Consider the following 40399-nt stretch of genomic DNA (forward strand, 5'->3'; position numbering starts at 1 on the left):
GATCACCCACGTGTTCGTCGACGGCGAGGAGGTCACCGGCGTCATCGACTGGTCCGAGGCCGCCCCCGGCGACGCCATGTTCGACCTGGCCACCGTGACGCTCGGGCACGAGGAACGCCTGGACGACCTGCTTGCCGGCTACGGCGCCGGCGCGGACCGGGACGTGATCCGCGCCTGGTGGTCACTGCGCAGCCTGGTGGCCGCGCGCTGGCTCATCGAGCACGGCTTCGATCCGGACGCCCCAGGGTGCGAATTCGACGTGCTCAGATCCCGGACGCAGGAACCCCAGGGGTCGTAGATCGGGCCGGTGGGCTGCGGTGACGCTGCCTTCGCCGTTGGTAGGCATCTCGTTCCCAGTACGACCATACTTTAATTTCCCCGAAGCCCTTGCCCTCGAGCACCCCGCCACCGTATGGTCATAGTCGTACGAACGTAATCCAAACCTCGGAGCTCATGATGGCAGCAACGTCGCAAGTCGCACTGGTAACAGGCGCCACCTCAGGCATCGGCAAGGCGACAGCGATCGCGCTGGCCGCCGCCGGGTTCCAGGTGATCGGAACCGGCCGCAACACCGCGCGCCTCACCGCGCCGCCCGCCGGGGTGGCCTACCTCGACCTGGACGTGACCAGCGACGAGTCGGTCGCCTCGGCGGTCAAGCAGGTGATCGACCGGTTCGGGCGCATCGACGTCCTGGTCAACAACGCCGGCGTCGGCTCAACGGGCGCAGGCGAGGAGTTCTCGATCACCCAGACGCAGGACATCTTCGACATCAACGTCTACGGCGTCATGCGGACGACCAAGGCGGTACTGCCGCACATGCGCGAACAACGGCAGGGACGCATCATCAACGTCTCCTCCCTCAGCGGGTTCGTCCCCAGCCCGTTCATGACCGTCTACGTCGCCACCAAGCACGCGGTCGGGGGCTATTCGCAGTCGCTGGACCACGAGGTTCGCGAGTACGGCGTCCGGGTCCTGCTCGTCGAGCCCGGCCCGATCAACACTCCGTTCGCTGGTCACAGCGTGGAGGCCGACACCCCCATGGCGCTCTACGCAGCGGGACGGCGCAACTACGACGAGCTGCTGGCGAAGAACCTCAGCAGCGGCGACGACCCCGCCGTCGTGGCCAAGGTGATCGTCGCGGCGGCCACCGACCGGAACCCGAAGCTGCGGCGCACCGCCGGCACGACCGCCCGGACCATCAGCGCGGTGTACCGCGTCGCCCCGGCCCGGATCTTCGACCGCGTCATCCGCAGGTTCAACCGAATGCCGAGCTGATCGCTGCGGAAATCCACTCACCAGTCATTCGTAGATCTACGGAGGAGAGTCATGCAGCAGCAGAGCCAGCAGGCAACCCGGCGCGGTGCATCGAGCGCGAGGCGTCTTCTGAGGAGGTACGTCGGAGTCGGGCTGGCGGTCGTCGCGACGGCGGGCGTCCTCGGGTCGGCGCCCGCGTCCGCGGGGACGGGGCCCTCGTATCCCGGACCGGTTGTCACCGACGTGCAGACCGTGGCGGAGTTCGACTTCGCCACTGGGGAGATCCCCGAGAACATCACGGTCAACCCCGACGGGTCGGTGACCCTGTCGTTGCTCGGCAGCTGTGCGGTGTGCGAGCGCACCCACGCGCCGGAGCTGATGCGGATCTCGGCGTCCGGGCACCGCACGGTGCTCGCGACCGGGCAGGTGGGTGAGGCGATCAGCGGCAACACCCGCGGCGTCGACGGCACGGTCTACTACAGCGTGTTCGCCCCGGGCGACCCAGCCAGGAACGGCGTGTACGCGCTGGGTGCGGACGGCGTCTCGCAGCGGATCGCGGCGCTGCCCGCCGGCGCGGGTCCCAACGGGCTGGCCATCGACCCGGCCGGGGACACCCTCTACATCGCCGACAGCTTCCAGGCCACCATCTGGTCGGTCCCGGTCTCGGGCGGATCGGTGACCCCGTGGCTGACCGATGCCGCGCTCGCGCCTGTTGTTACCGAAGCCCTGCCGATCGGCGCCAACGGGCTCAGGTTCCACAACGGCGCGCTGTGGGTCAGCAACTTCAACCAGGGAACCCTGCTGCGGGTGCCGGTCACTCCCGCCGGCGCGGCCGGTCCCATCCGCCTTGTCGCGGCCGGCCTGCCCAACATCGACGATCTCAGCTTCCTGACCCCCTGGTCCGACGTGGTGTTCGTGGCGCAGAACGGCTCCTCCTCGCAGAACGGTCCGGACAGGATCGTGGTGGTCTACCCGAACGGCACCTACAAGGCCGTCCTGACCAGCGCGGACGGTCTGGCCTCGCCCTCCGCGACCGCGGTTCGCGGCAACCGGTTGTACATCACCAACGGCGGGGTCCCCGAGCCCCACGACGCGACACTGCAGGCCGGGAAGATCAACGTCACGGCTCTGCTCGCCAACACGGCGCCCTGACCCGGCAAGAGCGGCATCCGGCAACGCCGCGCACCCGAGCCGGGTGCGCGGCGTTCGCGGCCCGGACTGAGATGGAGGAACAGATGGTGCGGTACACGAAGGAACACAAGCAGGAGACCAGGCAGCGGATCATCGCGACGGCCGGTCGACGGCTCAAGCGGGACGGGATCGACGGCTCTGGGGTCGCGACGCTGATGAAGGACGCGGGCCTGACCAACGGCGCGTTCTACGCCCACTTCGACTCCAAGGACGACCTGGTCGCCGTCGCGATCGGCGACCAGCTGGCGACCCTGCACGCGAACGTCGTGGCGCAGGCGGCCCCGGGCCCGGCCGGTCTGGAACAGATCGTGCGCTGGTACCTGTCGGCCCACCACCGCGACGACCGCGACGACGGCTGCCCCAACGCCGCCTTGCTCGACGAGGTCGGGCGCTCCGGTGACCCGATCAGGCAGGCCTACACCGACGGCGTGCTGGTCCTGATCGACGGCCTCGCCGCCCGCATGACACCCCAAGACCCGCTCTCGGCCCGCGTCAAGGCCCTGAGCCTGCTCGGCCTGATGGCCGGGACGCTACAGCTCTCCCGCGCCCTGACCGACCAACAGCTCTCCGACGACCTCCTGGAGCAGGGCCTGCACAACGCCCTGGCCCTGATCAGACAGGAACACGATCACGATGACTGACCACCCCTTCAACCCCCAACTGCGGGCCGCGCGGTTCCTTCCCCGCACCATCATCACCGCCCGAACCCTTCCCACGCTGCGGCGCCTGACCACGCTCACCGGGAGCACCCGACGCCCGGACGCGCAGGTCGTGGCCGTGGACGACGACGTGTCGGTACACGTCTTCCGCCCGGCCTCGACCCGGCCCAACACTCCGGCGCTGCTGTGGATCCACGGCGGCGGGATGGTGCTCGGCGACGCGGCACAGGACAGCCGCTTCTGCCGCCGGATCGCCGATGAGCTGGGCATCGTAGTCGTCTCGGTGGAGTACCGGCTCGCCCCCGAGCACCCGTTCCCGACGCCGCTGGAGGACTGCTACACCGCGCTGCACTGGCTCGCCCACCAGCCCGGCATCGACCCCGCACGCATCGCCGTCGGCGGGCAGAGCGCCGGCGCCGGCCTGGCCGCCGCACTCGCGCTGCTGGCCAAGGAACGCGGCCAGATCCGCCCGGCCCTGCAGCTGCTGTCCTACCCGATGCTGGACGACCGGACCACCACCCGCACCGACATCGACCCGCGCCGGCTGCGCATCTGGAGCCCGGCCAGCAACCGGTTCGGCTGGCGCGCCTACCTCGGCCCCGCCGCCACCGCCGCCGACGTGCCCCCGCTGGCCGCGCCGGCCCGCTACGACGACCTCACCGGCCTGCCGCCCGCCTGGATCGGCGTCGGCACCAACGACCTGTTCCACGACGAGGACCTCACCTACGCCCGCCGGCTGCAGCAGGCCGGTGTCGCCACCACCCTGCACGTCGTGCCCGGCGCCTACCACAACTTCGACTCCTTCGAAGCGAAAGCCGCCATCTCCCAGGCCTTCGTCCAGGCCCAGACCACCGCATTGGACCAAGCCCTCAACGCAGCCGAACGGACGTCCGCGACGGGCCCAGGTCGGTGACCATCGGGCGGGTGGCGTACCCGTGAGTCACCCCGACCCTGTGAAGGGCCCTCCGACCAGCGGAAACGCTTGGCCGGGGGGCCTTCGCCCTGCCTCGGCCTCCGCTTGCGCGGCCGATGTCGGACCAACTGTCAGGCCGAGCAGCTCAGCATCCTCGGGGGTGCCCCGGCGGCGCGCCTCACGACGGGCCAGTGGCGGCGCCCTGTGGCAGCGTGTCGGCATGAATCCCGCACTGCACCGCAGGCCCGCGGGCAGTCCGCAGACCGCCGGGGCAGCAAGAGCGACCGCGGGTCGCGCGCGCCGCCTCGTGGGCGCTGTGCTGACTGGTATCGCGACCGGCGTCGCCGTCGTCGTCATCGCCCTTCTCGTGCGCGAGCAGTGGCCGCCGCTCGTCCAGCTCGACGAGCGCGCCGTGACCGCGGGCCCCGCGCTTGCCGCGGCGCACCCCGGGCTGCTGCGCACGCTCGTCGTCTGGCAGTGGGTCTTCCTCGCGGCGCACGTGGTGGTGCCCGTCGCCGCGCTCTGCCTCGTCTACTGGTGGCGCACCGGCAATGCCACGCGCACGTCGTGGGCGCTCTCGACGATCCTCACGGCCTGGGGGCTGTCCAACCTGCTGAAGGAGCTCGTACGACGCGCGCGACCGGTGCTGGACCAGCCGGTGGAGAGCGCGGGCGGCTTCTCGTTCCCGTCGGGGCACGCCGCGAACACGGCGGCGATGACCACGACGCTGGTGGTGCTCGTGTGGCCGTCGCTCAGATCGCGGGCCCTGCGGGTCGCGGCGATCGCGGGGGCGGCGGTGCTCACGGTCGCCACGGGGGTCGACCGGGTCATGCTCGGCGTCCACCACCCCTCCGACGTGGTGGCCGGGATCCTCTTCGGGGTCGGTTTCGTTCTGGCGTCGTACCTCGCCTACCGGCACTGGCCGACGCCGCGCCGCGAGCCGGGGACGGCGTCCTGATGCTCGACCTCGAGCGGTGGACGGACGATTTGTCCGCACCCCGGGGGCGCGAGGCGCGGCGCGACCTCGGCCTGCGTGTCGGGGTCCCGGCAGCGGTGTGGTGGGTGCTCGTCGTGGGGCCCGGGCTCCTGCTCGCCGGCCCGCTGGCGGGGCTCAGAGAGCGGGAGACTGCGGTCAGCGAGTGGTTCGTCGAACAGCGCACGGCGACCCTCGACACCCTCACGGCGGTGTGGGGTGCGATGGGGACCACCGAGACGATCATCGGGATCTGCCTCGTCGTGTCCGGCGTCGTCTGGTGGCGAACCAGGCAGTGGTGGTACGCGGTGGTCCCGGCGATCGCGATCGCCGTCCAGGCGGCGGTCTTCATGCTGGCGGCGCTCGTCGTGAGCGGCGAACGCCCCGAGGTGGAGCAGCTCGACCCGGCACCACCGACCTCGAGCTTCCCGAGCGGCCACTCCGGCGCCTCGACAGCGCTCTACGTCTCGCTGGCGCTGATGGCCCAGCGGATCGGGCGCGCGTGGCTGCGCGTGAGCGTGACCGTCGTGCTGCTCGTGCTGCCCCTGCTCGTCGTCTACTCCCGGCTGTACCGGGGGATGCACCACCTGAGCGACGTCGTCGTCGGGGTGCTCAACGGCCTCGTGTGCGTCGTGCTCGGGTGGTACTGGCTGCGGCGGACGCCCCGTCGCGTCGAGGAGGGCGGCGCCGCGGGCAACGCGGACGCCGAGGGCTCTGACGCCACGGAGACCGTCACATGAAACGGGTCGCGATCATCGCCAACCCGGCGAAGCTCGACGACCTCGACGCCGAGCGTCACGCGCTCGACGAGGTCTGCGCCCGCCACGGGCTGGACCGCCCGCTGTGGATCGAGACCACCGAGGAGGACCCTGGCGGCGGGCAGACCCGCGAGGCGCTCGAGCAGGGAGCCGACCTGGTGTGCGCGTTCGGCGGCGACGGGACCGTCCGGGCCGTCGCGGAGGTGCTCGCCGGGAGCGACGTGCCGCTCGGGCTCCTGCCGGGCGGGACGGCCAACCTGCTCGCCCGGGCACTGGAGCTCACGGTCGACGACCCCGCCGAGGCGATGGACGTGGTGCTCGGCGGACGCGAGGTGCAGATCGACGTCGGCGTGCTGCGCGCGGACGGCGAGGAGGAGCGCGTCTTCCTCGTGATGGCCGGGATGGGCCTGGACGCCGAGATGATGGACCGCACCGACGAGCGGCTCAAGGCAGCGGTCGGCTGGGTCGCGTACGTCGCTGGGGGTCTGCGTGCCGCCTTCGGGGACGGGTTCCGCGCCCGGGTCCAGATCGCCGGCGGCCCCGTCGTGCGGCGGCGCGCGCGGGCGATCGTCATCGGGAACAGCGGGAGCCTGCAGGGCGGGCTCGAACTGATGCCGGACGCGCAGCTCGACGACGGGCTCCTCGACGTCGCGGTCGTCGCGCCGCGCGGGCTGACCGGCTGGGTGCAGACGCTGGCGACCGTGGTGACCGCTGGACGCCGCGGGCACCGCCACCTCGAACGTCACCAGGCGCCGGCAGTGCGCGTGCGCGCGGACACGCCGACGGCCGCGCAGCTCGACGGCGACCCGATCGGCGACCACCGCGAGCTGGAGGTACGGGTCCGTGCAGGAGCGCTGCGGGTGCGGGTCCCGCAGGACGCGGACCGACCGCTCAGGTCCGGGTCCAGCGGGCGCGGGCGAACGAGTAGACGCCGTAGGCAACCAGGCCGACGGCGATCACGGTGAGCAGGAACGCTCCGGAGTACTCCTCACCGAGTCTCCGCAGCGCTGTGTCCAACCCGCCGGCCTGGTCGGGCCGGGCCCGCACGCCTGCCGCGACGAACAGCCCGCCGACCAAGGCCAGCGCGATGCCCCTCGCGACGTAGCCCACGCGCCCGGCTGCGGTGACGAACCGGCCAGGGCTCTTGACCAGGTCCTGCAGGAACGTGCGCGTCCACCCCTTGTGCACGTGATAGACCGCGACGCCGAGAACGACCAGCCCGACGGCCGCAACGGCGAACCGTCCTCCGGGATGCGTCCAGAGGCTGGCAGTGAAGTCCCGGCTCTGCTCCTCGGCCGAGCTCGGCGCCCCCCAGGCGAACCGCACGGCGGTCCACGCCAGGACCCCGTAGACCACCGACTTGCTCGCCGCCTTCGCCCGGTCGCCCACTCCTCGGGCGGAGCCGACCGCCTCCGTCACGTTCCAGACGGCGAGGCCCGCAAACCCGACCGCGACCACGACCAGCGCGAGCGCTCCGACCGGGTGGCGGGCCAGGGCGGCGAACGCGCCGGACTGGTCCGCGGCGGTCGGCGACCGAAACCAGGCGACCTGGATCGCGATGATCCCCAGCATGACGTGCAGCACGCCGCTCGCGAGGTAGCCGAGCCGCGCGAGGCCACCCGTCGCAGGGCTGTCGTTCACGCGTCGTGCCGCGTCGCGGACATCCGAGCCGTCGTTCATGCGCCCACCCGTCGGCCGGCGTTCGTTGCCGCATCGGTATCACCGGCCATAGCTCACGGTAGGGCTGTCCCCGACGGCTTGCCCGGCAGAGCAAAACGGTCATTCACGGCGCCGACCGTAGCCTTGTGGTCGAGCGACCGTCGTCGGACACCCGGCCGATGCCCCGGGCAGGCAACCGACCCCGGTGCGAGACTGGCCGTACCCGATCCGGAGGAGGCCCGATGGACCCGTACGTCCTGGTGGGTGGCGGCCTGGCAGTCGCCCGAGCTGCCGAGGCCCTGCGTGACGAGGGCTACGACGGTGACCTCGTGGTGGTGACGACGGAGCCGCACCGCCCCTACGAGCGGCCTCCGCTGTCCAAGGGCTACCTGCGCGGCGAGGACGACCGGGACGTCCTGTTCCCTCTGGACGAGGCCTGGTACGGGGAGCACGGCGTGGAGCTGCGCACGTCCGTCACCGCGGTGGGCCTCGTGCCCCGCGACCACAAGCTCACGCTGTCGGACGGGACGACGCTCCGCTGGTCCAAGATCCTCCTCGCGACCGGCTCCACACCACGGGCCCTGGACGTGCCGGGCACGGACCTCGCGGGGGTGCACTACCTGCGCACTGTCGACGACTCCGACCGGCTCTCCGGCCGGCTGCTCGACGCCTCGCTGGAGGGCGCCGGCCGCCTGGTCGTCGTGGGGGACGGCTGGATCGGCCTGGAGGTGGCGGCGTCGGCGCGCCAGCTGGGGCTCGACGTCACCCTGATCGGGCGCGGCACCCAGCCGCTGAGTCGTGCCCTGGGGCCCGAGATGGGCGCCCTGTACGGGAGCGTCCACGAGGAGCACGGGGTGCGCGTCCTGCGCCGCGCGCACGTCGTCGGGCTGAGCGCCACCGACGGCTGGGTGACGGGGGTGGACCTCGCCGACGGGTCCGTCGTCGGCGCGGACGTCGTCGTGGTGGGTGTCGGCGCCTCGCCGAACGTCGGCCTCGCCGAGGCGGCGGGCCTGGCGCTGCGACCGCCCGCGGAGGGCGGCGGCATCGCGGTGTCGGGCACGCTCACGACGTCGCACCCCGACGTGTTCGCGGCGGGCGACGTCGCCAGCGTGCCGTCCCCGCACTACGGGCGCCCGCTGCGCGTGGAGCACTGGTCGGCGGCACAAGAGGGCGGCGCGCACGCCGGGCGCGCGATGGCCGGCTCGGGCGCGGAGTACGACAAGATCCCGTACTTCTACAGCGACCAGTACGACGTCGGGATGGAGTACCTGGGCTGGGTCGACGTCCCGGGCGGGTACGACGACGTCGTCATCGCGGGGTCCGTCGAGGAGCGCGAGCTCGTGGCGTTCTGGGTGGCGTCCGGGCGGGTCGTGGCGGGGATGTCGATCAACGTGTGGGAGCAGATGGGCCGGGTCGAGGAGCTGATCGGCTCGCAGACGTCGGTGCCGAAAGAAGAGCTCCAGGCCTTCCTGCGGTGACCCGGCTCTGGCACTATTCGGCGGGTGAGCCGACACACGAGGACCGTCATAGCACTTTTCGGCGCCCTCGGGGCGCTCTATGTCCTGGCGGCCGCGATCTCGGTGCTCTAGAAACTTCCCCCCGACAGCCCTAGCCGTCGACGCCAGTTGTCAATACGATTCGTTCCGCTTGACTTGACCGAATCTAAGGAGCATCCGTTGTCCGAGCCCACTCCCGGCGGCATCCCGCAGCAGCCGCTGTCCGAGTCCGAGGCCAAGCAGTGGGCGGGCCTGTCCCACCTGCTCGGCGGCATCCTCGGTGTCCTCGCGCCGCTGATCATCTGGCTGGTGTACAAGGACCGTAACAACGCGTACCTCAACACCGAGGCCAAGAAGTCGCTGAACTTCCAGATCCTCGTCACGATCGCCTACATCGTGCTGACGGTCACGGTCATCTTCTCGTGGGCGGTCTTCGTCCCGTGGGCCCTCGGCCTGGTCTACGGCATCATCAACTTCCAGGCTGTCAACAACGGCCAGCCGACGAAGTACCTCTGGGACGTCGCGATCGTGAAGTGACGCCGCGCCGGCTCTGCCGGCCGCCGGACGCAGCAGCGGGGCCGGTCACCTTCGGGTGACCGGCCCCGCTCGCGGCGACCGGGTGTGAGGCCTCGAGCCCGCGGCGCGCCCCGCCCGCCGTGGCGAGCTCGCGCAGCAGGTCCTCCGTCGTGTTCCAGTCCATGCACTTGTCGGTGACGGACTGGCCGTAGGTCAGCTCCGCCAGGGGGCCGGGCTTCTGCGCACCCGCCACGAGGAACGACTCCATCATCAGGCCGGTGACGTCCCGCTCCCCCGCTGCCACGCGGTCGGCGATCTCGCGCACGACCGCGGCCTGGCGCACGTGGTCCTTGCCGGAGTTGCCGTGCGACGCGTCCACGATCAGACCGGTCTCGACGGCTCCGCCCAGGCCTGAGGTCCGGGCCACGGCGAGCGCCGCGGCGACGTCCCCTGCGCTGTAGTTCGGACCGCCGCGCCCACCGCGCAGGATCACGTGGCAGTCGGGGTTGCCGGTGGTCGCCACGGCGGCGGCGCGCCCCTGCGCGTCGGCGCCGAAGAAGACGTGCTCGCTGGCGGCCGTCACGCAGCCGTCGACGGCGATCTGGACGTCGCCGTCGGTCGCGTTCTTGAAGCCGACCGGCATCGACAGACCCGACGCGAGCTGCCGGTGCACCTGCGACTCCGCGTTGCGCGCCCCGATGGCGCCCCACGTCACGGCGTCCGCGATGTACTGGGGGCTCGTCGGCTCGAGGAACTCGCACGCGGCGGGGACACCGGCGTCGAGCACCCCGAGCAGCACCTCGCGCGCGAGGCGCAGGCCGTGGTGCACGTCGTGGCTGCCGTCCAGGTGCGGGTCGTTGATGAGGCCCTTCCAGCCCACCGTGGTCCGCGGCTTCTCGAAGTAGACGCGCATCACGGTCACGAGGTCCTCGGACAGCTCCTCGCTGAGGCGCGCGAGCCGGGCGGCGTAGTCGAGCGCGGCCTCGGCGTCGTGCACGGAGCATGGGCCGACGATCACGAGCAGCCGGTCGTCCTCACCGGTGAGGACGTCGCGCACCTCGCGGCGGGAGGTCGTGACGAGGTCGCTACGGCGAGTGCCGAGCGGCAGCTCGGACAGCAGGTCCTGCGGAGCGGGCAGCGGGTCGAGGGCGCGGATCCGCAGGTCGGAGGTGCGGGCCTGCAGCTCGCCGCGGATGCCGGCGGAGGCGCCCGCGGGCGCGGTATCGGCAGGGGTGGCGGCGGGTGCCGTGGGGGTCATGATCGAGACTCCTGGTGTGCGTGACGGCTGTGCTGGGTACGTGGAAGGTGTTGGATGTCCCAGACGGCGCCGTCACCGCCTCGTGGTCCGGAGCGGCCCGTCTTCTCAAGACGAAGGGCCTGGACACTGTGGTGTCCAAGGCCCAGGTGGCTCCGGTGGAAGTTGGTCAGGCGCAGGCCCGCCAGGCTCCACCAGGAGCCGGCGTAAAGCGCCAATACCAACGGTTGATCACGGGTCGACGGTAACACTCCCCCTCCGGTGCCTGTCCAGCCCGGTCCACGATGCGGTCGGGTGACCCGGTCGGGCGGGGGTCCGACGGCGGCCGTCCGGGCCGCGGATAGGCTCACCGCATGCCGATCCCCGAGTACATCCTCGGCCTGCGCGGGCACGTGGGTCACGAGCTGCTGTGGCTGCCCGGCGTGTGCGCCGTCGTCCTTGACGACGAGGGCCGGGTGCTGCTCGGGCAGCGGTCCGACAACGGACGCTGGGCGCTCGTCGCGGGGTTCCTCGAGCCGGGCGAGCAGCCCGCGGCGGGGATCGTACGCGAGGTGCTGGAGGAGACCGGTGTCGAGGTACGCGTCGAGGGCATCGCCGCCGTAGGCACGTACCCGCCCGTCGAGTACCCCAACGGAGACCGCGCCCAGTACGTCACGACGACCTTCGTGTGCCGCCCGGTCTCGGCGGACTCGGCGCGTGCCGCGCACGTGGCCGACGACGAGTCGCTCGCCGTCGGCTGGTTCGCGCCCGACGACCTTCCCGACGGCCTGAGCGCCGGCTCCCGCGACCGGCTTCGGGCCGCGCTGGAGTGGGTGGCGGATCCGTCGCACGGACCCTGGTTCGCGCGCTGACGCCGGTCAGGTGCGCGCGTAGCGCGCCACGAAGGCCTTGAGGATCCGGAACGGCTCGGTGACGCTCACGGAGCGTGCCCTGGCCTCGACCGCGTCGCCCTCGCCGGGCGGGAAGTACCCGAAGTCGCGGTAGACCTCGATGCGCTGCAGCACGCCCTCCAGGTCGAGCTCCGGGTGGAACTGCGTCGCGTACAGGTTCTCCTTCATGCGGAACATCTGGACCGGGCATGCCGCGCTCGTCGCGAGGAGCACCGCGCCGTCCGGCAGCCTGCGCACCGCCTCCTTGTGCCCCGCGTAGGCCTCGAACCTGGCCGGCATGCCGACCAGGAGGGGGTCCGTCGCCCCGTCGGGAGTGAGCTCGATGGTGACCGGGCCGGCCGGCTCCCCGAACGTGCCGTCGATGACCGCGCCCTGGTGGGCACCGAGCGTGCCGACCCCGTAGCAGGCGCCGAGGAACGGGAAGTCGCGCTCGACGATCACGTCCAGAAGGCGCGAGAGCTCGGCCTCGACCCGTCTCTGCACCGGCGACTTCCGCTCCGGCGGCTCCGACGAGCTGAACGGGCCGCCTCCGACGATGATGCCCGAATAGGCGTCCAGGTCCACCGGAGGCATCGGCCTGGACTCGAGCCGCACCCGGTGCAGCTGGTCCGGGCGGAGGCCTCCGTACCTGCAGAAGGCCGCGTACTCGCCGTCCGCGGCGACGTCCTCGGCGCGGGTGGCGAGCAGCAGGAACGGCCTCATGCTCGGAGCGTAGGCGACCGGACGCCTCCTGGGCAGTGGGCAGGAACGTCCCTCACTCAATCCGGTCTGACCTGCCCGTTCGCGGGTCAGCTCCACCGGAAGTACCGGGACGCGACGGGCAGCAGGACCGCTGACCACGCCGCCATGACGACGAGCTGCAGGCCGGGCACGTCACCGGTGAACCAGCCCGCGTTCATAGCCTGCGTCGCCGCCCCGAGGGGCGTGAACCGGGCGACCTCGGCCACTCCCTCCGGCATGACCGGACCCGGCGTCCACATGCCGGCGAAGAAGAGCATCGGAAAGTAGATCAGCATGCCGAACGCGTTCGCCGTGGTGGCTCGCGGCGTCAGAGCCGCGATCACGGCACCGACGCCGAACATCGACAGGACGCACAGCACGAACGACAGGAGCACGATCCCGGCGCTCGCCGGGACCGGCAGACCGAACGCGATCCCGCCCACGACGACCGCCAGACCCGCTGCGACGAGCAGCGCCCCCAGGCTGATCACGAGGTGGGCCAGCACCAGGCCCTGGGGCCGCATCGGCGTGGTCGAGAGGCGGCGTAGCACGCCCTTCTCCCGGAACGTCGCGACGTAGCTCGGAAAGGTCGTCAGCGCGATCGAGGCCACCGCCGTGGCGAGCGCGACCGGACCGTAGAAGGCGATGGGCGTGATGCCGAGCCACGGCTCGGGAGCGTCCGTGATCGGTTCCCGCATGCCGGGGATGGCGAGCCCGAGGCCGACGATGAGGACCGTCGGGAAGACCACCGCGTAGAAGACGGTCCCGGCGTCACGTAGCCACAGCCTGGTCTCCGTCCCCAGCAGCGTGGGGAAACCGCGCAAGCCGGTGCGCGTGCCGAGCGCCATGGTGCTCATGATCGTGCTCCCTTCGTGATGGCGTCCGCCGCGGGCTCCTCGTACGGACGGCCGGTGTGGTGGACGAAGACGTCCTCGAGCGTCCGGGCCGTCGTCGCCACGTCGTCCGGGACGACGTCGTGCGCGGCCAGTGCCTGCACGACGGCGAAGAGCACGCGCCGTGAGCCGGTGACCTCGACGCGGCGCCCCGCGGCGGCGACGCCGCTGACCTCCGGCAGCCCGTCCAGCGCCGCCACGGCACGGGTCACGTCCTCCGCGGCGAGCCGCAGCACGACCGTGCGCTCGGCGTCGACCTGCTCGATCAGCTCGGCAGGCGTGCCTTCGGCGACGACCCGGCCGTGGTCGATGATGACGAGCCGGTCGCAGAGGCGCTCCGCCTCGTCCATGAAGTGCGTGACGAGCAGGATGGTGACGCCGCTGTCCCGCACCCGCTCGATCAGGTCCCAGGTGGCGCGCCGCGCGGCGGGGTCGAGACCCGTCGTGAGCTCGTCCAGGATCGCGACCCGCGGGCGGCCGACGAGCGCCAGCGCGATCGAGAGCCGCTGCTTCTGGCCGCCGGAGAGCCGGGAGAACCGCACGTCGCGCTGAGCGACGAGATCGAGGAGGGCCAGCAGCTCGTCGGGGTCGGCTGGGTCCTCGTAGAACGACGCGAAGAGCCGCATCGCCTCGCGGACCGTGATCCTCGGGCTGAGCTCCGCCTCCTGGAGCTGCACGCCGACGACGTCCTTGATCGCCTCGGGGTGCTGCTGCGGGTCGGTGCCGAGGATCCGCACCTGGCCGGCGTCGGCCGTCCGCAGGCCCGCGAGACATTCGACCGTCGTGGTCTTGCCCGCGCCGTTGGGGCCGAGGATCCCGAAGATCTCGCCGGGGGCGACCGAGAAGCTGACGTCCTCGACGGCGACCTTCCTGCCCGCTCCGCGCGGGCCGGGGTACGACTTGCGCAGGGTGCGGACCTCGACGACCGGACCGGTGGCGGTCTCGCTGAGGGCTCCCGTGGCGGGCGCGGGGCTGGTCATGACGTGCCTCCTGGGTGCTGAGGATGCGGTCGGGACGGCAGGGGCCGGGCGAGGCGCTTCGCGGGCGTCACGCGACGGCGGGCTTGATCGGGACGTCGTGGAGCAGGCGGTCCACCACGACGATCGCCAGGACGAGAACTACGGCGGACGCGCCCACGAGGACGAGGAGCTGAACCAGACCCGCCGCCGGGGCGACCAGGTCGCTCACGACGCCGGACTCGAGGAACTGCGAGAGGCCGGCCGGGACGAGGAACAGCGGGAGAAGGGCGGTACCGACCCACCCGCCGAACCGCGAGTAGGCGACCGACACGGCGACGCCGACCAGGAAGAAGGTCGCGACGGCCAGCGCCTCGGAGATCACGCTGGACGTGAACCCGTTGCCCGGCCCGGCGGCGCCCTCACGGAACCACGCCAGATCGAGGGCGCCGAAGACCGGACGCTCGATCAGGAACAGCAGGGTCGCCACCAGGCCGAACAGACCACCGCCCACCAGCGCGCCACGGGTGATGCCGTCCACGAACGCCTTACGGGTGCCGCCGGCCGCGACGTGCGGCACGAGCAGCGCGAACGGGATCAGAAGGCCCATGACGAACATGAACCAGCGCGAGCTGGTGAGCACGCGCTCCACCACGCTCCCGTCGCCGATCTCGCCCGTACGGAGCTCGACGACCAGCAGGACGGCCGCGATCAGCACGACGACGACCCAGTACCACGCGCCGATCACGACCAGCGCTCCCGCGACCTGGTTCTCCAGCGTCTTCACCTGGCGCTTGTGGAGCCCACGGGCGCGCTCACGGTTCTCGTCCATCGCACGACTCCTCATCGATCCTGCCCCTTTCCGCTGGTCAGGTGTACGAACATGTCCTGGATCGCGACTGCGCCCACGGTTACTCCTGCGTCGGTTGCCGCGGCGCGCTCTTCGTCGTTCAGCGGACCGTCCACGGTGAGCTCCGTCGTCGGGCCGAGCCGCCGCTCGTGGAGCACGGTGCGGCCGGCGGAGGCACGTTCCACGTCCGCAGCCGGGCCGGTGAGCGTCGCGCCGCGGGCTCGCAGGTCGTCGGCCGGGCCCGTCACGAGCACGCGCCCGCGGTCGATCACGACCACGTCCTCGAAGAGCCGGTCGACCTCGTCGACCAGGTGGCTCGAGATGAGGACGGTCCGCGGGTGCTCCGCGTAGTCCGCGAGCAGCTCGTCGTAGAACGCGTACCGCGTGGGCGCGTCCATGCCGAGGTAGACCTCGTCGAAGATCGTCAGCGGCGCCCTGCCCGCCAGGCCGACCACCGCGCCCACCGCGGAGCGCTTGCCGCGGGAGAGCGCAGCGGGCTTCTTGCGGAGGTCCACCTCGAAGAGGTCGAGCAGGCGTGCCGCCAGGTCTGCGTCCCACTCGGGACGCATGTCCGCGTAGTACTTGAGCGTCTCCTTGACCGCCTCGTCACCGAAGAGGTCCCCGCTCTCCCGGACGAGCTGCACGCCGGAGGTGATCCACGTGTTCTCCCAGGGGTCCTCCATCGCACCCTCCGGACCCACGAGGACCGACCCGGAGGTGGGCCGGCGGAACGCCGCGAGCAGGGAGAGCATCGTGGTCTTCCCGGCGCCGTTGCGGCCGAGCACCCCGGTGATCACCCCGGGGCGGAGAGTGCAGGTGGCGTCCACCAGGGCCGTCGCAGGGTCCCGTGCGTCCACGAGGGACTGGTCCGCACGGGCCTTCGGGCGCCCGAAGCGGACGCCGACGCCGTCGAGCCGCGCGGCGAAGGGCGGAGTCATCAGGAGTCCTCCTTGTCGGGGGCCGCCGGGGGCCGGCCCCACACGAAGTCGACGATCGCGCCGCGCGGGATGGACAGCAGGTCGGCCTGGAGGAGCGCCGGCCTCAGCACCTCGTCGAAGTACCTCGTCCGGTGTTCCTCCAGCAGCCGCTCGCGCGCCCCGACGGCGACGAACATGCCGAGCCCGCGCCGCTTGTAGAGCACGCCCTCGTCGACGAGCTGGCCGAACGCCTTCTGAGCCGTCGCGGGGTTGATCCGGAACGTGGTGGCGAACTGCGTGGTGGACATGACCTGTTCCTCCTCGCCGAGCTCGCCCGAGAGCACCTGCGCGCGGATCATCTGCGCGATCTGCACGTAGATGGGTTCAGGCCCGTCGAACATGGTGCCGTCCCCACGGATTGGTTCGCTGGTTCATTACTCGACTAATGAACCACAGATCCACGGGTGCGCGCAAGAGCGGCGGGGTGACCACCTTGGCGACACAAAGCAGCCGAGGTAGCTGCTCCGTCGGACGGAGCAGCTACCTCGGCCGGCGACTGGCCGGCTGTTTCAACGTGCCGGCTGTCTCGTGGGGTCAGGCCTCGGCGTCGGCCGCCTCCAGCGCGCCGAGCTCCGCGAGGTCCGCTGCGACCAGCTCCGCGATCTGCACGGCGTTGAGCGCCGCCCCCTTGCGCAGGTTGTCGTTCGACACGAACAGGATCAGGCCCCGCCCGTCGGGCACGGCCTGGTCCGTCCGGATCCGCCCGACGAACGAGGGGTCCGCGCCCGCGGCCGCCAGTGGCGTCGGCACGTCCGCCAGGGCCACGCCGGGCGCCCCGTCCAGCAGCGCACGCGCCGCCTCGGGGGTCAGCGGCGACGCGAACTCGGCGTGGATCGCCAGCGAGTGGCCCGTGAACACCGGCACGCGCACGCACGTCCCGGACACGGCCAGCGAGGGCAGCCCGAGGATCTTGCGCGACTCGTTGCGCAGCTTCTGCTCCTCGTCCGTCTCGCCCGAACCGTCGTCGACGAGCGACCCCGCGAGCGGGATCACGTTGAACGCGATGGGCGCCACGTAGTTCGACGGCTCGGGCAGGGACACCGCTCCGCCGTCGTGCACCAGGGCCTCCAGGTCCTGGCCGGACCCGGCCCGGACCTGCCCCGCGAGCTCCGCGACGCCGGCGAGGCCGGAACCGGAGACGGCCTGGTACGTCGCGACCCGGAGCCGTTCCAGGCCCGCCTCGCGGGCCAGCGGCGCGAGCACCGGCATGGCCGCCATGGTCGTGCAGTTCGGGTTCGCGATGATGCCCTTGACGGCGTCGCCGATGGCGTCCGGGTTGACCTCGGAGACCACGAGCGGCACCTGCGGGTCGAGGCGCCACGCGGACGAGTTGTCGATGACGACCGCACCCGCCTCGGCGAAGCGCGGCGCGTGCTCGCGCGACGTCCCGCCGCCCGCCGAGAACAGGGCGATGTCGATGTCCGCGAGGTCGTCGGTCGGGGTGGCGGCGAGGTCCTCGACCGGCACGTCCACACCGGCGAACGGCAGGGTCGTCCCGGCGGACCGGGCCGACGCGAAGAGGCGGAGCGACGCGATCGGGAAGTCGCGCTCCTCGAGCAGCCGGCGCATCACGGCGCCCACCTGGCCGGTGGCGCCGACCACGGCGACGTTGACGCCCGCAGGCGAGATCTCGACCACGTCAGCGCCCCGTCCCGGCGTAGACGACGGCCTCGCCGTCGGCCACGTCCAGTCCGAACGCGGTGTGCACCGCGCGCACCGCGTCGTCCAGCGAGTCCTCGCGGGTGACCACGGAGATCCGGATCTCGGAGGTGGAGATCATCTCGATGTTGATGCCGGCGTCACGCAGGGCCCCGAAGAGCTGGGCCGACACACCCGGGTGGGACTTCATGCCCGCGCCCACGAGCGACAGCTTGCCGATCTGGTCGTCGTACTGCAGCGACGAGAAGCCGATCTCGGCCTGCACGCCCGCCAGCGCCGCCATGGTGGCCGGCCCGTCGCCGTCCGGCAGGGTGAACGAGATGTCCGTCAGGCCCGTGGCCGCGGCCGAGACGTTCTGGACGATCATGTCGATGTTCGCGCCCGAGGCGGCCACGACCTCGAAGATGCCGGCCGCCGTACCGACGTGGTCCGGGACGCCGACCACGGTGATCTTGGACTCTGACCGGTCGTGCGCCACGCCGGAGATGATGGGTGCTTCCACTGCTTCTTCCTCCTGGGGTGCGGCGGCGACGAGGGTGCCGGGAGCCGAGCTGAACGAGCTGCGCACGTGCACCGGCACGCCGTAGCGACGCGCGTACTCGACGCTGCGCAGGGCCAGCACCTTGGCGCCGCTGGCCGCCAGCTCGAGCATCTCCTCGTAGGTGACGCGGTCGATCTTGCGGGCGGACGGCACGATGCGCGGGTCGGCGGTGAACACGCCGTCCACGTCGGTGTAGATCTCGCAGACGTCCGCCCCGAGGCCGGCGGCGAGCGCCACGGCCGTGGTGTCGGAGCCGCCACGACCGAGCGTCGTGACGTCGTTGGTCTGCTGGGTGACGCCCTGGAAGCCGGCCACGATCGCGACCTGCCCCTTCTCCAGCGTCTCCCGGATGCGGTGCGGCACCACGTCCACGATGCGGGCGCGGCCGTGCACGGCGTCGGTGATCACACCGGCCTGCTGGCCCGTGAAGGACTTCGCCTTCACACCGAGGTTCGTGATCGCCATGGCGAGCAGCGCCATCGAGATGCGCTCGCCCGCGGTGAGGAGGATGTCGAGCTCCCGTTGCGGCGGGAGCGGGGTGATCTGCTGGGCGAGGTCCAGGAGCTCGTCGGTGGTGTCCCCCATCGCGGAGACGACGACCACGACGTCGTTGCCGGCCCTCTTGGCCTCGGCGATCCGCTTGGCCACCCGCTTGACGCTGTGCGCGTCAGCGACCGAGGATCCGCCGTACTTCTGCACGACAAGTGCCATGCTCGCTACCTATCTGTCGCCGGCCTCCGTCTCTCTCAACGGCCCGCCGGGTGCGTGTGCTTGCCTGTCGATGGTAAGCCGACCGCGGCGCAGAAGCGCACGGCCGTCCACAGCCCGGTCGCCGGGTGTGCACGAGCAGCGTCAGCGGCTCAGCACGTCCCAGCCCAGGCGGCAGATCAGCGCGCCCACGACCAGCACGAACACGACGCGCACGAAGCGCGAGCCCCGCGCCACGGCCATGCGGGCGCCGATGTACGCCCCGACCAGGTTGGCCGCCCCCATCCCGAGGCCCAGCCCCCACAGCACGGCACCGCTGGGCACGAAGTAGAGCAGCGCGCCCAGGTTGGTGGCGAAGTTCACGATCTTGGCGAGCGCGGAGGCCGGCAGGAACGAGTAGCCGAGCACGCTGACGAGCGAGATCACGAGGAACGTCCCCGTGCCGGGCCCGAGCAGTCCGTCGTACGCGCCGATGACGAGGCCGATCATGGCGGCGATCCGCTTGTGCCCGTTGCCCACCCAGCGCAGGTCGTCGCGCGCCCCGAGCGACGGCTTGAGCACCGTCCACAGGAGCACGCCCACGAGCACCACGAGGATGATCGGCTTGAAGAGCTCGGCGGGGATGCGCGAGGCCAGCACCGCCCCGCCGAACGCGCCGAGGAGGGCCGCGACCGCCGTCGGACCGGCCGTGCGCAGGTCCGGGCCCACGCGCCGGTAGTAGGTGATGGCGCTGGTCGAGGTCCCCATGATGCTCGCCAGCTTGTTCGTCGCCAGCGCCTGGATCGGGCTGATGCCCGGGACGAGCAGCAGCGCCGGGAGCTGGATGAGCCCACCGCCGCCCACCACGGCGTCGACCCAGCCGGCCGCGAGGCCGGCCAGGAGCAGAAGGGCGATCGTGAGGGCGTCGAGCTCGAGCACGGGTGCAGTCTCCCCCACACGGCACCTGTCCGACGCCGGAGCCCTCGCGGGTGCACCGTCTCCCCTCGGGATGTGGGTGGCGGGGCCTAGGCTGGCTCCCGTGTACGAAGGCGCGGTCCAGGACCTGATCGACGAGCTCGGCCGGCTTCCCGGCGTGGGCCCCAAGAGCGCGCAGCGGATCGCGTTCCACCTGCTCGCCGCGGACGCGCACGACGTGAAGCGCCTCGTGGACGCGCTGACGGAGGTCAAGGCGCGCGTGCGGTTCTGCGAGCTGTGCGGCAACGTCGCCGAGGCGGAGCGGTGCCGCATCTGTGCGGACCCGCGCCGCAGCGACGACGTCGTGTGCGTCGTGGAGGAGCCGAAGGACGTCGTCGCGATCGAGCGCACCCGTGAGTTCCGGGGGCGGTACCACGTGCTCGGCGGCGCCATCAACCCGATCGAGAACGTCGGCCCGGACGATCTGCGGATCAAGGAGCTCATGGCGCGCCTCGCGGACGGCACGGTGCAGGAGGTCATCCTCGCCACGGACCCCAACATCGAGGGCGAGGCGACGGCGAGCTATCTTGCCCGACTGATCGCGCCCATGGGTATCACAGTCTCGCGGCTGGCCTCTGGCCTGCCGGTCGGGGGAGACTTGGAGTACGCCGACGAGGTGACCCTCGGGCGGGCGTTCGAGGGCCGGCGAGTAGTCGGCGGCTGAGGACGCCGCACGCGCACGCACGACGCACGGCAGGCCCAGCCGGGGCCCGCCGGCACGGAGAGGTGGGTGGGTCGCATGGGTGAGATCAGCCGGGACTCGGACCTCCGCGAGGTCGCGGACCAGATGTCGGCGCAGGCGCGGACGTTCCTGTCGACGGTCACGCAGGTGGCCTCCGGCGCGATGCCCGGGGCCGAGCTGTCGCTGCTGGTCCTGGCGACGTCGGACCTGCTCGCGGCAGGCGCCCGGCTGGCGGCGATCGTCGACGTGGTGCCGATGGAGCGGTTCGAGCCCGACGCCGGCCCCGACACCGACCTCGACCCGCTGCGCGAGGCGCTGGCCCGCATGTTCGACGGGTTCGACGAGTACACCGAGGTGGTCGACCCGGTGATCTCCCCCGAGGTGGAGCGCGCCTCGATCTCCGGCGAGCTGGCGTGCGTGGCCGAGGCGATGGCGAAGGGCCTGCAGCACCACGACGGCGGGCACGAGCTCGAGGCCCTCTGGTGGTGGCAGTTCTCCTACTTCTCGCTGTGGGGCGAGCGCGCCGCGTCCGTGCTCAGGGCGGTGCAGACCGTCCTGGCGCACCTGCGCCTGGACGTGGAGGACGACGTCGCCACCGAGGCGGAGTACGACGCCCTCCACGCCTGAGCCTCAGGCGGGCACCTCATAAGGCCTGACGACGCCTACGCGACGCGGGTGTCCCGCGGCAGCGTGTCGTACGGGATGCGCAGGCGGTTCACCGCGATCACGACGCCGCCCGCTGCGAGGAGCAGCTGGAGACCGAGGCCCCACGGCCACACGAGCGCGTCGGTCGGCTCGACCTCCTCGACCGGCGACGCGGCCGCCGCGTCCTCGCCGTACCAGCTGCAGTAGTCCTGCTCGGGGGCGGGACCGGTGCGCGCGTACCGGACGCCGTACTGGAGCATCGCGAGGATGTTCGCCTCCTCCGCCATCTGCTCCGGGTCGTCGCCGAGCGGCTGGGCGTCGGCCACGACGACGAACGGGTTGGGCGCGAGCAGCCACCAGGTGCGCTCGCTGTGCCACACGCCGATCCTCTCCGTGGTCCACTCGCAGGCGGGCGGCTCGGTGTCCTCCCACGAGTAGGTGGGGGGCACGTTCCAGACCCGCACCTCCTCCTCTGTCGTGGTGACGGGCACGAGCAGCCCGAACACGATCGGCAGCACGACGGTGAGGGAGCCGATCGTCAGGTAGGTGAGCACGGCGGACCCGGAGGTCTTGGAGACGAGGGCCGAGAAGCCGAGCCCGATCGCGCACACCACCCCCAGGACCACCGCGAGCATCAGCAGCGTCGTCACGAGCGACAGCGGGTCGACGCCGCCCGCCAGCAGCGCCCACAGGATGAACGGCACGCTCACCACGAGGAAGGCGAGCGCCGCCGCCCACGCGGCGAGCAGCTTGCCGAGGACGATCTCCGCGGGGGACAGCAGGGTGACCTGCAGTGTCGCGAGGGTCCCGGCGTTCCGGTCGCCGTTGATCGACGCCGCGCTCAGCGTCGGCGCGACGAGCAGGCCGAGGAACAGCACGAAGCACACCACGATGCTGTAGATGGTGCCGCCGTACGGGTCCTCGTCCTGCGGGTACGCCGAGGTCATGGTGCTGAACGCACCCGTCGTCAGCAGGGTGATCCCGCCGATCACGAGGAACCAGACCACGAGCGCGGTCTTCCACCGGGTCGACCGGATGCGCTGGCGCAGCTCGAGTCGCGCCACGGTCCGCAGACCCTCGAACGACACGGCCCAGGTGCCGCGACCGGCCGGGGCGGCCGGTCCGGCGTCGGGCGCCGCAGGCGTTTCCACAGTGACGCTCATCGCCGCTCCTCCTCCAGGGCCAGGTAGGTCTGCTCGAGCACGCCCCCGGCGGGGGCGAGGCTCACCACGGGGACGTCCGCCTCGACCGCGGACCGCAGGAGCGCCGCGGCCGCGGCCTCGCCCCTGAGGTCCACCAGGACGCCGCCCGTGGGGTCCGGCTCGTAGGCCGTCTCCGACGACTCCAGCCAGGCGATCAGGGCAGCCGGGTCGAGCGCCAGCATGCGCCACTGCCGGGGCTCGTCGCCGCCCGTCACGGACTGCGTGGCGACGGTGCGGCCCTTCGAGATGAACACGGCGTCGTCGGCCATCTCGTCCAGCTCGGTGAGCACGTGCGACGACACCAGGATCGTCTTGCCCGACGCCGCAAGATCGCGCACCAGGACCCGTAGGTCGACGCGCGAGCGAGGGTCCAGCCCAGACGCCGGCTCGTCGAGGAGCAGCACGTCCGGGTCGTGGACCAGGGCACGCGCCAGGCCGAGGCGCTGCTTCTGTCCGCGGGACAGCACGTGCGCCGGCGCGTCGGCGAGATCCTGAAGGTGGACGAGCGCAAGGAGCTCCGACGCGCGCGCCTCCCCCGCCGCCCGGTCGAGGCGGTAGGCCGCGGCGACGGTCGTCAGGACCTCGCGCGCCGTGAGGGAGTCCCACGTGCCGAAGACGTCCGGCATCCAGCCCGTGCGGGCCCGCGCCGCGTAGCTCTCCGTCACCGGGTCGAAGCCCGCCACGCGCACCGTGCCGCCGTCCGGCCTGAGCAGACCCGCGAGCATGAGCAGAAGGGTCGTCTTGCCCGACCCGTTGGGCCCGATGAGAGCGGTGACGCGACCCGGTTCAGCAACCAGGTCGACGTCGGCCACCGCATGCACCGTGCCGAAAGAACGCCGCACGCCGTCCGCGCGGATACCACCACTGTCGGTGACCATGCGGCGAGCGTATCGGCAGGTCACCAGGCGGTCCGTCCACCCGCGGGATGATCTTCGCGTCATACCCCGAGGTGACTCGGGCGTCGCGTCATACCCCCAGCCGGGTCAGGTCCTCGTCGAGCAGCCGCGTCACCAGCTCGCGCCGCCGGTCCGCGTCAGGTCCGGTCATCCCGCGGCTCGGCATCTCCACCGTCATGAGCACGTGCAGCCACACGCGGTACAGGGCGAGGCGGGTGCGGGCGCCGTCGTCGAGCACGAGTGGCGCGCCCGAGGCCTCCGCGTACCCGGCGAGCACCGGGTGCTCGGGCTCGTCCTCGATCCGGCGGAACAGGGCCGGGGAGACGAGGTCGACGAGCGGGTCGCCGAACAGGTACCGCTCGCCGTCCACCAGCCCCGTCATCCGGTGCTCGCCCGCGGCGTCCCCGGACCGGGCCGGCGACGCCAGGACGTTGCCGTCCCACAGGTCGAAGTGCAGCAGCGCGGGCCGGGTCGCCTCGTCGAGCACAGCGCCGTGCCGGTCCAGCGCCGCCTCGACGCGCCGCGCCGGAAGGTGGGCCGGCGGGAGAGCCCACCGGCCGGCGTCGTCCATCAGCGACGCGAGGATCGCTGTGAACGCCGCCCGCCACGTGGTGCCGTGCGGGCGCGGTCCGTCGTAGCCGAACCGGTCCCCCGTGATCTCGTGGACCGCGTGCAGCGCCGCACCGACGTCGTGCCGGACGCGGCCGCCCACTCCGGCGGGCAGGTCGGGCAGGGGAGTTCCCGGCAGGAACGTGGTGAGGACCCAGTCGCCCTCGACGCCGCCGCCGCGGCCCTGCCGCACCACGCGCGGCACCGGCACGGCGGGCGCGCCCACCGCGACGAGCCGCAGGTACTCCGCCTCGGCCGGGATCATCCCGGCCTCGTAGGTCAGGAGCGGCGTGCCGGACGGCGGCCCGGCCTTGAGCACGAGGGTCGTGGCGGAGCCGACGCCGGCCGGACCGTCGGGGAGGTCCAGGACGTCAACCGGCTCCGCGAGGTCGACCCGCCACACCGCGGCGAACCCGCCACCGCCGAGCTCGGCGGAGCGGATCACGTCGACCCCCGTGGCGGCCAGGACCAGCCCGGCGACCTGGTCCGGGCGAAGCTGCTGCTGGGTTGGACTGCGCATCGCCCTATCGTGCCCTGTCGATTTTCCGCTCCTCGCGCGTCATCGTGGTGAGGGCCGACCGGTCCTCGTGATCACCGGAGCAACCGTCACCGAGGAGACGAACGATGAGCACGGAATACATGGTCCTGCTGCCGTCCGTGGAGCAGAGCTGGCTGGACGCGACGCCCGAGCAGAAGGCCGCCGTCTACGACCGCCACCGCGAGTTCATGGGGATGCTCGCGCAGCGGGGGCACACGATGACCGGCGGGTCCGAGCTGGCGCACTCGTCGGGCAGCAAGGTGGTGCACGCCGACGGCAGCGTGACCGACGGCCCCTACGCCGAGACGGTGGAGCAGCTCAGCGGCTTCTACCTGATCCGCACCGACGACCTCGACGACCTGCTGCAGGTGGTCGCGGTCCTCGCCGACGCCGAAGGCCCCGTCGAGGTGCGCGAGTGCCTCGACCAGCCCGCGTCCGACACCGACGCGGACGCCGCCCCGGCCGAGGCCGAGGTGATCGCATGAAGTACCTGGCGCTGCTCGCGTACGAGCCGACCGTCTGGGACGAGGCGTCCGAGGAGACCCGTCAGGCCTACCACCAGGCACACCTCGACTTCCACAAGGCCGTCGCGGAGCGTGCGACGCTCCTCGCGGGCGAGGCGCTCGCGGACGTCGACGCCGCCACGACCATGCGACACGTCGACGGGCAGGTCGCCCTCACGGACGGGCCGTTCGCGGAGACGGTGGAGCAGATCGGCGGGTTCTACCTCGTCGACGCGCCCGACCTCGACGTCATGACGGACCTGTGCGCGCTGCTGCCCACGGCGTACGCGATCGAGATCCGCCCCGTCGTCACGATCGAAGGTTTCGAGAGCTGACGTGCCCGTGATCGGCGGCGGGCCGCCCGGGACAGGCCCGGTCGAGACCGCGTTCCGCGACCAGTGGGGCCGGCTCCTGGCCCTGCTGGTCGCGCGCTACCAGCGGCTCGACCTCGCGGAGGACGGCCTCGCCGACGCCTTCGAGGCCGCGGCCCGCACGTGGCCCGACGACGGCGCGCCCGCCAACCCGGCGGCCTGGCTCCTCACGGCCGCCCGCCGCCGCATCCTCGACCGCCTCCGCGCCGAGGCGGTCGCCGCCCGGAAGGAGCCGCTGATCGTCGTGGAGGAGTCCCTGCGCCACCAGGCCCTGGATGACCTTGCGTTCCCGCCCGACGACCGTCCCGCCTCGGGCGGAGCCGTGCACCCGGGTGACCCGACCGGCGTCGGACAGCTGCGGGACGAACGGCTGCGGCTCGTGCTGCTCTGCGCGCACCCGGCGCTGGCTCCCGAGGCGGCGGCCGCACTCTCGTTGCGGCTCGTGCTCGGCGTGCCGACCGTCGAGATCGCGCGGCTCTTCCTCGTGCCCGAGGCCACGATGGCCGCACGCCTGACGAGGGCCAAGCGGCGCCTCGCCGCCGTCGGCGCGCCGTTCGCGCTGCCCGGACCCGACCGGCTGGGGGCGCGGATCGCGGTCGTGGCCTCCGTCGCGTACCTGGCGTTCACGGCCGGGTACGCCCCCGGGACGGGCGACGAGGTGGTGCGGGCCTCGCTGGCCGAGCCCGCGATCCGGCTCGCGCAGGTGGTGCGCTCGCTCCTCCCGGAACGACCGGTGCTCGACGCGTTGCTCGCCCTCATGCTGCTGCAGCACGCGCGCCGTCTCGCGCGCGTCGGCGTGGACGGCGGGCTCGTGCTGCTGCCCGATCAGGACCGGTCACGGTGGCGGCACGACGAGATCGCCGAGGGGCTCGCCGTGCTCAAGCCCCTTCTGGAGCGGGAGTCGGAGCTCTGGCCGGCGAGCGCGGGCCGTCCGGTGCGGGAGTCCGGCTCCGCCGGGTCCGCCGGGTCCGTGGTCCCCGATCCGGCCGAGGCGCGCCTGGCGCGCGAGTACTTCCTGCAGGCGCTCGTCGCCGCGGAGCACGCGGCCGCGCCGACGGCGGACGCGACCCGCTGGGACCGCATCGCGTCGCACTACGCCGCCCTGGAGGAGCTGACCGGGTCGCCGGTGGTGCGGCTGAACCGCGCCGTGGCCGTCGCCGAGGTGGACGGACCGGCGGCGGGGCTCGCCCTGCTCGACGGTCTCGACGAGCGGCTACCGCGCTCGCACCGGCTCCCCGCGGCGCGCGCCGAGCTCCTCGTCCGCGCGGACCGGACGCAGGCGGCGCTCGCCGAGTACGACCGTGCGCTGGCTCTGTGCGGGAACGATCGCGAGCGCGCCCACCTGGAACGCCGCCGTGCCCAGGTGGCGGCGACCACCTGACAGCACCGTGTCAGTCTCACTGGTCGGTTCAGAAAGGTGGGTCGTCCGCGCCGCCCGCCCGCCTGGGCGCCGGCGCGGTCGGGGGTGACGGGGCCGCCTGTTCGTAGGGTGTCGTCGTGTAGGTCCTGCCGGACGGGCTGGTCCAGGTCAGTGTCCCGTCACCGTGGTGGGCGACGGTCCAGCGTGTCTGGTGCTTGAGCGTGTGGTGCGCCCGGCACAGGTGAGCGAGGTTGGTTGCGCTCGTGGTGCCGCCCTCGGCCCAGTCGGTGGAGTGGTCGACGTCGCAGTACCGGGCCTTGCGGGTGCAGCCCGGGAACCGGCACGTCACATCACGCACCTGCAGGTAGGTGCGCAGGTCTGCGGGGACCTGGTAGATGTCCCGGCCGACCGAGAGCACCGCCCCGGTCTCCGGGTGGGTCAGCAGTCGCCGCAGCGACGGCGCCCGCGCGGCCAGGCGCCGGGCGGTGTCCGGGTCGATCGGGACGACGCCGTCGAGCGTCGCCGGCTGGTCCGACTCGCCCAGCAGGCTCAGGACCGGCACCGTGACGTGCACCCGCGGCACGATGGACCGCGCCAGCGGCACGAGAGACGCGCCGTCCGGAGACACGCCATCGGGGAGCGCGCTGACCGGGCCGGCCAGGAGCAGCTCGCTGAGCGTGTCGGCCCGCAGCTGACCCTGGGTCCGCGTGTCACCGGCCGCCCGAGCAGCCCGGGCAGTGGCGGTGACGCGGTCGTAGATCGCGTGCGCGGTGACCGCCGGCAGGATCGCGGTGAGCTGCGCCATGCCGTCCTTGGCCGGGTCCAGGTACACGTCCCGCGCATCTGCCGCCTCCTCGCAGCGGGCAGCGATCGTCTCCGGACGCAGCCGCTCACGCAGCACCCGCACCCGCGAGGCGACCTGCCCCGGCGTCAGCGACCCGATCGACGGCAGCGACGCGAGGCCCGCCTGCACCGCCGTGGCGTCCGCCTCGTCCAGCCCGGCGATCTCGTCAGCGACAGCCGCGGCGTGCTTCGCCGACCAGCCGCCCTGCAACGTGCTCACGAGCGCCGGCAAGCCCGTGCTCGTCAGCGTCTCCGCCTGCCGCAGGAGCACCGACGCCGTCTGCGGTGCCACGCGCAGCACGGACGCCACCTCCGCCGTGAAGGCACGGGCGGCAAGATCCCGCACCCGGCCCGCACCACCCAGCCCGCAGCCGGCACCGGCCGCCTGGACCGCGGCCCCGTCCACCAGGTGCTCGTCCAGGGCCGTCCCGATCCGCCGCACGCGCTCCAACGCCACGACCCGCAGCCCCTCGAGCTCGGCCAACCGGGCGTCCACGTCCGCCAGGAGATCGACCGCCCCCTGGTAGTCCGCGAGCGTCGCAGCCGCCGGAGCGGCCGCACGCCCCGCCACCGAAGCCCCGTCCCACCGACCCCAGTGACCGACCGTCAGCGCGCGCGACCCCGCCGGCCCGGACTCCTCCGAGCCGGGCAGAGACGAGGAACTACGCCGCCAAGACATGCTCCGATCATACAGCTGTTCGATCGTCAACGCGCGTCGAGAGACAGCAAAGCAGCATATCTGTGGATACACACGTTCGACCTGCGGCCTGTGGATGACTTCAAGGACCCCGCAGGGCCCGACGCCTACTGGCCCAGCGAAACGAGCACCAGCACCGGCTCGTCCTGAGCCAGGTACGCCTCGCTCCAGAAGCCACTCTCGCCGAATGCCTCGTCCAGCGCGGGGCTCCGTAGCAGCGGACCGTCCGGGAGCCGGTCGCGGAGCGGCTCGACCACGCCGGGCACGAGGTCGGTCGTCGCGGGCGCCTGCTCTCGCAGGTCGGCCGCCGCGCTCTCCTCCAGCTCGCCCAGGGGGAAGAACTCCCCGCGTCCGGGTCAGCCCGCCGCCAGCAGCTCCAGGAACGCCTCTTCTGCCCGGTCCCACTCGCGGGCACGCGACCGATCCGTCCGCGAGGACTCCAGACCGGGCAGCGACGACTCCGCGACCGCGAGCTCGGCGTCGACGAACGCCATGAGGACCGGCGGGACGTCGGCGGTACCAAGCTCCCGCGTGCGCGCCTTGAGGGCGACGAGGTCGTCCGAGGCGACCCGGACGTCGTCGGGCACCGCTGCCTCGCGCATAAGGGCGGGCAGGTCCATGGGCGGCACCGCGACGCCGTCGTGCAGGCGCAACCACCGCAGCGTCACGACGGGCCGGAGGGCGTAGAAGAACTTCTTGAGGCGCCCGCTGGATGCGAGCAGGGCGAGGCTGTTCCGCGCGACGTGCAGGTGGTGTCTCGTCAGGGCGAACCGGTCGACGACGTCGTCCGCGACGTCGAGCAGCAGGTCGCGCGCCTCGGGGTCGCCGCGGTAGACGATCGGCGACCGCAGCCACTCCCCAGCCGTCGCGTTGCCCTTGACCATGAGCGCCAGAGCCTTGCGCAGGTCCCAGCCGCCGACGTCGAACACCGCGTCGATCGGCGTCTCGATCACGTCGCGCAGGCGACGCAGGCCGAGGTAGTGGTCGACGGGACGGACATAGAGGAACCGGCAGTCGTAGTCGGAGTCCGGCGACGGAAAGCCCCACGCCCGGCTGCCGCTCTCGATCGCCCAGAGCACGCGCACGTCGTGGTCGGCCTCGACTCCCGCGAGGCGGGCGTCGACGGCTGCGACGACGGCGAGGTCCATCGAGTCGGGGATGCTGCGCACGCGGCGACGGTAGCCGCTGCCCGACGTCGGACGCTCGCCTTTTCGAGGCGTCTCACCCGCGTGGCGGAGCTACGACTGCGCGGTTCCCGTGGCGTCCAGGAGGTGCGTCGGCCCGAACGAGACGTTCTGGTCGATCGAGAGCGCCACCGTCTCCCCGGTGAACCGCAGCGTGAACGTCCAGGCGAACGGGGTGCCCAGGAAGTGCACCCGCGCCTCCAGCGTGGAGTCGTCCGCCCAGGCATACGCTCCGGCGACGTCGGCCGGCCCGCCCTCGACCTCCGTGGTGCCGGCCACCCACCCCCCGTGGCCCAGCGTGAGCAGGTGATCCGCGCCGCGGACCCGGTCCTCGAGGACGAGCCGCCCGTCGCCGTCCCGGCGGAGCGCGAACGACTCGACGCCGTGGTCGTTCCCCGCGACCGTGTACGTCACGCCCAGCAGCGACTCCTCGAGCGGGGAGGTCGACGCGCCCTGCGGCGCACGGAGGGCGAGGTCCCACGTGACCCCGTCAGCAGGCGGTGCGACGCCGGGACGCGGGCCACCGGCGTCGGGCAACGTCGCCGCCGCGGCCGGGTCGAGTGCCGGGAGCAGCGCATACCAGACCGCGTCCTGGACCGACTGGGTGTTCTCGATGCCCGACGTGACGGCCAGCACGATGTCGTGCTCCGGCCACACGATCGCGTACTGGCCGAACGCGCCGTCGGCGCGGTACGCGCCGAACCGGGACCGCCAGAACTGGAATCCGTAGCCCTGGAGCCACTCGACCCAGTCGTGCGGGCCGCACTCGACCTGCTTCGCCGTGGCGGCCTCGACCCACGCCGCCGGCACGAGCTGCCGGCCCTCCCACACCCCGCCCTGCAGGTAGAGCTGCCCGAACGCCGCCAGGTCCTCGGTCGTGACCGACAGCCCGTACCCGGCCACGTCGAGGCCGTCCGGGTCTTGCTGCCAGGCGGCTCCCGTGATCCCGAGCGGGTCGAGGAGGCGAGGGCGGAGGTAGTCGAGCAGACGCCGGCCGGTGAGGCGCTGGACGATGACACCCGCAAGGTACGTGGCGCCCGTGTCGTAGACGAACGTGGTGCCCGGCACGTACGGCACGGGCATCGCGAGGATCTGGCGTACCCAGTCGGAGCCCGCGAGCCCGATCGTCGTCCTGTCGATCCCCTCCATGGTCGAGCGGTCGTGGCCCGTGGTCATGGTGAGCAGGTCGCGGACCCGCATCGCGGCGAGGTTCGCGGACGGCTCGGCGGGCGCCTCGGCCTTGAGGTGGTCCAGCACGAGGTCGTCCAGGCCGAGCAGCCCGTCCTCGATCGCGAGGCCCACCGCCGTGGAGGTGAACGACTTGCTCACCGAGAACATGACGTGGGGCCGGTCGGGCGCGAAGGGCGCCCAGTGCCCCTCCGCCACGACGTTGCCGTGCCGGAGCAGCATGAACCCGTGGATCTCGTCCAGCGCGTCGAGGTTCGTCACCAGCCGCGCGACGGCGGCGGGGTCGAGGCCTTCGGCCTCCGGCGAGGTCCGGGTGAAGCGGCGCGTCATGGTCGATCGCATCCTTTCGTCGAATGACGCACCATTCTTACCATTCTTACCTCTCCTACCCCCTCGCCCCGGTGCCCGCGCCGGACGCCCGGTGCCCGGTGCCCGACGCCCGGTGCCCGGTGCCCGACGCCGGAGGCAGCCTCAGTCCTCCGCGACGATCTCCACCTCGTAGCCGTCCTCGTCCTCCAGGTACGCGGCGTAGTGGTCCGGGCCGCCGGCGTGCGGGTGCCGGTCGGGGAAGAGGAGCGCCCACCCGTGACCCGACGCGGCCTCGACCAGCGCATCGACGTCAGCCCGCGAGCCGCCGTGGAACGCCAGGTGGTTGAGGCCTGGTCGCAACCGCTCGTGCGTGCCGGAGACCAGCGCCGGGCTCTGCTCCACCACCACGTACGTGGGGCCGAGTCGCCAGCTCCGGCCGTGCTCCCAGCTCTGGAACGGCGCGTACCCGAGCGTGGTGAGGAGCCAGCCCCACGACCGTTCGGCTCGCGCCAGGTCCGGCACCCAGAGCTCGACGTGGTGGAGGGCGCCGCGCTGCGGTTCGGCCGGTCCGGTCACGACCCTGAGCCCGCGGCCGCAGCGATGACGCGGGCGAGGCTGACCCGGAGGGTCTCCAGCTCGGCGAGGGACATGCCGAGGCGCTCGACCACCGCAGGCGGGACCTTGAGCGCCTGGGCGCGCAGGTCGCGGCCCGAGCCGGTGAGCTCGACGGCGAGGGAGCGCTCGTCGCGCGGGTCCCGGCGCCGGGTGACGAGGCCTGCCGCCTCGAGCCGCTTGAGCAAGGGCGAGAGCGTGCCGGGGTCGAGCTGCAGCACGGCGCTGAGCTGCTTGACCGACCGGGGCGACTCCTCCCACAGCGCCAGCATCACGAGGTACTGCGGGTGGGTGAGGCCTATCGGGTCCAGCAGCGGGCGGTAGAGCGCGTTGACGCTCCGCGAGGCCACGGCGAGCGCGAAGCAGACCTGCCGGTCCAGCTCGAGCAGGTCATCTTCGGTGAGAGAGGGCATCCGGTTCCTCCGATCGGTCTTGACCAGCGTATCAGTTAGGGTGCAAACTCTTTGTACACCAAGCATCTGGAGACGTGATGAGCTCGAACAACGACGGCCTCAGCCTCTGGTACCGGATCACGTGGCGCCTCAACTGGCTCCTGCTCCACGTCGCCGGACCGGCCGACCTCGGCGACGCCGACCCGCGCCGGCGCATGGAACGCGAGCGCGCCGAGCGTGTAGCCCGGGCGCGGGTGGTGCGGAAGGTCGAGGTAGAACCCACGGCGCCCGACCAGCCGTTCACCGGCGCGGCGTAGCCACCGCCGCGAGCAGGTCGAGCGAGAGCGGGGCGATCGGCCGGCTCGCGACCGGTCGCTCGGGGTCGATCCACACGAGCTCCGCGAGCTCGGCCTGCGCCAGCGGCTCCGCCCCCTGACCGAGCCGCACGACGAACGCGTACGCGTCGACCTCGTGGTCCGGCTCGTTCGCAGCGGGTGCGCCGAACCGCCCGAGCGGCTCGACGTCGGCCGGGTCGAGCACCAGCCCGACCTCCTCCTCGAACTCCCGCAGCAGGGCCACCAGCGGCTCCTCGCCGACCTCGATCTTGCCGCCCACCTGCATGAACGCGTGGGTGCCGCGCTTGCGCACCAGGAGGTGCCGCCCATCGGCGCCGACCACCACGGCCGCGACGATCCGCAGCGTCGTCACCGGCGGCATCAGCCCTGCTCGACGATCTCGTCGATGATCGTGCCGCCCAGCACCTGCACCACCAGCGGCACGCCCATCAGCCCGGCGGACGTGATGTCGGGGTCGTCCACTGAGGGCTCGTCGTCCGCCATCGTGTCCGACGCCCGACCGGTCGCCCGGGGCGTGCCGTTCACCGCTGCGCCGTGTGTCGGAGGCGCACCCGCAGCGCGACGCTCCGCGGCCTGACGCAGCATCTCCCTGGCCCGGGCGCCGCCGGTGGCGGGTGCGCCGGTGGCGGCGGCGGAGTGGGTGGGGGTCGCGGACGCGGGATCCAGGGCCGGTGCTGCGGCAGGCGCCCCTCGGCCGCCCGGCGCGGCGGTCTTGCCCGACGCCGGCGCCGGTTCGTCGTACACCGGCTCCGGCTCCGGGCCGTCGTCGTAGTCGGGGGGCGGCTCGGACAGCGGAGCGCCGGAGAGCCACGCCTGGTCCGCGGCGGCGGAGGCCGTAGGTGCTGAGGCAGACCGGGTGCCCGTGGCCGCCGCTCGGCTCGCGGCAGGTCGGTCGACGACGGCGACCGCACGCGCGCCGTTCGTCGTCACGGCGGGCATCGTCACGGCGGGCATCGTCACGGAGGCAACCGGGACAGCAGCCGTCAGGCCGCCCGGCGGCGGGACCTCGGGCCAGCCTGTGTCACCCTCGGGTGCGACGGCGCCCGACGCGCCCCCGGCGGCGCGCGTCGCGCCACCGCCCGCGGATCCGGTGCCCGACGAGCCACCCGTAGCACGCGCCCCCAGCCCGCCGGGCGCGGTTCCGCCGCCGGCCCCGCCGCCACCAGCCCCAGGACCACCGGCCCCGCCGTCACCCGGGCCCGCAGGCGCAGGCCCCGCGGGAGCTCCGCCCGACGACGGCGGCACGTCCCCGACGATCGCCTCGACCTTCACCCGGAGCCCCAGCGTCTGGTAGACGGCGTCCTCGACCGCGCTGACGTGCCGCAGGTTCCCGAACGCCCGGGCGAGCCCGGGCGCGCCGAACGACAGCCGGAGCGTCCCTCCGTCGAGCGATGCGACCTGGGCGTTCGGCCCGACGAGCGACCACGTGACGCGCGCGCTCTGCAGCGCGCCGAGGACCTCGTCCCACCGCCGGCGGACCACCTCGGTGGTAATGGTTCCGGCCCCGACGGGCTCGGCGGCCTCGACCGGCACCGGCTCGGCAGATGGCTGGACGGCGGTCGACGGCTCGGGCGCGGCCAAGGCCGGCTCGAGCGCGGCCGGAGCCGGCTCGGGCGCAGCCGGAGCCGGCTCGGCCGTCCCCGCATGAGGCGCCGGCGCACCCGGAGCCACATCGGCCCCACCACCGGCGCGCGTCCCCGCCAGGCCCGCCCGCGCCGCCCGCGCGGCAGCCGCGCCGGACAGGCCGCCGGCTCCCGTCGGCGCACTCGCGGGCACGTCGTCGGCCGACCCGGGCACGACCGCCGTCGGACCGGGACCCGGTACCGCCGCGACGAGGCCGCCGCGCTCGAGCCGCTCGACGCGGGCCGCGAGGCCCGCGGCGCCGTCGTCCGCTCCGGGAAGGAGCAGGCGCGCACACAGCAGCTCGAGGTGCAGGCGGGGCGACGTGGCCCCGGTCATCTCGGTGAGGGCCGCATTCGTCAGGTCCGCCGCCCGGGACAGCTCGGCCAGACCGAGGTGGAGGGCCTGTGCCCGCATGCGTTCGAGCTGGTCGGCGGGCACGCCGCGCAGCACGGCGTCTGCGGCGTCGCCGGAGACCGCCATGACCATGAGGTCCCGCAGCCGCTCCAGCACGTCCTCGACGAAGCGCCGCGGCTCGTGCCCGGTCGCGACGATCTGCTCGACGACGCGGAAGATCGACGCCCCGTCGCGCGCGGCGAGAGCCTCCACGACGTCGTCGAGCAGCGTGGCATGGGTGAAGCCGAGCAGGCCCACCGCGAGGTCGTAGTCCACGACGCCGCCCGAGGCGCCGGCGATGAGCTGGTCCATCACGGACAGCGAGTCACGGACGGACCCGCCGCCTGCCCGCGTCACCAGGGGCACCACTCCCCCGCCCACGCTGACGCTCTCGGCCGCGCAGAGCTGCTCCAGGTACGGCCCGAGCACGTCCGGCGGGACGAGGCGGAACGGATAGTGGTGCGTGCGCGAGCGGATGGTGCCGATGACCTTGTCGGGCTCGGTGGTCGCGAAGATGAACTTGATGTGGGGCGGGGGCTCCTCGACGATCTTCAGCAGCGCGTTGAAGCCCTGCGGCGTGACCATGTGGGCCTCGTCGAGGATGAAGATCTTGTACCGGTCGCGCGCCGGGGCGAACGTGGCGCGTTCCCGCAGGTCGCGCGCGTCGTCGACGCCGTTGTGCGAGGCCGCGTCGATCTCGACCACGTCGAGCGAGCCCGGGCCGCCGCGCGCGAGCTCGACGCACGACTGGCACTCACCGCACGGCGTGTCCAGCGGGCTCTCCGGGGTGTTGCGCTCGCAGTTCAGCGTGCGAGCCAGGATGCGCGCCGACGTCGTCTTTCCGCACCCGCGCGGGCCCGAGAACAGGTAGGCGTGGTTCACCCGCCCGCTGCGCAGCGCCTGCATCAGCGGACCGGTGACGTGTTCCTGGCCGATCACCTCGGCGAACGTCTCGGGCCGGTAGCGGCGGTAGAGGGCGGTGCTCACCCCCGCAACGATAGACGCCCTCACCCACACACGGCTCCTCGCGATCCCCACCCCGCCGGAGCGTCAGGTGTTGGATGGCAACACCTCACCGCCGCAGCGCGCGCCGCGCCAGTCGGTTCCCGAGCGCCTGCACGACCTGCACGATCAGCACGATGATCACCACGACAACCGCTGTCACGGCCCAGTCGTACTGCCGGTAGCCGTACACGATGGCGAAGTCGCCGAGGCCGCCGGCCCCGAGGTACCCGCCGATGGCCGACATGTCGAGCACGCCGACGAACAGGAACGTGTACCCGAGGATCAGCGGCGCGAGCGCCTCCGGGATCAGCACGGTCCGCACGATCCGCAGCGGCGACGCCCCCATCGCCCGCGCCGCCTCGACGACGCCGGGGTCGATCGTCACCAGGTTCTGCTCCACGAGACGCGCGAACACGAACGACGCCATGAAGCACATCGAGAAGGTGAACGCCTCGATCCCGATGATCCGGCCGACGAACAGCCGGGTCAGCGGCCCGAGCGCCACGAGGAAGATGATGAACGGCACCGGCCGCACCACGTTCACGGCCACGTTGAGCACGGCGAACACGACGCGGTGCGCGAGCAGGTTCCCCGGCCGGGTCAGGTACAGCCCCAGCCCGAGCACCAGCCCGAAGAACCCGCCCACCACGAGGGTGATGAGCACCATGTAGGCGGTCTGCCCGAACGCCTCCCACAGAAGCGGCCCCAGCCTGTCCCACGTCATCGCTTCGTCTCCTTACCGGGAGGGGTGACCGGTCCCGCGTCGGGCGCCGGGTGAGCCGCCGTGCCGTGGTCCGCGACCGACGTGACGGCGCGCAGCGCCGCCACCGCCCCCTCGACGGCGCCCCCGCCGCCGACGAGCTCCACCGTGAGCGACCCGTACGGCCGCTCCGCAACCTCGGTGATTCCGCCGTAGACGACGGTGCCGTCGACGCCGTGCTCGCGCAGCACGCGCGTGAGCACGGCGGACGATCCGGCGACCTCGTCCACACCCACCGTCACGATCCGGCCGGCGTGCCGCTTCCGGAGCCGTGCCAGTACCGCCGACGACGGCCGGTCCCGCAGCGCCGTCTCGACGAAGCGCCGCGTCACCTCGTGCCCCGGCGCGCTGAAGACCTGGTAGGCGTCACCGACCTCGACGACCTGCCCGTGCTCCATGACGGCGACCCGGTGACAGATCGACCGCACGACGTCCATCTCGTGCGTGATGACCACGACGGTGATCCCCAGCTCCCGGTTCACGCGCTGCAGCAGCGCGAGGACGTCCTGCGTGGTCTCGGGGTCGAGGGCGGACGTCGCCTCGTCGGCGAGCAGGATCCGCGGTTCGGTCGCGAGCGCGCGGGCGATGCCGACCCGCTGCTTCTGCCCGCCGGACAGCGTGGACGGGTAGGCGCCGGCCTTCTCGCCGATGCCGACGAAGTCGAGCAGCTCGGCGACGCGCGCCGCGCGCCTGGCGCGGGACCAGCCGGCGACCTCGAGCGGGTAGGCGACGTTCCCGGCGACGGTCCGGGACGCCAGCAGGTTGAACTGCTGGAAGATCATGCCGATGCCCGCCCGGACCGGGCGGAGGCGAGCCTCCCCGAGGGAGGCGAGCGGGACGCCGTCGACCACCACGTCGCCGCTGGTGACGCGCTCCAGCGCGTTGATCAGCCGCACGAGCGTCGACTTCCCGGCCCCGGAGTAGCCGATGACGCCGAAGATCTCCCCGGCACGGACGTCGAGGGTCACGCCGTCGACGGCACGCACGTCCTGCCCCCGGCCGCGGCCGGGGAACACCTTCGTCGCGTCGCGAAAACTGATGATGCTGGTCATGTCTCCCCTCACAGGCCAGGACCTCGGGCCACCATCGTGACCCGAGGTCCTGGCCAGAGCGCGGTCGGCGGTGGTCAGCCCTGCTCGCGCAGGTTGTCCTCGATGCCGGTGAGGATCTCCTGCAGCTCGTCGGCGGTGTTGTCCTTGACCACGCCGGTGCCGCCGGAGGCCTCGATCAGGCCCGCCTCGACCTCGGGCGTGTGGAAGATGTCGATCAGCTGCGCGAACGTCGGGTCGTCCGCGTCCTCGGCGCGCGTCACCCACACGTTGATGTACGGCTCCGCGGCGGCCGAGTCCGGGTCGTCGGAGAAGATCGCGTCCTCGGCGGTCAGGCCCGCGTCGCCCACGAAGTCGTTGTTGATGATCGACGCGTCGACGTCCTGGAGGGCCAGCGCCGTCTGCGCCGCGTCCACGGGGGTGACCGTCACCCGAGACTCGTCCTCGACGATGTCCGCGGGGGTGGAGAAGGAGCTGCCGCCGTCACGAAGCGTGAGCAGGCCGGCGTCCTGCAGCACGAGCAGGGCGCGCGCCTGGTTGGTGTCGTCGTTGGGGATGGCGACCTCGCCGCCGTCGGGGATGTCCTCGACGCTGTCGTGCTCCAGCGAGTACAGGCCGAGCGGGTACACGGCCGTGGCGCCGACCGGCGTGAGGTCGCTGCCCGAGCTCACGTTGTACCCGGCGAGGAACTGCAGGTGCTGGAACTGGTTGAGGTCGAGGTCGCCGTCCGTGAGCCCCTGGTTCGGGAGCTGGTAGTCGGAGAAGTTCACGATCTCGACGGTGATGCCCTCCGCTTCGGCGGCGTCCTCGAAGGTCTGCCAGTAGGGCTCCCCGGCGCCGACGACGCCGATGCGGATCGGGTCCCCGTCGCTGCCGTCGGCCGGGGTGTCGTCACCTGGGGCGGCGCAGGCGGACAAGGTGAGGGCCGCCGCGGCGGCGAGGACGACGACGGAGGCGTGCGTGCGAGACATGGAGGTCCTTCCTGGGTGCACGGGGGCACGGTGATGCCGGCCGGGTCACGGCCGAATGGGATGTGACGAGCGGCGGGCCACGGCCATCAGCGAGGTGGCGAGCGCGCGGGCGCCGGTCCCGCACCACGAGGGTGCGCCGGGCGGCGCCGATTCAGATGTGCGTGCCGAGGTCGATCAGCGGGTGCACATTCGCCCGTACGACATGCTGCAACAGCACGCGGCGGCGCGACACCGGAGGGTGCGGCAGGCCTGCGTGGCAGCGGTCGTCGTGCGGGACATGACCCCATCTTGAGTGGCCGGTCGTCCGTTTGACGAATCGCCGGGCGGAAAATCCCACGATGCGAGCGTGATTTGGTCCACATCGTGGCGCGCACACCGGCGGCCGGAGACAGAAAGGACCCCTCGTACACCCACCAGAGCTCACTTACCCTTGCTGCCTTCCGGCCCTGGGGGAGTTCGGCGAGATGGTGCCGCACGAGGGGTCTGTCCTCAGCCTACCCGATCCAGCACGAGCCTCGGCGTGCGCCAAGAGCCTCCGTCTCTCGCCCGATCGGCGGCCCGCGATCCCGATTCGGCCCCGGGCCTCGCGTCCGGTATCCTCGTGTGGCCGCACCCGGTCACGACCGTGGTGAGCCGCGCCCGGTTCCCGGGCTCGAGGAGGATTCGCCTAGTGGCCTATGGCGCACGCTTGGAAAGCGTGTTGGGTTAACAGCCCTCGGGGGTTCGAATCCCCCATCCTCCGCAGTGATGAACGGCCCGGGATTGTTGGAGCTCCAGCGATCCCGGGCCGTTCTGCGTCGGGCGGCCCGAGCGTCACCGACCACAAACAAGTCGAGGACCGACGGCGCGGTGGTATTTGATCGGCAGATGGCGATCGTGCTGGGCAAGCCTGGAGTCGGCGGGCTGAACAAGGCTGTGGGCGTTCTGCGGGAGTGGCAGCACGACGGGGCGCCTGTGCAGCTGCATCCGGGGGACCTGGGCTGGTTCTGGAGGTTCGGTGCAGAGGCGATGGCCGCGGCGGTCCGGACCTGGAGCCGGGACGGGCAGATTCTTGCCGTCGGCCTGCTGGACGGTCCCCGGCTGTTGCGGCTGACGACGGCGCCAGACGCTCACCGGGACGAGGAGCTGGCGCAAGGGATCGTTGCCGATGTGATCGAGCCGGAGCGCGGGGTACTGCCTCAGGGCACGGTGGACGTCGAGGCGCCGACGGGTGCACTGGTCCACGACCTGCTGGCCGTGGACGGCTGGAGCACCGACGAGCCGTGGACGCCGCTGCGCCGCGACCTGACGGAGCCGGTGAAGGTTCCGGGCGTGCGGATCGAGGTGATCGGGCCGGACCGGGCGCACGTGCGAACCGCCGTGCATCGGGCGTCGTTCGACGGGTCGGCGTTCACGGACGAGCGCTGGCAGGCGATGGCGGCCGAGTTGCCGTACGCCGACGCCCGTTGTCTGGTCGCGTACGACGAGCAGGGCACGGCGGTGTCGGCGGTGACGGTGTGGTCGGCCGGTCCGGGCAGGCCCGGGTTGCTCGAGCCGATGGGCGTCCACCGGGAGCACCGTGGTCACGGCTACGGCAAGGCAATCACCGTCGCCGCGGCGGCCGCGCTCCAGGATCTGGGCTCGTCGAGCGCGATCGTCTGCACCCCGAGCTCCAATGTCGGCGCCGTCGCCACCTACAGGTCGGCCGGCTTCCAGCAGCTCCCTGAGCGCCGGGACCGGCACCGGGACTCCTGACACGCGGCATGCCGAAGGGCCCGTCACCCACAGACGGGCCCTTCGTCCTAGGCGCGCTCCGCGATCTCCTTCACGCTCTTCACGAGGCTCTCCCACATCGCCTTCGAGTGCTCGGCCTCCTCGATGGTGGCGTTGTTGTCCTGCGACAGCGTGAGCCGCGTCGTCCCGGCATCGCCCTCGAGCGTCCAGGTGAGCGTGTGGTAGTTCTCCGGCGTGTCGTCCTGGGCGCTGAGCCCGCTGAGGTGGGTGTGCACGAGTCGTCGTCCGGGTTCGAACTCGAGGATCGTGCCCTTGTCCTGATAACTCTTGCCCTCCCATACGCCCTGCCAGGTGATCGGCCCGCCGACGGTCCAGTCGGTCGAGACCTCCGTGCCGAACATGAACTCCTTGATGGCATCGGGGTCGGTGAGTACGGACCACACCCGATCTGGTGCCGCTTCGATCGTGATCGCCGCCGTCGCGACGTACGCCTCGGTCATTGCCTTCCGCTCCCGGACTCGTGCCAAACCGCGGTCCCCTCCAGGGTGCCCACTCGGGCTGCTGCGCGCGCGGCACGATCCGGTCGGCGCCGGTCCGCTCCGAGAAGGCGATCGGGTATCGCTCCCCGCCCGGGGGCGGAAACCCCCACCCGACGCAGGGCGCCGCCAGAGACAAC

At 72.5% G+C, this 40399-nt stretch carries 44 protein-coding genes, 1 tRNA gene and 1 other RNA gene; 19 read left to right on the plus strand and 27 right to left on the minus strand.

Annotation, left to right across the window (positions count from 1 at the left end; genetic code table 11):
• The 8 genes from L1785_RS19435 to L1785_RS19470 form a co-directional block, all read left to right on the plus strand.
• Window positions 1-298, plus strand: a 298-nt coding sequence (locus L1785_RS19435) for a phosphotransferase (protein ID WP_236090961.1), incomplete at its 5' end; no start/stop codon positions are given.
• 158 nt (window positions 299-456) lie between these two features.
• A complete protein-coding gene (locus L1785_RS19440) occupies window positions 457-1275 on the plus strand; it encodes an oxidoreductase (protein ID WP_236090962.1) in 819 nt (272 codons plus the stop codon).
• A 51-nt stretch (window positions 1276-1326) separates the two neighbouring features.
• The gene (locus L1785_RS19445) at window positions 1327-2406 is read left to right on the plus strand and encodes an SMP-30/gluconolactonase/LRE family protein (protein WP_236090963.1); all 1080 of its coding nucleotides are present in this window, start codon (window positions 1327-1329) and stop codon (window positions 2404-2406) included.
• An 83-nt stretch (window positions 2407-2489) separates the two neighbouring features.
• Window positions 2490-3086, plus strand: coding sequence for a TetR/AcrR family transcriptional regulator (locus tag L1785_RS19450; RefSeq protein ID WP_236090964.1), 597 nt, complete (start codon window positions 2490-2492; stop codon window positions 3084-3086).
• Window positions 3079-4017: an alpha/beta hydrolase gene (locus tag L1785_RS19455; protein WP_236090965.1), complete on the plus strand. Its 939-nt coding sequence runs from the start codon at window positions 3079-3081 to the stop codon at window positions 4015-4017. Before L1785_RS19450 ends, L1785_RS19455 begins: the two co-directional genes overlap by 8 nt.
• Window positions 4018-4237: 220 nt before the next feature.
• Entirely contained in the window at window positions 4238-4975 is a 738-nt protein-coding gene (locus L1785_RS19460; RefSeq protein WP_236090966.1) for a phosphatase PAP2 family protein, read from the plus strand.
• Window positions 4975-5730, plus strand: coding sequence for a phosphatase PAP2 family protein (locus L1785_RS19465; RefSeq protein WP_236090967.1), 756 nt, complete (start codon window positions 4975-4977; stop codon window positions 5728-5730). Before L1785_RS19460 ends, L1785_RS19465 begins: the two co-directional genes overlap by 1 nt.
• Entirely contained in the window at window positions 5727-6713 is a 987-nt protein-coding gene (locus L1785_RS19470; protein WP_236090968.1) for a diacylglycerol/lipid kinase family protein, read from the plus strand. Before L1785_RS19465 ends, L1785_RS19470 begins: the two co-directional genes overlap by 4 nt.
• Here the strand turns inward: L1785_RS19470 and L1785_RS19475 are convergent.
• On the minus strand, window positions 6640-7428 hold the full coding sequence (locus L1785_RS19475) for a DUF1206 domain-containing protein (protein ID WP_236090969.1): 789 nt from the start codon (window positions 7426-7428) through the stop codon (window positions 6640-6642). The two genes, L1785_RS19470 and L1785_RS19475, sit on opposite strands and share 74 nt — an antisense overlap.
• Window positions 7429-7649: 221 nt before the next feature.
• Between L1785_RS19475 and L1785_RS19480 the strand changes: the two genes are divergently transcribed.
• On the plus strand, window positions 7650-8885 hold the full coding sequence (locus L1785_RS19480; RefSeq protein ID WP_236090970.1) for an NAD(P)/FAD-dependent oxidoreductase: 1236 nt from the start codon (window positions 7650-7652) through the stop codon (window positions 8883-8885).
• Window positions 8886-9083: 198 nt separating this feature from the next.
• A complete protein-coding gene (locus L1785_RS19485; RefSeq protein WP_236090971.1) occupies window positions 9084-9440 on the plus strand; it encodes a DUF4870 domain-containing protein in 357 nt (118 codons plus the stop codon).
• Here the strand turns inward: L1785_RS19485 and L1785_RS19490 are convergent.
• Window positions 9388-10677 (minus strand): 3-deoxy-7-phosphoheptulonate synthase, encoded by a 1290-nt coding sequence (locus L1785_RS19490; protein ID WP_236090972.1) that lies wholly within the window; start codon window positions 10675-10677, stop codon window positions 9388-9390. The genes L1785_RS19485 and L1785_RS19490 overlap by 53 nt on opposite strands.
• A gap of 350 nt (window positions 10678-11027) precedes the next feature.
• Between L1785_RS19490 and L1785_RS19495 the strand changes: the two genes are divergently transcribed.
• Window positions 11028-11525 (plus strand): NUDIX hydrolase, encoded by a 498-nt coding sequence (locus L1785_RS19495; RefSeq protein ID WP_236090973.1) that lies wholly within the window; start codon window positions 11028-11030, stop codon window positions 11523-11525.
• A gap of 6 nt (window positions 11526-11531) precedes the next feature.
• On the opposite strand, the gene L1785_RS19500 is transcribed toward L1785_RS19495, so the two are convergent.
• The 9 genes from L1785_RS19500 to L1785_RS19540 form a co-directional block, all read right to left on the minus strand.
• The gene (locus tag L1785_RS19500; RefSeq protein ID WP_236090974.1) at window positions 11532-12266 is read right to left on the minus strand and encodes a glutamine amidotransferase; all 735 of its coding nucleotides are present in this window, start codon (window positions 12264-12266) and stop codon (window positions 11532-11534) included.
• Between the two features lie 86 nt (window positions 12267-12352).
• Complete coding sequence (locus L1785_RS19505; RefSeq protein ID WP_236090975.1) at window positions 12353-13141, minus strand: ABC transporter permease; 789 nt, start codon at window positions 13139-13141, stop codon at window positions 12353-12355.
• Complete coding sequence (locus L1785_RS19510; protein ID WP_236090976.1) at window positions 13138-14157, minus strand: ABC transporter ATP-binding protein; 1020 nt, start codon at window positions 14155-14157, stop codon at window positions 13138-13140. The genes L1785_RS19505 and L1785_RS19510 overlap by 4 nt, the downstream gene beginning before the upstream one ends.
• Window positions 14158-14224: 67 nt before the next feature.
• The gene (locus tag L1785_RS19515; RefSeq protein ID WP_236090977.1) at window positions 14225-14965 is read right to left on the minus strand and encodes a hypothetical protein; all 741 of its coding nucleotides are present in this window, start codon (window positions 14963-14965) and stop codon (window positions 14225-14227) included.
• Between the two features lie 11 nt (window positions 14966-14976).
• Window positions 14977-15921 carry an ATP-binding cassette domain-containing protein gene (locus L1785_RS19520; RefSeq protein WP_236090978.1) on the minus strand — a complete coding sequence of 315 codons (945 nt, stop codon included), beginning with the start codon at window positions 15919-15921 and terminating at the stop codon, window positions 14977-14979.
• Entirely contained in the window at window positions 15921-16301 is a 381-nt protein-coding gene (locus L1785_RS19525) for a GntR family transcriptional regulator (RefSeq protein WP_236090980.1), read from the minus strand. Before L1785_RS19525 ends, L1785_RS19520 begins: the two co-directional genes overlap by 1 nt.
• Before the next feature lie 193 nt (window positions 16302-16494).
• Entirely contained in the window at window positions 16495-17598 is a 1104-nt protein-coding gene (locus L1785_RS19530; protein WP_308113385.1) for an aspartate-semialdehyde dehydrogenase, read from the minus strand.
• A gap of 1 nt (window position 17599) precedes the next feature.
• Entirely contained in the window at window positions 17600-18871 is a 1272-nt protein-coding gene (locus tag L1785_RS19535) for an aspartate kinase (protein ID WP_236090981.1), read from the minus strand.
• Window positions 18872-19012: 141 nt separating this feature from the next.
• On the minus strand, window positions 19013-19786 hold the full coding sequence (locus tag L1785_RS19540; protein ID WP_236090982.1) for a TSUP family transporter: 774 nt from the start codon (window positions 19784-19786) through the stop codon (window positions 19013-19015).
• A gap of 100 nt (window positions 19787-19886) precedes the next feature.
• On the opposite strand from L1785_RS19540, the gene recR reads away from it, so the two are divergent.
• Both recR and L1785_RS19550 read left to right on the plus strand, forming a co-directional pair.
• Entirely contained in the window at window positions 19887-20486 is a 600-nt protein-coding gene (gene recR / locus L1785_RS19545) for a recombination mediator RecR (protein ID WP_236090983.1), read from the plus strand.
• Window positions 20487-20561: 75 nt separating this feature from the next.
• Window positions 20562-21131, plus strand: coding sequence for a DUF5063 domain-containing protein (locus L1785_RS19550; RefSeq protein WP_236090984.1), 570 nt, complete (start codon window positions 20562-20564; stop codon window positions 21129-21131).
• Between the two features lie 35 nt (window positions 21132-21166).
• On the opposite strand, the gene L1785_RS19555 is transcribed toward L1785_RS19550, so the two are convergent.
• The 3 genes from L1785_RS19555 to L1785_RS19565 all read right to left on the minus strand — a co-directional run bounded on the left by L1785_RS19555 (window position 21167) and on the right by L1785_RS19565 (window position 24376).
• Window positions 21167-22312 carry an ABC transporter permease gene (locus tag L1785_RS19555; protein WP_236090985.1) on the minus strand — a complete coding sequence of 382 codons (1146 nt, stop codon included), beginning with the start codon at window positions 22310-22312 and terminating at the stop codon, window positions 21167-21169.
• Window positions 22309-23229, minus strand: coding sequence for an ABC transporter ATP-binding protein (locus L1785_RS19560; RefSeq protein WP_236090986.1), 921 nt, complete (start codon window positions 23227-23229; stop codon window positions 22309-22311). The genes L1785_RS19555 and L1785_RS19560 overlap by 4 nt, the downstream gene beginning before the upstream one ends.
• Before the next feature lie 88 nt (window positions 23230-23317).
• Window positions 23318-24376 (minus strand): phosphotransferase family protein, encoded by a 1059-nt coding sequence (locus tag L1785_RS19565; protein WP_236090987.1) that lies wholly within the window; start codon window positions 24374-24376, stop codon window positions 23318-23320.
• 104 nt (window positions 24377-24480) lie between these two features.
• Here L1785_RS19565 and L1785_RS19570 point away from each other — a divergent pair, with 104 nt between their 5' ends.
• The 3 genes from L1785_RS19570 to L1785_RS19580 are packed head-to-tail and all read left to right on the plus strand — an operon-like array spanning window position 24481 to window position 26649.
• Window positions 24481-24879, plus strand: a complete 399-nt coding sequence (locus L1785_RS19570; RefSeq protein WP_236090989.1) for a YciI family protein — start codon at window positions 24481-24483, stop codon at window positions 24877-24879.
• A complete protein-coding gene (locus L1785_RS19575) occupies window positions 24876-25232 on the plus strand; it encodes a YciI family protein (RefSeq protein WP_236090990.1) in 357 nt (118 codons plus the stop codon). Before L1785_RS19570 ends, L1785_RS19575 begins: the two co-directional genes overlap by 4 nt.
• Window position 25233: 1 nt before the next feature.
• Complete coding sequence (locus tag L1785_RS19580; protein WP_308113386.1) at window positions 25234-26649, plus strand: RNA polymerase sigma factor; 1416 nt, start codon at window positions 25234-25236, stop codon at window positions 26647-26649.
• Window positions 26650-26677: 28 nt separating this feature from the next.
• On the opposite strand, the gene L1785_RS19585 is transcribed toward L1785_RS19580, so the two are convergent.
• The 6 genes from L1785_RS19585 to L1785_RS19610 all read right to left on the minus strand — a co-directional run bounded on the left by L1785_RS19585 (window position 26678) and on the right by L1785_RS19610 (window position 31874).
• Window positions 26678-28150 carry an HNH endonuclease signature motif containing protein gene (locus tag L1785_RS19585; protein WP_236090991.1) on the minus strand — a complete coding sequence of 491 codons (1473 nt, stop codon included), beginning with the start codon at window positions 28148-28150 and terminating at the stop codon, window positions 26678-26680.
• Window positions 28151-28275: 125 nt separating this feature from the next.
• Window positions 28276-28434 (minus strand): hypothetical protein, encoded by a 159-nt coding sequence (locus L1785_RS19590; protein ID WP_236090992.1) that lies wholly within the window; start codon window positions 28432-28434, stop codon window positions 28276-28278.
• A gap of 90 nt (window positions 28435-28524) precedes the next feature.
• Window positions 28525-29337 carry a nucleotidyltransferase domain-containing protein gene (locus L1785_RS19595; RefSeq protein ID WP_236090993.1) on the minus strand — a complete coding sequence of 271 codons (813 nt, stop codon included), beginning with the start codon at window positions 29335-29337 and terminating at the stop codon, window positions 28525-28527.
• 69 nt (window positions 29338-29406) lie between these two features.
• On the minus strand, window positions 29407-30870 hold the full coding sequence (locus L1785_RS19600; RefSeq protein WP_236090994.1) for a serine hydrolase domain-containing protein: 1464 nt from the start codon (window positions 30868-30870) through the stop codon (window positions 29407-29409).
• A gap of 141 nt (window positions 30871-31011) precedes the next feature.
• Complete coding sequence (locus L1785_RS19605) at window positions 31012-31425, minus strand: VOC family protein (RefSeq protein ID WP_372461889.1); 414 nt, start codon at window positions 31423-31425, stop codon at window positions 31012-31014.
• Window positions 31422-31874, minus strand: a complete 453-nt coding sequence (locus L1785_RS19610) for a MarR family winged helix-turn-helix transcriptional regulator (protein ID WP_372461890.1) — start codon at window positions 31872-31874, stop codon at window positions 31422-31424. Before L1785_RS19610 ends, L1785_RS19605 begins: the two co-directional genes overlap by 4 nt.
• A gap of 77 nt (window positions 31875-31951) precedes the next feature.
• On the opposite strand from L1785_RS19610, the gene L1785_RS19615 reads away from it, so the two are divergent.
• Entirely contained in the window at window positions 31952-32170 is a 219-nt protein-coding gene (locus L1785_RS19615) for a hypothetical protein (protein ID WP_236090995.1), read from the plus strand.
• Here L1785_RS19615 and L1785_RS19620 read toward each other — a convergent pair.
• The 6 genes from L1785_RS19620 to ffs all read right to left on the minus strand — a co-directional run bounded on the left by L1785_RS19620 (window position 32154) and on the right by ffs (window position 38497).
• Window positions 32154-32570: an NUDIX hydrolase gene (locus L1785_RS19620; RefSeq protein WP_236090996.1), complete on the minus strand. Its 417-nt coding sequence runs from the start codon at window positions 32568-32570 to the stop codon at window positions 32154-32156. The genes L1785_RS19615 and L1785_RS19620 overlap by 17 nt on opposite strands.
• Window positions 32570-35212 (minus strand): DNA polymerase III subunit gamma and tau, encoded by a 2643-nt coding sequence (locus L1785_RS19625; RefSeq protein ID WP_236090997.1) that lies wholly within the window; start codon window positions 35210-35212, stop codon window positions 32570-32572. The genes L1785_RS19620 and L1785_RS19625 overlap by 1 nt, the downstream gene beginning before the upstream one ends.
• Window positions 35213-35297: 85 nt before the next feature.
• The gene (locus L1785_RS19630) at window positions 35298-35954 is read right to left on the minus strand and encodes a methionine ABC transporter permease (protein WP_236090998.1); all 657 of its coding nucleotides are present in this window, start codon (window positions 35952-35954) and stop codon (window positions 35298-35300) included.
• The gene (locus L1785_RS19635; RefSeq protein ID WP_236090999.1) at window positions 35951-37042 is read right to left on the minus strand and encodes a methionine ABC transporter ATP-binding protein; all 1092 of its coding nucleotides are present in this window, start codon (window positions 37040-37042) and stop codon (window positions 35951-35953) included. Before L1785_RS19635 ends, L1785_RS19630 begins: the two co-directional genes overlap by 4 nt.
• A gap of 74 nt (window positions 37043-37116) precedes the next feature.
• A complete protein-coding gene (locus L1785_RS19640) occupies window positions 37117-38010 on the minus strand; it encodes a MetQ/NlpA family ABC transporter substrate-binding protein (RefSeq protein ID WP_236091000.1) in 894 nt (297 codons plus the stop codon).
• A gap of 390 nt (window positions 38011-38400) precedes the next feature.
• Window positions 38401-38497, minus strand: an RNA gene (ffs, locus tag L1785_RS19645) — signal recognition particle sRNA small type.
• 169 nt (window positions 38498-38666) lie between these two features.
• On the opposite strand from ffs, the gene L1785_RS19650 reads away from it, so the two are divergent.
• Both L1785_RS19650 and L1785_RS19655 read left to right on the plus strand, forming a co-directional pair.
• Window positions 38667-38752: transfer RNA gene (locus L1785_RS19650), tRNA-Ser, on the plus strand.
• Window positions 38753-38877: 125 nt separating this feature from the next.
• On the plus strand, window positions 38878-39744 hold the full coding sequence (locus tag L1785_RS19655; protein ID WP_236091001.1) for a GNAT family N-acetyltransferase: 867 nt from the start codon (window positions 38878-38880) through the stop codon (window positions 39742-39744).
• 47 nt (window positions 39745-39791) lie between these two features.
• Here the strand turns inward: L1785_RS19655 and L1785_RS19660 are convergent, their stop codons facing one another.
• Window positions 39792-40223 carry an SRPBCC family protein gene (locus L1785_RS19660; protein WP_236091002.1) on the minus strand — a complete coding sequence of 144 codons (432 nt, stop codon included), beginning with the start codon at window positions 40221-40223 and terminating at the stop codon, window positions 39792-39794.
• Between the last annotated feature and the right edge of the window lie 176 nt (window positions 40224-40399).

This window comes from Antribacter soli (assembly GCF_021568775.1).
Lineage (GTDB): Bacteria > Actinomycetota > Actinomycetes > Actinomycetales > Cellulomonadaceae > Antribacter > Antribacter soli.

Coding starts and splice junctions, on each gene's coding strand:
- L1785_RS19440 (WP_236090962.1), top strand. CDS start 457: ATGGCAGCAACGTCGCAAGTCGCACTGGTAACAGGCGCCACCTCAGGC.
- L1785_RS19445 (WP_236090963.1), top strand. CDS start 1,327: ATGCAGCAGCAGAGCCAGCAGGCAACCCGGCGCGGTGCATCGAGCGCG.
- L1785_RS19450 (WP_236090964.1), top strand. CDS start 2,490: ATGGTGCGGTACACGAAGGAACACAAGCAGGAGACCAGGCAGCGGATC.
- L1785_RS19455 (WP_236090965.1), top strand. CDS start 3,079: ATGACTGACCACCCCTTCAACCCCCAACTGCGGGCCGCGCGGTTCCTT.
- L1785_RS19460 (WP_236090966.1), top strand. CDS start 4,238: ATGAATCCCGCACTGCACCGCAGGCCCGCGGGCAGTCCGCAGACCGCC.
- L1785_RS19465 (WP_236090967.1), top strand. CDS start 4,975: ATGCTCGACCTCGAGCGGTGGACGGACGATTTGTCCGCACCCCGGGGG.
- L1785_RS19470 (WP_236090968.1), top strand. CDS start 5,727: ATGAAACGGGTCGCGATCATCGCCAACCCGGCGAAGCTCGACGACCTC.
- L1785_RS19475 (WP_236090969.1), bottom strand. CDS start 7,428: ATGAACGACGGCTCGGATGTCCGCGACGCGGCACGACGCGTGAACGAC.
- L1785_RS19480 (WP_236090970.1), top strand. CDS start 7,650: ATGGACCCGTACGTCCTGGTGGGTGGCGGCCTGGCAGTCGCCCGAGCT.
- L1785_RS19490 (WP_236090972.1), bottom strand. CDS start 10,677: ATGACCCCCACGGCACCCGCCGCCACCCCTGCCGATACCGCGCCCGCG.
- L1785_RS19495 (WP_236090973.1), top strand. CDS start 11,028: ATGCCGATCCCCGAGTACATCCTCGGCCTGCGCGGGCACGTGGGTCAC.
- L1785_RS19500 (WP_236090974.1), bottom strand. CDS start 12,266: ATGAGGCCGTTCCTGCTGCTCGCCACCCGCGCCGAGGACGTCGCCGCG.
- L1785_RS19505 (WP_236090975.1), bottom strand. CDS start 13,141: ATGAGCACCATGGCGCTCGGCACGCGCACCGGCTTGCGCGGTTTCCCC.
- L1785_RS19510 (WP_236090976.1), bottom strand. CDS start 14,157: ATGACCAGCCCCGCGCCCGCCACGGGAGCCCTCAGCGAGACCGCCACC.
- L1785_RS19515 (WP_236090977.1), bottom strand. CDS start 14,965: ATGGACGAGAACCGTGAGCGCGCCCGTGGGCTCCACAAGCGCCAGGTG.
- L1785_RS19520 (WP_236090978.1), bottom strand. CDS start 15,921: ATGACTCCGCCCTTCGCCGCGCGGCTCGACGGCGTCGGCGTCCGCTTC.
- L1785_RS19525 (WP_236090980.1), bottom strand. CDS start 16,301: ATGTTCGACGGGCCTGAACCCATCTACGTGCAGATCGCGCAGATGATC.
- L1785_RS19535 (WP_236090981.1), bottom strand. CDS start 18,871: ATGGCACTTGTCGTGCAGAAGTACGGCGGATCCTCGGTCGCTGACGCG.
- L1785_RS19550 (WP_236090984.1), top strand. CDS start 20,562: ATGGGTGAGATCAGCCGGGACTCGGACCTCCGCGAGGTCGCGGACCAG.
- L1785_RS19555 (WP_236090985.1), bottom strand. CDS start 22,312: ATGAGCGTCACTGTGGAAACGCCTGCGGCGCCCGACGCCGGACCGGCC.
- L1785_RS19560 (WP_236090986.1), bottom strand. CDS start 23,229: ATGGTCACCGACAGTGGTGGTATCCGCGCGGACGGCGTGCGGCGTTCT.
- L1785_RS19565 (WP_236090987.1), bottom strand. CDS start 24,376: ATGCGCAGTCCAACCCAGCAGCAGCTTCGCCCGGACCAGGTCGCCGGG.
- L1785_RS19570 (WP_236090989.1), top strand. CDS start 24,481: ATGAGCACGGAATACATGGTCCTGCTGCCGTCCGTGGAGCAGAGCTGG.
- L1785_RS19575 (WP_236090990.1), top strand. CDS start 24,876: ATGAAGTACCTGGCGCTGCTCGCGTACGAGCCGACCGTCTGGGACGAG.
- L1785_RS19585 (WP_236090991.1), bottom strand. CDS start 28,150: ATGTCTTGGCGGCGTAGTTCCTCGTCTCTGCCCGGCTCGGAGGAGTCC.
- L1785_RS19600 (WP_236090994.1), bottom strand. CDS start 30,870: ATGACGCGCCGCTTCACCCGGACCTCGCCGGAGGCCGAAGGCCTCGAC.
- L1785_RS19610 (WP_372461890.1), bottom strand. CDS start 31,874: ATGCCCTCTCTCACCGAAGATGACCTGCTCGAGCTGGACCGGCAGGTC.
- L1785_RS19615 (WP_236090995.1), top strand. CDS start 31,952: ATGAGCTCGAACAACGACGGCCTCAGCCTCTGGTACCGGATCACGTGG.
- L1785_RS19620 (WP_236090996.1), bottom strand. CDS start 32,570: ATGCCGCCGGTGACGACGCTGCGGATCGTCGCGGCCGTGGTGGTCGGC.
- L1785_RS19630 (WP_236090998.1), bottom strand. CDS start 35,954: ATGACGTGGGACAGGCTGGGGCCGCTTCTGTGGGAGGCGTTCGGGCAG.
- L1785_RS19635 (WP_236090999.1), bottom strand. CDS start 37,042: ATGACCAGCATCATCAGTTTTCGCGACGCGACGAAGGTGTTCCCCGGC.
- L1785_RS19640 (WP_236091000.1), bottom strand. CDS start 38,010: ATGTCTCGCACGCACGCCTCCGTCGTCGTCCTCGCCGCCGCGGCGGCC.
- L1785_RS19655 (WP_236091001.1), top strand. CDS start 38,878: ATGGCGATCGTGCTGGGCAAGCCTGGAGTCGGCGGGCTGAACAAGGCT.
- L1785_RS19660 (WP_236091002.1), bottom strand. CDS start 40,223: ATGACCGAGGCGTACGTCGCGACGGCGGCGATCACGATCGAAGCGGCA.